The 57,671-nt window shown below is 59.7% G+C and carries 46 protein-coding genes, 2 tRNA genes and 2 pseudogenes (1 of these 50 running past the window's edge); 28 read left to right on the top strand and 22 right to left on the bottom strand.

Annotated elements, in window-relative coordinates:
* Nucleotides 1–962, bottom strand: the 5' portion of a protein-coding gene (locus GQB03_RS06675) for a Do family serine endopeptidase (protein ID WP_159686401.1). It extends 214 nt beyond the left edge of the window; the window shows 962 of its 1,176 coding nt (coding positions 1–962); its start codon is at nt 960–962; its stop codon lies off the left edge, out of view.
* A 65-nt stretch (nt 963–1,027) separates the two neighbouring features.
* Here GQB03_RS06675 and GQB03_RS06670 point away from each other — a divergent pair, with 65 nt between their 5' ends.
* A complete protein-coding gene (locus GQB03_RS06670; RefSeq protein ID WP_159686399.1) occupies nt 1,028–1,774 on the top strand; it encodes a Nif3-like dinuclear metal center hexameric protein in 747 nt (248 codons plus the stop codon).
* A gap of 36 nt (nt 1,775–1,810) precedes the next feature.
* On the opposite strand, the gene GQB03_RS06665 is transcribed toward GQB03_RS06670, so the two are convergent.
* Nucleotides 1,811–2,956, bottom strand: a complete 1,146-nt coding sequence (locus GQB03_RS06665; RefSeq protein ID WP_159686396.1) for a type IV pilus assembly protein FimV — start codon at nt 2,954–2,956, stop codon at nt 1,811–1,813.
* 474 nt (nt 2,957–3,430) lie between these two features.
* Nucleotides 3,431–3,769: pseudogene (locus GQB03_RS23620) on the bottom strand (type IV pilus assembly protein FimV); the annotation flags it as partial.
* 216 nt (nt 3,770–3,985) lie between these two features.
* On the opposite strand from GQB03_RS23620, the gene GQB03_RS06660 reads away from it, so the two are divergent.
* From GQB03_RS06660 to GQB03_RS06615, 10 genes are all read left to right on the top strand, one after another.
* The gene (locus tag GQB03_RS06660) at nt 3,986–4,546 is read left to right on the top strand and encodes a DUF2889 domain-containing protein (protein WP_159687000.1); all 561 of its coding nucleotides are present in this window, start codon (nt 3,986–3,988) and stop codon (nt 4,544–4,546) included.
* A gap of 226 nt (nt 4,547–4,772) precedes the next feature.
* The gene (gene sucC / locus GQB03_RS06655; protein WP_159686393.1) at nt 4,773–5,933 is read left to right on the top strand and encodes an ADP-forming succinate--CoA ligase subunit beta; all 1,161 of its coding nucleotides are present in this window, start codon (nt 4,773–4,775) and stop codon (nt 5,931–5,933) included.
* Nucleotides 5,934–5,944: 11 nt separating this feature from the next.
* The gene (gene sucD / locus GQB03_RS06650) at nt 5,945–6,838 is read left to right on the top strand and encodes a succinate--CoA ligase subunit alpha (protein WP_159686391.1); all 894 of its coding nucleotides are present in this window, start codon (nt 5,945–5,947) and stop codon (nt 6,836–6,838) included.
* A gap of 14 nt (nt 6,839–6,852) precedes the next feature.
* Complete coding sequence (locus GQB03_RS06645) at nt 6,853–7,845, top strand: Stp1/IreP family PP2C-type Ser/Thr phosphatase (protein WP_235026974.1); 993 nt, start codon at nt 6,853–6,855, stop codon at nt 7,843–7,845.
* 22 nt (nt 7,846–7,867) lie between these two features.
* Nucleotides 7,868–8,632, top strand: a complete 765-nt coding sequence (locus tag GQB03_RS06640) for an FHA domain-containing protein (RefSeq protein ID WP_159686385.1) — start codon at nt 7,868–7,870, stop codon at nt 8,630–8,632.
* Nucleotides 8,633–8,756: 124 nt separating this feature from the next.
* Nucleotides 8,757–9,524: a 3',5'-cyclic-nucleotide phosphodiesterase gene (locus tag GQB03_RS06635; protein ID WP_159686384.1), complete on the top strand. Its 768-nt coding sequence runs from the start codon at nt 8,757–8,759 to the stop codon at nt 9,522–9,524.
* A gap of 141 nt (nt 9,525–9,665) precedes the next feature.
* Nucleotides 9,666–12,026, top strand: coding sequence for a GspE/PulE family protein (locus GQB03_RS06630; protein WP_159686997.1), 2,361 nt, complete (start codon nt 9,666–9,668; stop codon nt 12,024–12,026).
* A 277-nt stretch (nt 12,027–12,303) separates the two neighbouring features.
* On the top strand, nt 12,304–12,717 hold the full coding sequence (locus tag GQB03_RS06625) for a pilin (RefSeq protein WP_159686381.1): 414 nt from the start codon (nt 12,304–12,306) through the stop codon (nt 12,715–12,717).
* A gap of 287 nt (nt 12,718–13,004) precedes the next feature.
* A complete protein-coding gene (gene purB, locus GQB03_RS06620; protein WP_159686378.1) occupies nt 13,005–14,372 on the top strand; it encodes an adenylosuccinate lyase in 1,368 nt (455 codons plus the stop codon).
* 123 nt (nt 14,373–14,495) lie between these two features.
* Nucleotides 14,496–14,813: a DUF2322 family protein gene (locus GQB03_RS06615; protein WP_159686995.1), complete on the top strand. Its 318-nt coding sequence runs from the start codon at nt 14,496–14,498 to the stop codon at nt 14,811–14,813.
* An 87-nt stretch (nt 14,814–14,900) separates the two neighbouring features.
* On the opposite strand, the gene secF is transcribed toward GQB03_RS06615, so the two are convergent.
* The 5 genes from secF to queA all read right to left on the bottom strand — a co-directional run bounded on the left by secF (nt 14,901) and on the right by queA (nt 20,395).
* The gene (gene secF / locus GQB03_RS06610) at nt 14,901–15,833 is read right to left on the bottom strand and encodes a protein translocase subunit SecF (RefSeq protein ID WP_159686376.1); all 933 of its coding nucleotides are present in this window, start codon (nt 15,831–15,833) and stop codon (nt 14,901–14,903) included.
* Nucleotides 15,834–15,924: 91 nt separating this feature from the next.
* Nucleotides 15,925–17,784 (bottom strand): protein translocase subunit SecD, encoded by a 1,860-nt coding sequence (gene secD / locus GQB03_RS06605; RefSeq protein WP_159686373.1) that lies wholly within the window; start codon nt 17,782–17,784, stop codon nt 15,925–15,927.
* 63 nt (nt 17,785–17,847) lie between these two features.
* Nucleotides 17,848–18,174: a preprotein translocase subunit YajC gene (gene yajC, locus GQB03_RS06600; RefSeq protein WP_159686370.1), complete on the bottom strand. Its 327-nt coding sequence runs from the start codon at nt 18,172–18,174 to the stop codon at nt 17,848–17,850.
* A 74-nt stretch (nt 18,175–18,248) separates the two neighbouring features.
* Nucleotides 18,249–19,367 carry a tRNA guanosine(34) transglycosylase Tgt gene (tgt, locus tag GQB03_RS06595; RefSeq protein ID WP_159686367.1) on the bottom strand — a complete coding sequence of 373 codons (1,119 nt, stop codon included), beginning with the start codon at nt 19,365–19,367 and terminating at the stop codon, nt 18,249–18,251.
* Nucleotides 19,364–20,395, bottom strand: coding sequence for a tRNA preQ1(34) S-adenosylmethionine ribosyltransferase-isomerase QueA (gene queA, locus GQB03_RS06590; protein WP_159686364.1), 1,032 nt, complete (start codon nt 20,393–20,395; stop codon nt 19,364–19,366). The genes tgt and queA overlap by 4 nt, the downstream gene beginning before the upstream one ends.
* A gap of 47 nt (nt 20,396–20,442) precedes the next feature.
* On the opposite strand from queA, the gene GQB03_RS06585 reads away from it, so the two are divergent.
* The 9 genes from GQB03_RS06585 (at nt 20,443) to GQB03_RS06545 (ending at nt 32,884) form a co-directional block, all read left to right on the top strand.
* A tRNA-Leu gene (locus GQB03_RS06585) sits at nt 20,443–20,529 on the top strand.
* A 127-nt stretch (nt 20,530–20,656) separates the two neighbouring features.
* Nucleotides 20,657–21,607, top strand: a complete 951-nt coding sequence (locus tag GQB03_RS06580; protein WP_159686361.1) for an alpha/beta hydrolase — start codon at nt 20,657–20,659, stop codon at nt 21,605–21,607.
* Between the two features lie 267 nt (nt 21,608–21,874).
* The gene (locus GQB03_RS06575) at nt 21,875–23,257 is read left to right on the top strand and encodes a TIGR03013 family XrtA/PEP-CTERM system glycosyltransferase (RefSeq protein WP_159686358.1); all 1,383 of its coding nucleotides are present in this window, start codon (nt 21,875–21,877) and stop codon (nt 23,255–23,257) included.
* 262 nt (nt 23,258–23,519) lie between these two features.
* On the top strand, nt 23,520–25,604 hold the full coding sequence (prsK, locus tag GQB03_RS06570; RefSeq protein ID WP_159686355.1) for an XrtA/PEP-CTERM system histidine kinase PrsK: 2,085 nt from the start codon (nt 23,520–23,522) through the stop codon (nt 25,602–25,604).
* 11 nt (nt 25,605–25,615) lie between these two features.
* On the top strand, nt 25,616–26,974 hold the full coding sequence (gene prsR / locus GQB03_RS06565; protein WP_159686352.1) for a PEP-CTERM-box response regulator transcription factor: 1,359 nt from the start codon (nt 25,616–25,618) through the stop codon (nt 26,972–26,974).
* Between the two features lie 62 nt (nt 26,975–27,036).
* The gene (gene prsT / locus GQB03_RS06560) at nt 27,037–29,772 is read left to right on the top strand and encodes an XrtA/PEP-CTERM system TPR-repeat protein PrsT (protein WP_159686349.1); all 2,736 of its coding nucleotides are present in this window, start codon (nt 27,037–27,039) and stop codon (nt 29,770–29,772) included.
* A gap of 49 nt (nt 29,773–29,821) precedes the next feature.
* The gene (locus GQB03_RS06555; protein WP_159686346.1) at nt 29,822–31,102 is read left to right on the top strand and encodes a nucleotide sugar dehydrogenase; all 1,281 of its coding nucleotides are present in this window, start codon (nt 29,822–29,824) and stop codon (nt 31,100–31,102) included.
* 127 nt (nt 31,103–31,229) lie between these two features.
* Complete coding sequence (locus GQB03_RS06550) at nt 31,230–32,099, top strand: lytic transglycosylase domain-containing protein (protein ID WP_159686343.1); 870 nt, start codon at nt 31,230–31,232, stop codon at nt 32,097–32,099.
* Nucleotides 32,096–32,884, top strand: a complete 789-nt coding sequence (locus GQB03_RS06545; protein ID WP_235026973.1) for a S1 family peptidase — start codon at nt 32,096–32,098, stop codon at nt 32,882–32,884. Before GQB03_RS06550 ends, GQB03_RS06545 begins: the two co-directional genes overlap by 4 nt.
* 25 nt (nt 32,885–32,909) lie before the next feature.
* Here the strand turns inward: GQB03_RS06545 and GQB03_RS06540 are convergent.
* Nucleotides 32,910–32,984: transfer RNA gene (locus GQB03_RS06540), tRNA-Arg, on the bottom strand.
* 106 nt (nt 32,985–33,090) lie between these two features.
* Here GQB03_RS06540 and GQB03_RS06535 point away from each other — a divergent pair.
* Nucleotides 33,091–34,989 (top strand): ATP-binding cassette domain-containing protein, encoded by a 1,899-nt coding sequence (locus tag GQB03_RS06535; RefSeq protein WP_159686340.1) that lies wholly within the window; start codon nt 33,091–33,093, stop codon nt 34,987–34,989.
* Between the two features lie 6 nt (nt 34,990–34,995).
* Here GQB03_RS06535 and GQB03_RS06530 read toward each other — a convergent pair whose 3' ends face one another.
* The 3 genes from GQB03_RS06530 to GQB03_RS06520 form a co-directional block, all read right to left on the bottom strand.
* Complete coding sequence (locus GQB03_RS06530; RefSeq protein WP_159686337.1) at nt 34,996–35,898, bottom strand: hypothetical protein; 903 nt, start codon at nt 35,896–35,898, stop codon at nt 34,996–34,998.
* A 3-nt stretch (nt 35,899–35,901) separates the two neighbouring features.
* Nucleotides 35,902–36,477 carry a LemA family protein gene (locus tag GQB03_RS06525; RefSeq protein ID WP_159686334.1) on the bottom strand — a complete coding sequence of 192 codons (576 nt, stop codon included), beginning with the start codon at nt 36,475–36,477 and terminating at the stop codon, nt 35,902–35,904.
* 72 nt (nt 36,478–36,549) lie between these two features.
* Entirely contained in the window at nt 36,550–37,413 is an 864-nt protein-coding gene (locus GQB03_RS06520) for an HDOD domain-containing protein (protein ID WP_327516553.1), read from the bottom strand.
* Nucleotides 37,414–37,596: 183 nt separating this feature from the next.
* Here GQB03_RS06520 and GQB03_RS06515 point away from each other — a divergent pair, with 183 nt between their 5' ends.
* The 3 genes from GQB03_RS06515 to GQB03_RS06505 are packed head-to-tail and all read left to right on the top strand — an operon-like array spanning nt 37,597 to nt 41,730.
* A complete protein-coding gene (locus GQB03_RS06515; RefSeq protein ID WP_235026972.1) occupies nt 37,597–38,595 on the top strand; it encodes an oxidoreductase in 999 nt (332 codons plus the stop codon).
* Between the two features lie 9 nt (nt 38,596–38,604).
* A complete protein-coding gene (locus GQB03_RS06510; protein WP_159686328.1) occupies nt 38,605–39,798 on the top strand; it encodes a GGDEF domain-containing response regulator in 1,194 nt (397 codons plus the stop codon).
* 42 nt (nt 39,799–39,840) lie between these two features.
* Nucleotides 39,841–41,730: a propionate--CoA ligase gene (locus GQB03_RS06505; RefSeq protein WP_159686325.1), complete on the top strand. Its 1,890-nt coding sequence runs from the start codon at nt 39,841–39,843 to the stop codon at nt 41,728–41,730.
* 83 nt (nt 41,731–41,813) lie between these two features.
* Here GQB03_RS06505 and GQB03_RS06500 read toward each other — a convergent pair whose 3' ends face one another.
* Genes GQB03_RS06500 through GQB03_RS06490 form a run of 3 tightly spaced genes read right to left on the bottom strand, consistent with a single transcriptional unit; the run spans nt 41,814 to nt 45,042 of the window.
* Nucleotides 41,814–42,563, bottom strand: coding sequence for a PEP-CTERM/exosortase system-associated acyltransferase (locus GQB03_RS06500; protein ID WP_159686323.1), 750 nt, complete (start codon nt 42,561–42,563; stop codon nt 41,814–41,816).
* A gap of 20 nt (nt 42,564–42,583) precedes the next feature.
* Nucleotides 42,584–43,798: an ABC transporter permease gene (locus GQB03_RS06495; protein WP_159686320.1), complete on the bottom strand. Its 1,215-nt coding sequence runs from the start codon at nt 43,796–43,798 to the stop codon at nt 42,584–42,586.
* A gap of 5 nt (nt 43,799–43,803) precedes the next feature.
* On the bottom strand, nt 43,804–45,042 hold the full coding sequence (locus tag GQB03_RS06490) for an ABC transporter permease (protein WP_159686318.1): 1,239 nt from the start codon (nt 45,040–45,042) through the stop codon (nt 43,804–43,806).
* Nucleotides 45,043–45,113: 71 nt separating this feature from the next.
* Between GQB03_RS06490 and GQB03_RS06485 the strand changes: the two genes are divergently transcribed.
* Complete coding sequence (locus GQB03_RS06485; protein ID WP_159686315.1) at nt 45,114–45,977, top strand: ThiF family adenylyltransferase; 864 nt, start codon at nt 45,114–45,116, stop codon at nt 45,975–45,977.
* 44 nt (nt 45,978–46,021) lie between these two features.
* On the opposite strand, the gene GQB03_RS06480 is transcribed toward GQB03_RS06485, so the two are convergent.
* The 5 genes from GQB03_RS06480 to GQB03_RS06460 all read right to left on the bottom strand — a co-directional run bounded on the left by GQB03_RS06480 (nt 46,022) and on the right by GQB03_RS06460 (nt 51,489).
* Nucleotides 46,022–47,047: a nitroreductase family protein gene (locus GQB03_RS06480; RefSeq protein WP_159686313.1), complete on the bottom strand. Its 1,026-nt coding sequence runs from the start codon at nt 47,045–47,047 to the stop codon at nt 46,022–46,024.
* Between the two features lie 124 nt (nt 47,048–47,171).
* The gene (locus GQB03_RS06475; protein WP_159686311.1) at nt 47,172–47,984 is read right to left on the bottom strand and encodes a PEP-CTERM sorting domain-containing protein; all 813 of its coding nucleotides are present in this window, start codon (nt 47,982–47,984) and stop codon (nt 47,172–47,174) included.
* Between the two features lie 506 nt (nt 47,985–48,490).
* Nucleotides 48,491–50,335, bottom strand: coding sequence for a 1-deoxy-D-xylulose-5-phosphate synthase (dxs, locus tag GQB03_RS06470; RefSeq protein ID WP_159686309.1), 1,845 nt, complete (start codon nt 50,333–50,335; stop codon nt 48,491–48,493).
* Nucleotides 50,336–50,357: 22 nt separating this feature from the next.
* Nucleotides 50,358–51,257: a polyprenyl synthetase family protein gene (locus GQB03_RS06465; RefSeq protein ID WP_200832133.1), complete on the bottom strand. Its 900-nt coding sequence runs from the start codon at nt 51,255–51,257 to the stop codon at nt 50,358–50,360.
* Nucleotides 51,250–51,489, bottom strand: a complete 240-nt coding sequence (locus tag GQB03_RS06460; protein WP_159686306.1) for an exodeoxyribonuclease VII small subunit — start codon at nt 51,487–51,489, stop codon at nt 51,250–51,252. The genes GQB03_RS06465 and GQB03_RS06460 overlap by 8 nt, the downstream gene beginning before the upstream one ends.
* A 128-nt stretch (nt 51,490–51,617) precedes the next feature.
* Between GQB03_RS06460 and GQB03_RS06455 the strand changes: the two genes are divergently transcribed.
* The gene (locus GQB03_RS06455) at nt 51,618–52,718 is read left to right on the top strand and encodes an aromatic ring-hydroxylating oxygenase subunit alpha (RefSeq protein WP_159686303.1); all 1,101 of its coding nucleotides are present in this window, start codon (nt 51,618–51,620) and stop codon (nt 52,716–52,718) included.
* 95 nt (nt 52,719–52,813) lie between these two features.
* Here the strand turns inward: GQB03_RS06455 and GQB03_RS06450 are convergent, their stop codons facing one another.
* Nucleotides 52,814–53,530, bottom strand: coding sequence for a response regulator transcription factor (locus tag GQB03_RS06450; RefSeq protein WP_159686300.1), 717 nt, complete (start codon nt 53,528–53,530; stop codon nt 52,814–52,816).
* Between the two features lie 33 nt (nt 53,531–53,563).
* Nucleotides 53,564–55,636: a PAS-domain containing protein gene (locus GQB03_RS06445; protein WP_235026971.1), complete on the bottom strand. Its 2,073-nt coding sequence runs from the start codon at nt 55,634–55,636 to the stop codon at nt 53,564–53,566.
* A gap of 224 nt (nt 55,637–55,860) precedes the next feature.
* On the opposite strand from GQB03_RS06445, the gene GQB03_RS06440 reads away from it, so the two are divergent.
* Nucleotides 55,861–57,501, top strand: coding sequence for an acyl-CoA synthetase (locus tag GQB03_RS06440; RefSeq protein WP_159686298.1), 1,641 nt, complete (start codon nt 55,861–55,863; stop codon nt 57,499–57,501).
* 13 nt (nt 57,502–57,514) lie between these two features.
* A pseudogene (locus GQB03_RS06435) lies at nt 57,515–57,671 on the top strand (electron transfer flavoprotein subunit beta/FixA family protein); the annotation flags it as partial.

The following is a 57,671-nucleotide window of genomic DNA, read 5'->3' as shown; positions in this document are numbered from 1 at the left end:
CGCACGACCCCTGCAATCAGCGCGCCTTTGGATTCCGGTAGGCCGAAGGAGTCGGCCAGATCAGGAGTGATCTCCTGGATCTCGACGCCGATCCAGCCGCGTACAACCGAGCCGGTGCTGATGATCTGCTCCATGACGTCTCGTGCCAGCGAAACCGGTATGGCAAATCCGATGCCCAGCGATCCGCCAGAACGAGAATAGATTGCGGCGTTGACACCGACGAGGTTGCCGTCCGCGTCGACCAATGCCCCACCGGAGTTGCCGGGGTTTATTGCTGCATCGGTCTGAATGAAATTTTCGAAGGTGTTGATGCCCAGGTGCGACCGTCCCAGCGCCGAGACGATCCCCATAGTTACCGTTTGGCCTACCCCGAACGGGTTGCCGATAGCCAGGACTACGTCGCCGACAGCAAGGGAATCTCCGGGCGCGAGCGTAATCGATGGCAGTTCGTCTCCAGCCTTGATACGCAAGACGGCGAGATCCGATTCCGGATCGCGACCGACGATAACCGCCTCGAATTTGCGGCCGTCGTTCAGGGCAACCTCGATCTCGTCGGCAGTCTCGATCACGTGATTGTTGGTAAGGATGTATCCATCGGGGCTGACGATCACCCCGGAACCCAGCCCGGCAGCCTGTCGTTCGAGCTGGTTGCCAAGCCGGTCACCAAAGAAATGCCGAAAGACCGGATCATCCATGAATGGGTTGCGTGAAGCGCGTGTTTGCTTGCTCGTATATATGTGCACGACCGCCGGTAGCGCTCGCCTTGCAGCGGGAGCATACGAGCCCGCATGCGTTTCGCTCGCCACTGGCGAGGGACTGACCGCCTCGCGCAACGCGACGACCGTCGGTGCGACGCCAGATGTGCCACTACCCAGCCAATCCGGGCGCAGTGTGCTGATAACGAAGATGGCGGCCACGCTGATGGTGACAGCCTGAGAAAAAATCAGCCAGAGGCGGCGCATAATGTGATTCTTTGCCGCGGTGCACTTGAAGATGCCCGCGTAACGATAGGTGGGGGAATCTGAAAATGCAGCGTGATGATCTTCGGCGTTATCTTGATGATCTGCTGGAGGTCGCGCGCACGCGGGATTATTGCCCAAACGGCTTGCAAGTGGAAGGACGTGCCGAAATCACGAGGATTGTTTGCGGTGTAAGCGCAAGCCAGGCGCTCATCGACGAGGCCATCGCGCGCAAGGCCGATGCGCTGATCGTACACCACGGTTACTTCTGGAAAGGCGAGGACCCCAGAGTGACCGGAATCCGCCGCCGACGTCTTGCCGCCCTGCTCGGCGCGGAAATCAACTTGTTCGCATTTCATCTGCCGCTGGATCTGCATCCGGTGTACGGAAACAATGCACAGCTTGCACGGACGATGGGGTGGACCGCTACCGGGCGATTCGGCGAACAGGATCTGGGGTGTATCGGCACCCTTCCAGAACGCAGCTCGGCTGCCCAGATTGCGCGATCCATCGCCGCAAGGTTGGGGCGTGATCCATTGCTGATCGGCGATGCCGGGAGGGAAGTGCAGACTATTGCCTGGTGTACCGGTGCGGCGCAGTCTTTTTTTGAAGCGGCAATTGCTGCCGGGGCTGACCTCTACGTATCGGGCGAGATATCCGAGCAGACTGTCCATCTGGCGCGTGAATCGGGTGTGCCCTATCTTGCCGCTGGACACCATGCCACGGAGCGTTACGGTGTGCATGCACTCGGCGAGCACCTCTCCACGCGTTTCGGGCTGGCATGCGAGTTTCTCGATCTCGAGAACCCGATTTGAATCGAGGAAAATCTCGCGCGCGCCGACCTGTCGTAATCAGCCTGCCGTCGTGTCGTCGTGTTCCGGCGTCGTCTCGCGGTATGGCCCCAGGTGTTGGTTGAGGATGCCAAGCAGGCAAAGGATGTCATCGATTACCGCAAGCGGGAAACCCTGGCGGGTGCCGTCGCGGTTGTCTCGCAACAGTTTGTGGAGATAGGCCTGACAGTCAACCGTGCCCCAGAGTCGTTCGAGTTCCGAAACGATGTGCGGCATGCGTTCGATGGTTTCGGCCGACGCCTTCTCCATGTCGAAATCGTCCCATTCTACGATCTTGACGTTGAACGTCCGGTTGAGCTGACGGGTCAAGCCATCGAACTCGCTCCGCATGTCCGCTGTCTTGTACACCTCGAGCAGCTTGAGCCATGGAACGACAGCTTGCTTCGGGTTGCCACGTATGAAGTCTGCCAGTGTCTGGGCGGCCCCCTGGACGCGTCCGAAAGACATCATTATTTCGGCAAGCTCAACTGCCGAATCGTGCTCGCCAGCCAGGTCTTCCTCTTCCAGTGGTAGTGGCGCAACGCTATCCGTTGGCATCAGCGAATTTGGCGGCTCCCAGTCGAGTTGCGCGAAGTCCACTGAAGACTGAGGGCCTGAAAGTCCCTCGTGGCGGCTTTCGAGTCCCGGTGTTGCAGCTGAAGATGTCGTACCGTCAGATGAGCCTTCACTTGCCGAATCCCCGGTGTCCGGGGAATTGAAAAACTCGGCTTCGGCTTTTTCTTTGGCGAGGCGCCTGCGTTTGAGGTGAAGAGCCAAGAGCCCGGCAAGGAGTGCAAATCCGCCAATGCTGAAGATGAATTGCCACCAGTCCGTGGAGTCCGCCGCGGGCTCCGCCGGCTTTTGTGGAGCGATCGGGCTCGGCCTGCGAACATCGGCAGATGGCGCCTTTTCATCCAAGGCCGGAACAGACGGTCCGGTCTGCGGTGCATTGATGCCAAGCCGATCAGCCTCGCTCGTGAGATGGCGCTGATACTGTTCGAGCTCGCGGATCTTGCTGGCGATTTCGAGCTGGGCGATCAATTTCTCATCAAGGACCAAGAGCAGGCGTTGCTCCTGACGCATGCGTTCCCGTTCGTCATCACTCGTCCGACCGACGAGGCTGGGATCCGATAGTGCAAAGGAAAGCTTCAGCTCCGGCGGCGGCATGTCGCCGCCGACCGTGAGGCGGTCGCCCTGCGCACTTGGCTGCGGAGGGGCGGGTGCCGTCGGCGGGGCAGCTTCTTCGCGCAGTGCTTGTTCCGGCCTTGCTGACGACCTTGGCTCTGCCGGGCGACTGATGGTTGCCCTGGAGGAGGTGGGCGGTCTTGCGGGTCTTTCGGCCTCGCGGCGCAGCGCTGCAAGATCGAGCGCGTCCTCACGAGGGATCGGGCGACTGAGCGAGCTTCGGTCGGGGAACTGATCAGGGTGGGCTTGTCGGGCCGCAGCGACGAACCGGCGCCGCTGGGCGCGATCGTCCGGATAAAGCTGTCGCGCCAGTTGGTACAGGCTCGGGCCGACGGTGATGTCGGTTTGTCCCGAAGGCAGGGCTGGCCGTTCTCGTGGCAGCGCTGCGCTGTCCTTGCCGGCGGCGGAAGCGGCAACCGGTTGCGTTACGATACCGGACGAAGGCAGAAGGAGTGGATACTCCCGCCTGAGAATGCCCTCGCAGTTGAGTTCGACGCCGAGCATGACGATCGGCTCGTAGATGGGCTGGCTCGTGCTGATCACGATTCTGCGGTTTCCGACCGGGCCAGCAAGTGCGATTCTTGCTTGCCGGATCCAAGGTAGATCGGTGCCTTGGCCCGGGGAAAGACGTACGCATGAAATTTCGGTGCTGCCGCTGCCTATCAGGGCGATCTCGATCTTGAGCGGTTCACCGATCGCTGACTGTGCGGTGACGTTGCCAAGGCCGACGGCATGCGCCCATCCGCTCGCCAGAAGCGTCAGGCCGGTCGCTGCTACAGCGGGAAATATGCGCATCGTCGATTTTGATATGTTGTTGGCGCAGTTTGCGAGTCGTTGTCGTGCTGCCTGCGGGTCGCCGCCCGAGCTACAAAATACCCGACATTGTAATGAACTTGGGGCAGATTGCACCGTGATGATGTTCCGAATTTACGGAATGGCACCTTCCAGCAGCGGCGATCCGGCGGTGTATTATCTTTCCTGTTCCATACGCACACGTACGTGAGTTTTCCGATGCCATTGCCAGAACCTGTCTGTCGTCGCGAGCGAGCCCATCGCAGATCGATCACCGTAGAGGGATTTGTGCGCGAAGACGGTCTGCTTGAGCTTGATGCCCGCCTGACCGACGTGAAGGATGCCGATTATCCGATTGCTTCTGGGGTGCGCCCAGCCGGCGAGCCGGTGCACGACATGCTTGTCCGGATTGCGATCGATGCAGAGTTCAATATCGTTGAAGTTCAAGTCGTGTCCGAAAGGGTCCCTTATCCGGGTGGCTGCGACACGATCGGCCCGGCGTACCGACAGCTCATCGGTCTGAATCTGATAAGAGGTTTCCGGAAGACGGTTGGCGAGATGTTTGCCGACATCAGTGGTTGTTCCCACGTGACCGAGCTCTTGTACAGTCTTCCGACAGCAGCGATCCAGACCTTCGCAACATTTCGCCGGGATAACGAGGATGGTGGTCGGAAACCGTTTCAGCTGGATCAATGTCATGCCCTTGAAACTTCGAGCGAAACGGTGAGGCAGTTCTACCCGCGCTGGTATCGGTCCGAGGCGCGGAAAAAAGGTGAATAGGCCATATGGAAGCGCAAAAATCACGGGGACGTTTAAGTTATAATCCGCGTCTTCGGAACTGATTGCTCCGAAGACGCGCGCACTGCCTCCGGGTAGTCGCGGGAGCGGTCGCGAGTCCGGCTGAGGGAGAGCGGAGTCGTGACCGTGGAGGGGTGCCTCCATCGTCCCATCAACTAAATGTTCGCATCGTCGTGTCGGCGATAGCGACTTCGATCGAAGGGCTACCATGAAGATTCATGAGTATCAGGCAAAAGAAATACTGAGGAAGTACGGCGTCGTGACACCTCGCGGCATCCCCTGCTTCTCGGTGGACGAGGCAGTCAGTGCTGCCGAGCAGCTCGGCGGATCGATCTGGGTTGTGAAGGCTCAGATTCACGCCGGTGGGCGCGGCAAGGGTGGCGGCGTCAAGCTTGCCCGCTCAAAGGATGAAGTGCGGCAGACCGCCGGCGAGATCCTCGGGATGCAGCTGGTGACGCATCAGACCGGCCCGGAAGGGCAGAAGGTGCGCCGACTCCTTGTCGAGGAAGGGGCCGATATCAAGAAGGAGTACTACGTTGCGGCGCTGACCGACCGTGCTACCCAGAAGGTCGCCATGATGGCGTCCTCGGAAGGCGGCATGGACATCGAGGAAGTTGCGCACAATACCCCTGAGAAGATCATCAAGGTCTTCGTCGATCCGCTCGTCGGCCTGACTGACGCGCAGGCGACCGAACTCGCCAACGGCATCGGGGTGCCGGCTGCTTCGCTGCCACAAGCCGTCGATACGTTCAAGAAACTCTACACCTGCTACATGGATACCGATGCCTCGCTGGCGGAAATCAACCCGCTGATCCTCGAAGGCAACGGCAACATCAAGGCCCTGGACGCCAAGTTCAACTTTGACTCGAATGCGCTGTATCGCCATCCGGATATCGTCGAGATGCGCGACCTCGACGAAGAGGATGCCGACGAAATCGAGGCCTCCAAGTTCGACCTGGCCTACATTTCTCTCGATGGCAATATCGGGTGTCTGGTGAATGGTGCCGGTCTGGCGATGGCCACGATGGATACCATCAAGTTGTTTGGTGCAGAGCCGGCGAACTTCCTCGACGTGGGCGGCGGCGCCACTACCGAGAAGGTGACCGAAGCCTTCAAGATCATGCTCAAGAATCCGAAGGTCAAGGGCATCCTGGTGAACATCTTCGGCGGCATCATGCGCTGCGATACCATTGCCACCGGCGTGGTCGCCGCAGCCAGGGAAGTTCATCTCTCCGTACCGCTGGTCGTCCGCATGAAGGGAACCAACGAAGACATCGGCAAGAAGATTCTCGTCGAGTCCGGTCTTCCCATCATCTCTGCCGACACCATGGCTGACGCGGCAACGAAGATCGTCGCCGCGGTCAAGTAAGGAGCGTTTGAATGTCCATCCTGATCAACAAAGACACCAAGGTAATTACCCAGGGCATTACCGGGAAGACCGGCCAGTTCCATACCGAGAAATGCATCGAGTACGCGAATGGCAAGAACTGTTTCGTGGCGGGGGTCAATCCCAAGAAAGCCGGCGAGAAGATCTTCGACGTGCCCATCTTTGCTTCCGTCAAGGAAGCTGCTGCGGATACCGGGGCCACCGTATCGGTGATTTATGTCCCGCCTCCGGGCGCTGCGGCCGCCATCTGGGAAGCCTGCGAAGCCGATCTCGATCTCGCGATCTGCATTACTGAAGGTATCCCGGTCCGCGACATGCTGGAAGTGCGCAACAAGATGAAGGCCAAGGTTGCGGCCGGTGGCAAGGAAACGCTGCTGCTGGGCCCCAACTGCCCGGGTCTCATTACGCCCGATGAAATCAAGATCGGCATCATGCCGGGCCATATCCACAAAAAAGGTCGTATCGGTGTCGTGTCCCGCTCGGGCACGCTGACCTACGAAGCCGTAGCGCAATTGACCGAGATTGGTCTCGGTCAGTCTTCCGCTGTGGGTATCGGTGGCGATCCGATCATTGGCATCAAGCATATCGATGTGATGCGCATGTTCAATGATGACCCGGACACCGATGCGGTGATCATGATCGGCGAAATCGGTGGTCCTGACGAAGCCGAAGCCGCGATGTGGTGCAAGGAGAACATGAAGAAGCCGATCGTGGGCTTCATTGCAGGGGTGACGGCGCCGGCCGGCAAGCGCATGGGGCACGCAGGTGCGCTGATCTCCGGTGGTGCCGATACGGCCGATGCCAAGCTCGCGATCATGGAAGAGTGTGGTTTCACTGTCACGCGCAACCCGTCGGAGATGGCCAAGCTGCTCAAGGCCATGCTCTAAGCAGGGCTCAAGCCGTGAAAAGGCGCCGGATCTCCGGCGCCTTTTTTCTTTCAAGTGATGATCGTTTCGAGTTGCGCTGTTCCACTCGAGGGAGTATTGACGGACAATGCGGGCGAAGGTGCAGCCCCCCGCGGCCGCTTACCAATCAGGCTGATGTGCGAATGGATTTGTCCAACCTAGACGACGATGTGTTGAACGGATTTCCTGACGAGGATCATCCTGTCTCCATCGTCACCAGAACCGACGTCGGCAAGCTTCGCTCGAGAAATGAGGACGCAGTAGCGGCGAGCGAAACGAATGGTTGGCTGGTGCTTGCCGATGGCATGGGGGGGTACCGTGGTGGCGACGTTGCCGCGCGGATCGTGGTCAATGAAGTATCGGCGGCCTTCGAGCAGGCTGCGAGCGCCACGATTCGAATCGGGAGAACCATCGAGGACGTTCTTTGCGAGGCGATCCGCACTGCGAACAGGGCTGTTTTGAGAGAGGCGTGCTGGCGCCCGTCCCTTGCCGGCATGGGGTCGACCGTTGTCGCCGGCGCCATTGACGACGGCGAGCTGATCGTGGCTCATGTCGGCGATTCACGTGCATATTGCTTTGCCGATGGCGTGCTGGAGCAACTGACGCGGGACCATTCCCTGTTGCAGGAGCGCATCGACGAGGGCATGATTAGCGCCGCCGAAGCGCAGACAGCCCCGGGGCGTAATCTGCTGACGAGGGCCTTGGGGGTCGCCCCCGAAGTTGAAGTGGCGTGCATGCGTCACCGTCTGGTCAGGGGTGGGCTCTATCTGCTTTGCTCGGACGGCCTGACTGATATGGTTGACGATTCCGAGATCGCGCTGACTTTTGAAAGTGTCGGGGTCAACCTCGATCTCGCCGCGGATTGTCTCGTACAGCTTGCGAATGATCGCGGCGGGAGGGATAACATCACCGTTGCGCTGCTTGCCGTACGTGAGCTGCCGGTACACGCGGATGGATGGTTCGGGCGACTTGTGGTCCGATTGAGATGAGCTATCAACAGGTGCAAGACTGATGCCTAAGCTGATTTTGAGCATGGATGGGCTGGTGCTCAAGGAAATTCTGCTGAACAAGGAGAGGATATCGATCGGCCGCAAGGCGCATAACGATATCCAGATTGACAATCTTGCGATCAGCGGGAGCCATGCCGTCATCACGACGATTCTCGATGATGCTTTTCTCGAGGACCAGAACAGTACCAATGGCACTTACGTGAATGGGCAGCCAGTCAAGAAGCATGCACTTCAGAACAATGATGTCGTGGAGCTCGGCAAGTACCGGATCAAGTATGTGAAGGACAGTTCCGCTCCTGCGGTGAATCCTTCCGAATTTGTGGACACTGCCTCGCTCAAACCTCTCGAGATCCCGAGCGACAGAACGCTTGCCGGTGCGCCTGATTCGACCGAGGTGATCGAACGGCAGACCGACCCGACTGCCACGCAGGTGGTGCCGCACGGGTCCGAGGTCGATGTGCCCGTGCCGTCAACAACTACGCAGGAGAGCTCGCCCCGGCTCGGCGTCATCCAGGTTTTGAGCGGAAGCAACGCAGGTCGGGAGTTGGTGCTCACCAAATCTTTGACCACGCTCGGGAAGCCCGGGCAGCAAGTTGCGGTGATTACCAAGCGACCGCATGGCTATTTCATCACCCATGTTGAGGGCGTCAGTTTTCCGTTGGTCAATGGCAAGGCAATCGACGCACAAGCACGTCGATTGAGCGAGCAGGATGTCATCGAGATTGCGGGGGTGAAGATGTCATTCTTCTTCCGCGATCCGACCTGACGAGGTCTGGAGCGGCGGCCGTGACATTGTGCGCAGCGTTTGCCGAAGTTGCGCGGTACCTTTCGCCTTTAATCATGATTGCCGGACTGCCTCTGGCGGTCCAGTTCTGGCGTAATCCGGTCGAATGAAATTAACGGTGTTAGGATGCAGCGGAGGAATCGGTGGGGCGGGGCGCCGGACCACGGCATTTCTCGTTGACGACGACATCCTCATCGATGGTGGAAGCGGGGTCGGCGATCTTTCGTACGAAGACCTGCTTTGCATTGACCATATCTTCATTACCCATGCGCACCTCGACCACGTGGCATTCATCCCGTTCCTGGTCGATACGGTGGGTGATGAACGCCAGCGGCCGATCACCTTGTATGGCACACGCGAGACGCTCCACATCCTGCGTTCGCACCTCTTCAACTGGTTGGTGTGGCCGGATTTTTCAACCATTCCGGACCGGAATCATCCCTTCCTTCGTTACCAGGAGATTGCAGTCGGCGATGCGATCGATCTCGGTGGACGCAAGATCACGCCGATGCCGGCGCATCATACGGTACCTGCGGTGGGTTACGCGGTGGACAGTGGAAGTGCACAACTGGCATTCACTGGCGATACCACCTACTCAGCCGAAGTGCTGCAGGCACTCGATGAATTGCCGAACCTGCGTCACCTGATCATCGAGGCAGCGTTCCCGGATGCCTTGCAGGGTCTGGCCCTCGCATCGCGGCATTTGTGTCCCTCGCTGCTGGCCATGATGCTGCGCGAACTGAACTGTCGGCCGGAAGTTTACGTCACCCATCTCAAACCCGGTAAAGGTAAGCGGATCATGGCGGAGGTCGGCGCATATGAGTTGCCGATGCCGGTACACCGCCTTCGACAAGGGATGGTGCTCGAGTTCTGATGGGGTGGAGGCGAGGTGCGGGTGAGATCCGACCCGAAAAAACGGCGTTTCCGCCCGTAACGGTGATCCGCGCTAGAATCGCAAGATTAAGGTCGACCCGGGCGGGTCGTCATCGTGGGGGTGCGGGAGGCGAGCAGACAGATGAATCGGGCCTACGGAAAGGCTTCTGGTGGAACTGATGTAAGCAGCAGGTTGGCATTCTTCAAGGGGCTGCAACGGATCACCACGCGCATTCACGCGACGCGGAACATCGATGAGATCATCTTTGATTTGTCCGCCGATCTTTGCGAGCTGTTTCACGCCGAGCGGATCACTATCTATACGGTGGATGATTCCCGCACTGCCATCCATTCGAAGGTAAAGAGCGGGCTGCACACGATCAGTACCATTCGCCTTCCGATCGGCCCGAACAGCGTTGCAGGGTACGTCGCCTACTCGCTGAAGCTGATCAACATTGCGGATGTATACGACAAGGACGAACTCAAGAGCATTGATCCTGAACTTCGGTTCAGGAAAGAAGTGGACGAGCACTCTCGTTTTCACAGCAAGCAGATGCTCGTTGCTCCGATCGTCGATCCGGACAAAGGGCAGTTGCAAGGCGTAATCCAGCTGATAAACACGTTTGATGATACCCCCTTCTCGGAGGTTTCCGAGGAAGGTCTGATGGGTCTGACACAGACCTTGGGTGTTGCATTCGCCCAGCGGGTTCAGCCGCAGACCGGATTGCGTTCTCGCTACGAGTCACTGGTCGTGGACAAGCGAATTTCTGCCGACCAGCTTGCTGAGGCCGCGCGAACGGCGCGGCAGTCGGGCATCAGGACCGAGGATGTGCTGGTTGCGGATTACGGCCTCCAGCTTGCCGAACTCGGAGAGGCGCTGGGGAAGTTCTACAAGACGCCGTACGAACCCTTCCACCCCGATCGTGTCAAGCCGCTTGATCTGCTCAAACATATCAAACGCGAATATGTCGAGCAGAGTCACTGGCTGCCGCTCGAGGAAAGCAGCGACGGCATTCTGATCATGACGGTGGATCCCGAGCAGGTGCAGACCTCCAGGATCGCCCACAATGTGTTCCCCAAGGGCAAGTTCGTCTATCGCGTCACCACCTATCGCGAGTTCGCACAGACAATCGACCAGTTTTTTGCGATGAGCCTCGACCTCGGCTCGGTCGACGACATTCTCTCCGACATGGGCGACGACGAGTACGATGCCACGAGCACGGCTGATGACGTGTCGGCCGCGGCAGATAACGAGCTGGTCAAGCTGGTCAACAAGATCATCATCGACGCTTACAAGCAGGGTGCTTCCGATATCCATATCGAACCGCGCCCGGGAAAGGAAAAAACACGAATCCGTTTCCGCCGGGATGGCTCTCTCGTGCCTTACATCGAGGTGCCGGCCAGCTATCGAAGCCCGCTCGTGACACGCCTCAAGATAATGTGCGATCTCGACATTTCGGAGCGTCGCAAGCCTCAGGACGGCAAGATCAAGTTCCGGAAATATGCACCGCTGGACATCGAGCTCCGGGTCGCCACGGTGCCCACGGCGGGCGGTGTGGAAGACGTTGTGATGCGGATTCTCGCAAACAGCGAACCGATCAAGATCGATGAGCTCGGATTGCTCGGCCCCAACCTCGAGCGACTCAAGCAGGCAATCCACAAGCCTTACGGTATCTTCTTCGTCTGTGGACCAACCGGCTCCGGCAAGACGACGACGTTGCACTCGATCTTGGGTCATATCAATACGCCCGACACAAAGATCTGGACCGCCGAAGACCCGGTCGAGATCACTCAGAAGGGGTTGCGTCAGGTACAGGTCAACCGCAAGGCTGGCCTTGATTTTCCGACCGTCATGCGGGCCTTCCTGCGCGCAGACCCCGATGTGATCATGGTCGGCGAGATGCGTGACAAGGAAACCGTGGCAATCGGGCTGGAAGCCTCTCTCACGGGTCATCTGGTGTTCTCTACGCTTCACACCAACAGCGCTCCGGAATCCATCGTGCGTTTGTTGGATATGGGCATGGACCCCTTCAATTTCGCCGACGCTTTATTGGGCGTGCTGGCTCAACGTTTGGCCAAGCGTCTCTGCAAGAAATGCAAGGCGCCTTACCACCCGGAAGAGAACGAGGTGAACGGGCTGCTCGGCGAATACTGCGAAGATCTACGCCTTACGCCGGCATTTCGTGAAGATGCCGCCGCGGCGCGCTCCGCAATCCTCTCCGGGTGGCGCGAGCGGTATGGCGACAAGCAGGGGCGCTTTACCCTCTACAAGCCGGTTGGTTGCGAGGAATGCACTAATGGCTACAAGGGGCGACTCGGTTTGCATGAGCTGATGCTCGGGTCCGATGATGTCAAGCGTCTCATTCAGGAGCGTGCCCGCGTGGCTGATCTATTGACTGTGGCTCTCGCCGAAGACATGCGTACCTTGCGTCAGGATGGCATCGAGAAAGTTTTCGCTGGCATCACGGACATGGCCCAGGTACGCAAGGTGTGCGTCCGCTGAACCGCGCGATGCGGCTCCGTGGCAGCTTCTCTCGCTTCCGCATGACGCGTGCGCCCGTGAGGCCTACATCTCCGTCTGCCGTTCAGCGTCACTCCGGGTGACGAAAATCGTCACATTTCATGAGGTTTTCGAACTTCAATATTTCGATGTTATTTTTAACTTTATGAAAATAAAGGAAAAATTTGATTGAGAGGAAAGCTGGCACACTGACTGCATATAAGAAGCCAAGACCGGGAAAAACCCGATCGGAATTCCCTCTCATTCAAGGAGATCCAAAATGAAAAAGGCTCAACAAGGTTTTACCCTGATCGAACTGATGATCGTGGTTGCAATCATCGGCATCCTGGCAGCAATCGCCCTGCCGGCTTATCAGGACTACACCATCAAATCGCAGGCCACTTCCGCGCTTGCAGAGATCACCCCCGCGAAGACGCTGTTTGAAGTTGCGGTGAATACCGGCAAGACGCCGAGCGTTACTGCGACGGACGATGGTTTCGTTGGCGTCACTGCTGCAGGCGGCACCTACTGTGCAAACGCTGTTACGGCAACCACGATCGTATGCACCATCAAGGGTTCGAATGCGCTGATCAACGGCAAGACGATTACCTGGACTCGCGACGCGGCTACCGGCGTGTGGGCATGTACTACCGACATCGCTGCGAGCAAGCACAAGCCGGGCTCCTGCACCTAAGCAAGGGGCAAGCGCGCCGATCAGTCGGCGTGCCCGGGATAAAAAGGCTGCTTCGGCAGCCTTTCCTTGTTGACGGTGAGGCCCTCCATCCCTTCAGGGAGCGATCTCCGTGACGGCTTGAAGGGCGCGAACGACTGGCGAACGCACGAGCTCCGATGCCCAAGGCGCATGCGACGCCTGCGGATATCGTGAATGGCTGCGAACGAGCCGGAATCTCCTGCCCGAGAATGACCTGCCTGCTCGTGAAGGGTAAAATCCGTGCTTTGCTACTTTCGGCGCGTGGTTAAATGTCCCTCTCTACACTGGTTTCAATATCTCCCCTCGATGGTCGTTACGATTCAAAGGTCGCAGACCTGCGAGAGCACTTTTCGGAGTATGGTCTGATCCGCAACCGCATCAAGGTTGAGATCGAATGGCTGAAAGCGCTCGCTGCCGAACCGGCCCTCGCCGAGGTGGCCGCGTTCTCGAAAGCCACGGTGACGCAACTCGATGCGGTCGTCGAGGGTTTTCTGCCTGCGGATGGCGAGGCGGTCAAGGCCATTGAGGCCACCACGAACCATGACGTCAAAGCGGTCGAATACTGGCTCAAGAAGCGCTTTGCCGACAACACCGAGGTGCAGAAGGTATCGGAGTTCATCCATTTCGCATGCACGTCGGAGGACATTAACAACACCTCGCATGCGTTGATGCTGAATGATGCCCGGACCAAGGTAATCCTGCCCAAGCTCGACCAGGTGATCAGCCGATTCCGCACGCTGGCGCACGAATTGGCCGATGATGCGATGTTGTCGCGTACCCACGGCCAGCCGGCAAGTCCGACGACGCTCGGCAAGGAAATGGCCAATATCGCCTATCGCTTGCTGCGTGTGCGCAGGACGATCGTTGCGGTCGAGATGACGGCCAAATTCAACGGTGCGGTGGGCAATTACAACGCGCACCTGTCCGCTTACCCGGAGTTTGACTGGGAGGGTTTCAACCAACGTTTCATTGAGTCGCTGGGACTTGGTTTCAACCCCTATACGATCCAGATCGAGCCGCATGATTCGATGGCCGAACTGTTCGATGCGATGGCACGCTGCAATACCATCCTGATCGATGCCTGTCGCGACATCTGGAGCTATATCTCGCTCGGTTTCTTCAAGCAGCGCCTCAAGGAAGGCGAGGTTGGCTCGTCGACGATGCCACACAAGGTCAACCCGATTGATTTCGAGAACGCCGAGGGCAATCTGGGCATTGCCAATGCGCTGCTGCGGCATTTCTCCGAGAAGCTGCCGATTTCGCGCATGCAGCGCGACCTGACGGATTCGACGGTACTGCGCAATATGGGCGTGGCCTTCGGCCATACTTTGCTGGCGCTGGATTCCTGCCTCAAGGGTTTGAACAAGCTGGAGGTGGATCGTGTCCGCGTGGCTGCAGATCTCGACGCTACCTGGGAGGTGCTGGCCGAACCGATCCAGACGGTGATGCGCCGCTACGGGGTGGAAAACCCTTATGAACAACTCAAGGCACTGACCCGTGGAAAGGGGATCAACCGGGCGGCGCTGCAAGAGTTCATCGCTACGCTTTCCATCCCTGAAGTTGAGAAATCCCGTCTGTTGGAGATGACCCCGGCAACATATATCGGCAAGGCCGGAGAGCTTGCGCGGCGCATCTGACTGCTCCGGGCGTCGCCGGCGCTCTTGAGCGTCGGCCCTTGCCGGAAAGGGTCGTCTGCAATGCCGGCGGCCCTTTCCTTTTAGGAGCGCATGGTCGCTCCAGCCATTCAAAACGGAATCAACATGGGATTTGCAGATAATCTGAAACAGCTGCCCGGCGTGTCACATCTGGCAGCGATCGAGCTCATCGATGCAAGTGGTGTAGAGGTCGGGTCGATCGAGAACAAGCCGGGTCAGGCCGGTTCTCTCGTGGTATACAACCATCTCGCGCAGCTGTACGGAGCGATGACGCCGGAAGCGGCAAGAAAGGGGCTGGAACTGTACGCCGAGCATACGGCGGATGCCTTGGCCAATCCGGGAAAGCATCCGAACATCGATCGCCTGATCGGATTGTCGGAGCGCGGCGAGTCGTTGCGGGTACGGCATCGCTTCGCGGTCTGATACGGGCTGCTCCGGCGAGGGCCGGTGCAGCACTGCGGTCAGCGGCCTGGTTTCGCGAGCATGCCGCACCGCCAAGCCGATCTGTGCTTAGACGACGGCCTCTTCCTTCTGCTTCTTGGGTTTCGCGAACTGCTCGCGAGATACACCGAGCCACATCACCAGCGGGCTGGCGACCAGTACCGACGAGTAGATCCCGAAGCAGATGCCGATCGTCAGTGCAAGGGCGAAGTAGTGAAGTGTTTCGCCGCCAAACAGAAGCATCGACAAGACCATGATCTGCGTACTGCCATGGGTGATCACGGTGCGCGAGATGGTGCTCGTAATTGCGTGGTTAAGGACCTCAGGGGTGTCCAGGCCGCGTTTCTTTTTGAAGGTTTCGCGCACCCGGTCGAACACCACCACCGATTCGTTCACCGAATAGCCCAACACTGCCAGAACGGCTGCCAGCACGGCCAGTGAGAACTCCCACTGGAAGAAGGCGAAGAAGCCGAGGATGATGATCACGTCGTGCAGGTTGGCGATGATTGCCGATACTGCGAAGCGCCATTCGAAGCGCATCGCCAGGTAGAGCATGATGCCTGCGATCACCAGCAGCAGCGCCATGGCACCGTCGGTGGCAAGTTCCTTGCCGACCTGCGGACCGACGAACTCGACGCGGCGTAGTTGTGGTGTCGAGGCCGAAACGCCAGCCAGCGAGCTCATGACCTTCTCGCTGACCCGGGCGGTGTCGAGTGCCTCGCGATTGGGCAGGCGGATGAGGATATCGCGCGCGCTGCCGAAATTCTGCACCTGGGCATCAGGATAGCCTTCGTTGGCGAGTGCCTGGCGGATCGGTTCGAGTTGGGGGGCCTCCGCGTAGTTGATTTCCATCAGCGTGCCGCCGGTGAATTCGACCGACAGATTCAGACCGCGGGTGAGCAGGAAGAGCACGGCCAGCGCGAAAGTGATCAACGATATGACGTTGAACGCTAGTGCGTGGCGCATGAACGGGATGTCTTTCTTGATGCGGAAGAATTCCATGGTCTTTGGCGATTCGTGATGAATTGTTGATGATTGGGCTCAGGATCGAGGCCGGCGCGTGATGAGTCCGTTCGCCGTCATCAGGTTTGTTTCACTGACCCGGCTTCCAGACCTGTCCGATCGAGAGCTTCTCGAGCTTGCGCTTGCGCCCGTAAAGAAGGTTGATCAACATTCGCGAAACCAGAACCGCGCTGAACATCGATGTCATGATGCCGAGGCAGTGCACCACAGCGAAGCCGCGGACCGGGCCCGAGCCGAATACCAGAAGCGCAATACCGGCAATCAATGTCGTGATGTTGGAATCGAGAATCGTGTCGAAGGCCCGATCGTAACCGGCGGTGATGGCAGCCTGCGGTGTGGCGCCGTTGCGCAGCTCTTCACGTACCCGTTCATTGATCAGCACGTTGGCGTCGATCGCCATGCCCAGGGTGAGCGCGATGGCTGCAATGCCGGGCAGTGTGAGCGTGGCCTGCAGCATCGACAGCAGTGCAACCAGCAGCAACAGGTTGGAGGCTAGCGCGAGGACCGAGACGAGGCCAAACATCATGTAGTAGGCAATCATGAACACCGCGATCGCGGCGAACCCCCACATCGTGGAGTCGAAACCCTTGCGGATGTTTTCCGCTCCGAGACTGGGGCCGACGGTACGTTCTTCGATGATTTCCATCGGCGCTGCCAGTGAGCCAGCGCGCAGCAGCAGGGCCACGTCCGTGGCTTCCTGAGTGCTCATGCGGCCCGAAATCTGGACCCGGCCACCTCCGATCTCGGAGCGGATCACCGGTGCGGTAATGACCTCGCCCTTGCCCTTTTCGATCAGCAGAATGGCCATGCGCTTGCCGACGTTCTCGCGTGTGACATCACGGAAAATGCGGGATCCGGCGGCGTCCAGCGTGAGATGTACCGCCGGTTCGTGGGTCTGCCCGTCGAAGCCGGGTTGTGCATCGGTCAGGCGGTCACCCGTGAGTACCACCTGCTTCTTGACGAGCAGCGGTGAGCCGCCCCGTTCGGTATAGAGTTCCGTGCCAAACGGTACCGCGCCGTTCAAGGCCCCCTCGAGCGCCCCAGGGGTGTCGTCAACCATGCGAACCTCAAGGGTTGCGGTACGGCCCAGGATGTCTTTTGCCTTGGCCACGTCCTGCACGCCCGGCAGCTGAACGACGATGCGGTCTGCGCCCTGCTGCTGAATCACCGGTTCAGCCACACCAAGCTCGTTGATCCGGTTGTGGAGCGTGGTGATGTTCTGCTTGATCGCGAATTCCTGGATCTTCTTTTCCGCCTGCGGCGTCAGGGTTGCGATGAGCTTGAAGTCGCCGCCCGCGTCCCGTTCATTGAACTGCAGGTCGGCGGTAAAGTCGCCGATCGCCTGGCGAGCGGCCTGGCGGGTGGCATCGTCGCGGAAATTGATGACCACTGCATTGCCTTCGCGGGCAATTCCTGTGTGGCGAATCGTTTTGTCGCGCAACTGGGTGCGCAGGTCGCCGGCCGTGGCGTCGAGTCTTTTTGTCAAGGCGCCGGCCATGTCGACCTGGAGCAGAAAATGCACACCGCCACGCAGATCCAGGCCGAGATACATCGGCAGGGCATTGAGGCTGGTAAGCCAGCTCGGCGAGGCCGATAGCAGGTTCAGCGCCACGACGTAAGATGGATCGGTCGGATCCGGATTGAGTGCGTGTTCGATCGCGTCCTTCGCCTTGAGCTGGACATCGGTGCTCGCGAAGCGGGCGCGGACGCTGGTCGGGTCAACAAAGATCCCCGTATTGGCGATTCCCGCGGCCGACAGGGCCTCCTCGATTCGAGGTGTCACCTTTCCCGGATCGAGTTTCAGGGTCGCCTTGCCACTGGAAACCTGGACAGCGGGGACTTCGCCGTAGAAGTTCGGCAAGGTGTAGAGCAGGCCGATCAGCAGCACGAAGCCGATGAGAAGGTTTTTCCAGAGGGGATAGCGGTTCATGGTCGGGGCTTCGTGGAAGACGTCAGCGAGATGGCGGGGGCCGTCGGCCCCCATTCAGTTGAATCAGGCGCTCTTGAGCGTGCCCTTCGGCAGTACGTTGCCAACTGATTCCTTCTTGATCAGGATGACCACGTTGTCGGCGACTTCGACATGGATGAACGAGTCGCCGACCTGGGTCACGCGGCCGGCAACGCCGCCCTGGGTCAGTACCTCGTCACCTTTGGCAAGTGCGGCAACCAGTGCCTTGTGTTCCTTGGCACGCTTCATCTGCGGACGGATCATCAGGAACCAGATCACGACGAACATCAGGATCATCGGCAGCAGGCCCATGAGGCCGCCAGTGGGGTCCGCGGCGCCTGCGGCCTGGGCGTAGGCATTGGAAATCAGCACTTTTTCGACTCCGGATTAGCGTATGAAAGCGCGCAATTATATCAGTTGTGTCTTTGACCCATGTTCGGGGCCGGTCACGTCGAGGTAGCTCCGCGGCCTCGCTGCTCGCGAAAACGTGTTTGGAAGCCGGTAAAATCGTCCGCATCGATCGCCTGGCGGATCTCTGCGGTGAGGTTCTGGTAGTAACGCAGATTGTGGATGGTGTTCAGCATCGAGCCGAGAATTTCACCGGTGCGGTGAAGGTGGTGGAGGTAGGCGCGACTGAAATTGCGGCAGGTATAGCAGTCGCAGCTATCGTCGAGGGGGCGCGTATCTTCGCGGTGAGCCGCGTTCTTGATCTTGAGGTCGCCAAAACGGGTGAACAGCCAGCCGTTGCGCGCGTTGCGGGTGGGCATGACGCAGTCGAACATGTCGATGCCTTCGGCCACGCTCGCCACGATGTCCTCGGGTGTGCCGACGCCCATGAGGTATCGGGGTCTGTCTGCTGGAAGTCTGGGGGCGGTGTGGGCGAGTATCCGACGCATGTCTTCCTTGGGCTCACCGACCGAGAGGCCGCCGATGGCAAAACCATGAAATCCGATCTCGGTCAGTCCGGCAAGGGATTCTTCGCGGAGCGCTTCATACATGCCGCCCTGGACGATCCCGAACAGTGCGTTGGGGTTCTCCAGGCGGTCGAATTCATCACGCGAGCGCTGCGCCCAGCGAAGCGAGAGGCGCATCGAGCGGGCTGCCTCGTCAAGTGTCGCAGGAAAGGGCGTGCATTCGTCGAAGATCATCGCAATATCGGAATTCAGACTGCGCTGTATCTGCATCGAGATTTCGGGGGTCAGAAACAGCTTGGCACCATCGATCGGGGATGAGAACTTGACACCCTCTTCGCTGATCTTGCGCAGCGCGCCAAGCGAAAACACCTGGAACCCGCCCGAGTCGGTAAGAATCGGTTTTTGCCAGCGCATGAAACCGTGCAGGCCGCCATGCAGGTCGATGACTTTCATGCCCGGCCGCAGCCATAGGTGGAAGGTGTTGCCAAGACAGATTTGAGCGCCGATTCCGTCGAGCGACTCCGGCGTCATGGCCTTGACGGTGCCGTATGTGCCGACCGGCATGAAAACCGGGGTCTGGACGACGCCATGGTTGAGCGTGAGTTTGCCGCGACGTGCAGCGCCCGAGGTCTTGATGAGTTCGAATTTCATGATTGACGGTTCAGGAACATGGCGTCGCCGTAGCTGAAAAAGCGGTAGCGCTCGCGGATGGCATGGGCGTAGGCGTCGCGGATGCGATCGGCGCCTGCGAAAGCCGAGACCAGCATCAGCAAGGTCGACTTTGGAAGGTGAAAATTGGTGATCAGTGCGTCGGCTACCTGAAAGCGGAATCCGGGCAGGATGAAGAGTTCCGTCTCGCCGCCGCCTGCGGACAGAGGTCCGTTTTGCGCTGCGGCCTCAAGTGCGCGCAGGCTGGTGGTGCCGACCGCGATCACGCGGCCGCCGGATGAGCGGGTCGCGGCAATCTGTTCGACCGTTTCGGCCGGGATCAGGTAGCGTTCGCGGTGCATGCGATGTTCGGAAAGATCATCAACGCGTACTGGCTGAAAGGTGCCCGCACCTACGTGGAGCGTGAGATAGGCGAGTCCCGCGCCGGCGCTGTCCAGTCTGGCGAGCAGGCCCTCGTCAAAATGGAGGCCCGCGGTGGGTGCTGCGACCGAACCGTGGTGGCGTGCGTAAACTGTTTGATAACGGGTTTCGTCGGCCTGGCCTGCGGGCCGCTCGATGTAGGGAGGCAATGGTAGCTTGCCGTATGCCTCCAGCAGCGGAACGAGCGCGTGTGCCCGCGGGAAGGCGAGATGGAAGAATTCGCCGAGCCGGCCGAGCACCTCGACTTCGAAGGCTCCGTCGGCGACGCTGATCCGGCTGCCGGGTTTCGGTGACTTGCTGGCGCGGATCTGGGCGAGCGCTTCGTGATCGCCGATTGGCCGCTCGATGAGAATTTCGACATTGCCGCCGGTCTGCTTGACGCCGAAAAGTCGGGCGTGCACCACGCGGGTGTCGTTGAATACAAGCAGGTCGCCCGGGCGAACCAAGTCGGGGAGGTCGGTGAAGTGGCGGTCGAACAGCGTCTCGTGTCCGACCTCGAGCAGTCGGCTGGCGGTACGCTCGCCCAGCGGTGCCTGGGCGATCAGTTCGTCCGGCAAGGAATAATCGAAATCTTCAAGCCTGAATGGCATCTGCTTGCTGCCCGGAATGGATTGGGTGATAATTCGCGCCTCCTCCAGCCGGGGTGGCGGAATCGGTAGACGCAGCGGATTCAAAATCCGCCGGTGGTGACACTGTGAGGGTTCGAGTCCCTCTCCCGGCACCAGGCATTGTCGACCCGCCGTCGGGCGAAAGGTCGGCAATGTTATCCTGCCGCGGCGCGGCTTGCCAAATTCGTTGGGATTGTTTCGGAGAGGGGGGCGCGTGAGCCCTGCTCGCTGTTTGAGGTAAGGATGTCTCTCGACCCCAAGGCCAGGGAGTTGCTGGCAATGGTTTACCGTGTCAACGCGCCACGGTTCCATGATTTGTCGGTGTCCCAGGCAAGGCACGCAACACAGAAGCTGATGTTTGCATTCCGGCCCGAAGCGCCGGCAGTGGCCTCCACCGTGGAGGTTCCGATTCCGCGACCGAACGGAACGGTGTTACTGGCACGCTTGTATCGCCCCCTTGGTTCGCACGCCAGCGAGAGCACGGCTCTGCTGATCTATTTTCACGGCGGCGGATGGTGTACCGGGGACCTGTCAAGCTACGATGTTCTCTGTCGTGAACTGGCTAACCTCTCGGGCGCGGCCGTGTTGTCCGTGGATTACCGGCTTGCCCCGGAGCATCCGTTTCCCGCGGCGGTACACGACGCGTGGCTTGCCTTTGAATGGTCCTCCGAAAACGCTGGTCTGCTCGGGGTCGACCCCGAAAGATTGGCGCTCGGCGGCGACAGTGCGGGTGGCAACCTCGCGATCGTGACCGCGATCGAGGCAAGGGAACGGGCGATGCCGATGCCCGTCGCGCTTGCACTGATCTATCCCTCGACTCAGATTCACAGCAATCGCCCGTCACGCGACAGGTTTGCGGATGGCTATTTTCTCGACCGCGAGACCCTGCGCTGGTTCTACGAGCGCTATTTCGCCGAGGCCGCCGAAGCCGAAACATGGCGCGCATCGCCCATGTTCGCGTCGAGCCTGACGGGATTGCCCCCCTTCGTCATGGTGACCGCGGGTTGTGATCCGTTGACCGACGATTGCCTTGCCTTTGCTGCTCGCTGCGAAGCAGAGGGAGGGCAGGTCTTGCACCGGCACTTCGACGGCATGGTCCACGGCTTCGTTCCTTTGGGGAAGTTCTTTGAGCAGGGGAACGAGGCGGTTCGATGTATTTCCTCTTACCTCAAGGGGGCGCTGGCGGTCTCGTGATCCGCAAGTTCGGGTATTGCGCGGCCGGGTTGGCGCATGAGTCGCGGTGAAGGCGGCTGTGACCCGGTTCGGCGAAAGTCCCCGGCGCTTGCTAGATTGAATGTCCGGGGATGTTCATCGTTCGTGAACGTGACCTCCTTAACATCGCAGTTCGACGTCATTGGCTATCCTGCGCTCGAGGGTAGAGCGTCGGTTGGGGTTCCGGACATTTTTTCGGGTTCCGGACTCTGCTGATACAACCAGTAAATTCAGGCGGGCGGATCAAAGATGCTCAAAATTTTCAGTCATCATGTTCCATCGCAGGCGTTGGCGCAGTTCTTCATTGACGCCTGTTTGTTGGCGCTTGCAGTGGTTCTTTCCGTGATGTTGCAGTCCCGCGCCGGTAGCTTCGAATGGCGGGAGGTGGTCCCTTCCGCAGTGGTCTTTGCGCTGGTCATGATGGTTCTCAACAGCGCTTTCGGGCTTTATCGGCCATTCGCGGGCGGTTCGCTGCGTAGTGTCGTCGAGCGACTTGCACTGCCAGTCGTCGTGAGTGTCCCGGTCGCGTATCTGATCTTCCGGTTGCTGCCGTGGGGGCATTTTCTGCCCGAGGCTGCGGAATTGACCGTGCTGTCGGCGCTGGGGGGCGTGATGGTGCTTCGCGGTCTTTCGAATCGCGGTCAGCAAGGCGTCTTGATGGCTCGACGCATTCTGGTATTGGGCGTCGGAGCCGATGCGGCGCACGTCGAGCGCGTGCTCACCGGCGCCGACTCCCGCGGACTTGAGGTCGTCGGATTCGTAGCGATGGAGCAGGGCGAAGCCCCGCAGGTGCGCGGCCGCGTCCTCGGTGCGCCAAGCCGCCTCCTTCAGCTCGTGCGTGAGGAGCGCGCCGACGAGGTTATCGTTGCCGTGCGCGAGCGGCGGGGCGGCGTGTTGCCGCTGCGCGATCTGCTCGATTGCAAGATGCTTGGTGTCAAGGTTCTGGACCTTTCGTCTTTCTTCGAGCGGGTCCAGGGGCAAGTGAGAATCGATTCGCTCCGCGCCAGCTGGCTGATCTACGGTGACGGGTTTCGCCAGGGCTGGGCGAGAAGTACGGTCAAGCGGACCTTCGACATCCTTGCCGCCTTGGTTCTGCTTACTCTCGCCTTGCCGGTCATGCTGATCTCCGCCCTCGTAATCCTGCTGCAGGACGGCGCGCCGATCTTCTACCGCCAGGAGCGGGTCGGGCAGCACGGTCGGGTATTCAAGGTGATCAAGTTCAGAAGCATGCGCAACGATGCCGAAAAGGATGGGAAGCCCCGCTGGGCCTCGGCCAACGATGACAGGGTGACACGGTTCGGCAAGCTGATGCGAAAGACCCGCATCGATGAGCTACCCCAGCTGTTCAATGTGCTGAAAGGCGAGATGAGCCTCGTTGGACCGCGTCCCGAGCGTCCTTATTTTGTCGATCAGCTGACTGCGGAAGTGCCGTTCTACGCCGTCCGCCATTGTGTCAAACCCGGGCTTACAGGGTGGGCGCAGGTGCGCTATCAGTACGGTGCATCGGTTGATGATGCGGTTCAAAAGCTGCAGTACGACCTCTACTACGTGAAGAATCACACCCTCTTTCTGGATAGCCTCATTCTTTGCGAGACTGTCAGGGTCGTGTTGACCGGGCAAGGTGCGCATTGATCGGTTTGGCACCGTGCCGGTCCGACGTCGCTCGCACCGCATCTGCGGTGCGTTTGCGATTGTGGGGCGGGGGCGGATGCTATGTTCGTGACGATTTCCCTCCCCGCGATGGTGCGCCGCAGCCGGGACGGGTGCGAAGAGCATTCGGCCGTGGACATTTGAGCAGGATCGTCCTACCGGTTTGCGAAAAAGCGAATAGCCCGGCGAACGGGCCGACTCGGGGCGCCGTCGGGAACTTACACATCGGTGCGCTCCGGACCGAATGACCGAGCTCGGCTTCGATCTTGTTCAGCTTGCGCGTATCGGCTACATCCTTGTCGCCGCACTTTACGCGCTGTTTGCAATCTATCTGCTGATCGCCTGGAAAGGTGGCAAGCCTGGCGCAACACTTCTGCTGGCCATGCTCGCGGGGGCTTCGTGGGGTGGATTAAGCGCTGCGGCGCTGGCTTTCGACGGTTCCTTCCTGATGCTGTCGGCGGCCGTCGCCGACGTGGTCCGGGGTGCGGCTTGGTATTTGTTCGTTCTGATCCTGATTGGAGGGGGCAGGCTCGTGCGGCCGCTCTCTGGTCTTGCGGTTGCGGCAAGCCTGATTGTCGTGTTGCAGTTGTCGGCAATTGTATTTGCTGCGGCCGGATGGACTGTCGCCGGTGATCCGATTCGTCTCCAGACGATGGCAAGCCTTCTTGCCTCTGTATTCGGCTTGGTGTTGATAGAGCAGTTCTATCGAAGTCTTCCGGTCGATGCCCGTTGGGCGTTCAAGCCGCTCGCGTTGGGGCTGGTCGCGGTGTTCGGGTTTGACCTTTACCTTTTTGCGGAAGGTTCTTTGTTCCTGCGACTTGATCCCGCAACCTGGAGCGTGCGCGGTCTGGCGCATGTGCTTGTCCTGCCACTCATCGGCATGTCCGTAGCGCGCAATCCTTCATGGAAGATGCGTATCAGCGTGTCACGCGACGTGGTTTTCCATTCGTCGGCGCTGTTGATTTCGGGTCTCTATCTATTGCTCGTGGCGGGTGCTGGATACTACGTCCGCTATTTCGGGGGAGACTGGGGGCGCGCGTTTCAGGTGGCACTGCTTTTCGCCGGCTTGCTTTCGTTGGCTGCAGTGCTGTTTTCGGCCAGTCTGCGGGCCCGCTTGCGGGTTTGGCTGAACAAGCACCTGTTTCCGTACAGGTACGACTATCGCAATCAATGGCTGGGATTCACTGCGGCGCTTGCTGCGGCAGGTTCGAATCTGAGCCCTGGCGAAAGTGTGATCAAAGCCCTTGGTGATCTGGTCGAGAGCCCGGGCGGATGGCTGTGGTTGCGTGAAGGAAGTGGACGGTTCCATCTGCAGGCGCGATTGAACGCGCCTGAAACAGACGCGTCCGAGCCGGCCGAGGGTAGTCTGGCGGGATTCCTCGAGCGGAGCGGCTGGATCCTCAACATGGAGGAATTTCGAGCGAGGAGGACGCTCTATGCAGACCTGACCTTGCCCGAGTGGCTGTCACGTCTTCCGGATGCCTGGCTTGTCGTGCCACTCAGCTCGGTCGGCTCCCTCATCGGCTTTGTCATCCTCCATCCCCCACGCGTTGCCGTGGATGTGAACTGGGAGGTGCTGGATCTTCTGAAAACGGCACAGCAGCAGGCCGCCAGCTATCTCGGGCAGGTACGGGCCAGCGAGGCGCTTCTGGAGGCGCGTAAGTTCGATGCTTTCAACAAGATGTCGGCCTTCGTCGTGCATGACCTGAAGAATCTGGTCGCGCAGATGTCGCTGCTGCTGAAGAATGCTGAGCGTCACCGTGACAATCCCGAATTCCAGAAAGATATGCTGGATACCGTTGCGCACGTCGAGGGCCGCATGCGGGGCCTGATGTCGCAGCTTCTCGAGAAGACCTCCTTCGATCAGAAGCGGCCTGTCGACATCGCCGAGACGATGCGGCGAATCGTGCAGGGCAAGCGGGCTTTGCGTCCCCTCGTACAGCTGACCGTGAAGCAGTCGACGTCGGTGATGGCATATGCAGAACGCCTCGAAAGAATTCTCGGGCACATCGTGCAAAATGCATTGGATGCGACTGACGAAGACGGTATCGTTGCCGTGGACGTAAGCGTTTCTGAAAGGGGAGAAGCCTTGATCGAGGTTTCTGACACGGGGGTCGGGATGAGCGAAGTATTCATCCGCGAGCAGCTGTTCAAACCTTTTCAGTCGACGAAGAAGAGCGGCATGGGTATCGGTGCCTTTGAGACCCGGCAATACATTCATGAACTGGGCGGCAAGATCAAGGTTACGAGCGAGCCTGGTCAAGGGACGGTGGTGTCCGTGTTGCTGCCGGGCTGCGACACCGCTGGATCCACGGCGGAAATCGGGTAGAAGTGACGACTATGGCGGACAAGCGACGGGCACTGCTCATCGTGGAAGACGATCCGGCGCTGCAAAAGCAGATGCGTTGGGCCTTCGATGAATATGAAACTGTACTGGCTTCCGATCGCGAATCGGCGATCGCCCAGTTGCGCCGTGTCGAACCTGCGGTTGTGACGATGGACCTGGGGCTGCCGCCGGCGCCGGACGATGTGACCGAGGGTTTCGCGCTGCTGGGCGAAATGCTGCAGCTTCAACCGGGAACGAAAGTCATCGTATTGACCGGACAACATGACCGCGACAACGCGGTGCGGGCGGTTGGAATGGGGGCTTACGATTTTTTCGCCAAGCCCTTTGAGCCTGAGTTGCTCGCGTTGACGATTGACAGGGCCTTCCGCCTCCATGACCTGCAGCAGGAAAACGCATTGTTGCAGTTGCAGCAGGGGTCACCGCTGGATGGCTTCCTGACCCGTGATCCTGCGATGCTGAAACTCTGCAGGACGATCGAGAAGGTTTCCAACGCGAACGTCACCTCAATGCTTCTCGGTGAGAGTGGTACCGGCAAGGAAGTGCTCGCACGCGGTCTCCACAATCTCTCGTCGCGAAGTGGCGAGCGTTTTGTGGCGATCAACTGTGCGGCGATACCCGAGAACCTCCTCGAGAGCGAGCTCTTCGGTTACGAGAAGGGCGCGTTTACAGGCGCCGTGAAGCAGACCCTGGGAAAGATCGAAGTCGCTCATCGTGGCACGCTGTTTCTCGACGAGATCGGGGATCTGCCGATGCCGCTGCAGTCAAAACTCCTGCGCTTCCTGCAGGAGAGGGTCATCGAGCGAATCGGTGGTCGCGATGAGATCCCGGTCGACGTGAGAATCGTGTGTGCGACGCACCAAGACCTCAAGGCGCTGATCCGCGAGGGCCGATTCCGTGAGGATCTTTACTACAGGTTGGCGGAAATCGTGGTCGACATTCCCCCTCTGCGTGATCGAGAGGGTGACGCGAGCCTTATTGCACACGCGTTGGTCAAGCGGTTTGCGAGTGACAACGGGCGCGCGAGCATGCAGCTTGGCGATGATGCCGTCGCGGCGATCGAAGCGCATCCGTGGCCGGGCAATGTGCGTGAGCTCGAAAACTGTATAAAGCGTGCGGTAATCATGTCGGATGGCTCGCGCATCGGAGCCGATGACCTCGGTTTTGATTCGGTCGATGAAGATCTGACCACCCTCAACTTGAGACAGGTGCGCGACGAGGCTGAGCGCAAGGCTGTGGTTCGGGTGCTGGCACGGGTAAACGGGAATGTTGCGAAAGCGGCGGAGGTGCTGGGAATCAGCCGGCCGACGCTATACGACTTGATGAACCGCTTTGGATTAAAGAAAGAGAGCTGACTGTGGCAAATAATCGAGAGAATCACCTGCGACGAATCGTCAAGACTCTTGCGGGGGCCGGTATGGTTGCCCTGCTCCTCAGCGGGTGCGGCTCCAGCCCGGAGGAAATGGTTCAATCGGCCCGCGGATTCCTTGAGAAGAAGGATCTCAAGGCGGCGAGCATTCAGCTCAAGAATGCTCTGCAGGAGAATCCCGGGATCGGAGAAGCGCGTTTTTTGCTTGGCCGTATCTACCTTGACCAGGGGGATGTGCAAACCGCTCTCAAGGAACTCAGGCGTGCCAATGATCTGGGCTATGCGCCGGATCAGGTAATACCGGTACTGTCCCGGGCAATGGTGTCGGGGGGCGAGGGTAAGGCACTGATAGAGCAATTCGGCGACAAGACGCTGGCCGATCCGGCTGCTCAGGCCCAGTTGCAGGCCAGTCTCGGAGAGGCCTATGTGGCGGCTGGCTCGCTCGACAAGGCCGAGCAGAGCTTCCGCGAGGCGGCAAAGAACGAGTCCGCCCGTGATCGAGCGGAGCTGGGTCTGGCACGCCTCGCTGCGGGCAAGCGGGATCTCGATGATGCGTTCGCGAAGGTCGAGGCGATTCTTGCGCATTCTCCCAAATACGTTGACGCGCTGTTGTTCAAGGCCGCGCTCTTGAATGCGAAGCAGGACTCGGTCAAGGCAGCCGAGGCCTATTCGACCGCGATCGCCATCGAACCGGGGCGAGCGGCGCCTCATTTCGAGCTTGTGTCACTGCTGCTCCGCGAGCGGAAATTCGATGAAGCTGCGGAAAAGCTTAAGGAAATGAAGGCCGCGGTCGGTGAGGGAAATCTTCAGGTGGTCTACCTGCAGTCATATCTGGATTTTGCCCAGGGCAAGATCGAGCCTGCACGGGCATCCATCGACGACGTGCTGAAGTTTGCCCCCAATTATCTTCCCGCCCGTCTGCTGGCCGGCGCCATCTACCTTAGGAAAGGTGATGCGCTGCAGGCGCAAACGCATTTGGGCAAAGTTCTGGAGGCGGCACCACGACAGTTGCTCGCGCGGCGTTTGATGGTCGGCGCCCACCTTGCGGCGCGCGAGACCGACCGTGCCGTCGAGGCCTTGCAGCCGCTGTTGAAGGACTATGGAGACAGGGCGGATATTCTGTCTCTTGCCGGTCAGGTCTACCTGGCGAAGGGTGATTTCACGCGTTCTTCGGAGTATTTTGCAAAGGCGGTCGCACTGGATCCGAAAGATGCTTCGGCACGTACGCGGCTGGGGATAAGCAGGCTTGCCTCGGGAGACAGCAACTCGGCTTTTGACGATCTGGAAACTGCAGCGGAAATGGATCAGGATCGTATCCAGGCGGATGTTGCCCTGGTCATGTCGCACCTGCGCCGCGGGGAAATCGACAAGGCAGGCGAGGCGCTTGATCGCCTAGAGAAAAAGCAGCCTGACAATCCGCTGGTAAGCAACCTTCTCGGGGCCGTGATGCTGGGCAGGGGTGACATGCCCAAGGCCCGGGAGGCGTTTGAGAAGGCCGTTGCCCTGAAAGCCGATTATCTTCCGGCAGTGACCAATCTTGCTCGACTCGATCTCGCTGACAAAAAACCCGAAATGGCACGCAAACGGTTCGAGAGTCTGATCGAGTCGAATCCGAAAGTGGTTGACGCGTATGTCGCGCTTGCTGATCTCAATGTTGCAACCGGGCAGTCTGCCGAGGAAGTTCGCAAGGTGCTTGATCGCGGTCTGGCGGCCAACCCCGATTCCATTGCCCTTAAGATTGCCTTGGTGCGCGATGATTTGCGCGTCGGCAACTCGAAAGCCGCCCTTGCGCGAGCCGAAGAAATTCAGGCCGCGGCACCCAACGACCCTGCAATGCTCGAAACCCTTGGCCGTACGCAGCTTGCCGCGTCGCGACCGGAACAGGCGGTCGCGACGTTTGGGAAGCTCTCCGAATTGCGCCCGGATACGCCTGGGGTGCTGCTTGCACTCGCGCAGGCGCAGCTCGAAACAAAAAATCCGAGTGGAGCCGAGCAGTCACTCAGAAAGGTACTTGCACTCAAACCCGATCTGCTCGAGGCGCAGCGCCAGCTGATGGTACTGCGTGCCCAGGCCAAGGATGACGCAGGCGCGTTGGCTATTGCCGCCGAGATCCAGAAGCAACGTCCCAAGGCTGCAATAGGGTTCCTTCTCGAGGGCGATTATCTGGCGAGCCGGCAAAAATTCGATGCGGCAGCGAACAGTTACCGCCGTGCCTTTCAGGTTGAGCAGACCGCGCAGGTGGTCGTGAAGCTCAGTTCCTCACTGAGCGCAGCAGGAAAGACCGTGGACGCGGAGAAGGAGGCCGATGCCTGGCTGCGTAAACAGCCCAAGGACATGACAGTTCGCGGCTATTTGGCCGAAGTGCAGCTCCGCAAGGGTGACTTTGCCAGAGCGGCCCGGATCTATAAGGACATGCTCGCGATCGCTCCAGAGAATGCACTGGTGCGAAACAATTATGCATGGGCCGCCTGGAAAGCGGGCGATCCCAAGGCCATGTCCTACGCCGAAGAAGCCCTCAAGGCAGCGCCCGACAGCCCGGCCATTCTTGACACGCTGGCCATGATCCAACTCGCGGCAGGAAAAGGTGACGAGGCGGTGGCCAATCTGAAGCGCGCTGTCGAAAAGGCACCCAAGGCCGTGCCGATCGTCCTCAACCTAGCGCGGGCGTATGCGAAAACCGGTAAAGCCCAGGAAGCGCGGTCCCTTTTGGATCGGCTTGGGCGTGATTTTCCGGATGCGCCTGAGGTCAAGAAGGAAATTGACACGATTCGCGGCACCCTCTGATGTGCCGCCGCGCGAAAACACGACAATCTGATACCCGGATATACATATCATGACCACAATTGCAGTCATCGGCCTCGGCTATGTAGGCCTCCCACTTGCCGTCGAGTTCGGGAAGAAATTCGAGACAATCGGTTTCGACCTGTCGGTCGAGAAGGTCGCAGCGTACCGCGACTGCATCGATCCGACCGGAGAGGTGTCCAGCCAGGATCTGAAGGCGGCCAAGCTGCTGACGTGCCATACCGATCCATCGGCGCTGCGTGAGGCTGATTTTGTCATCGTTGCGGTGCCCACGCCGGTCGATGAGGCACATCAGCCAGACTTTACCCCGCTCGTGAAATCCTCGGAAACGGTCGGCAAGCACCTCAAGCGCGGTGCGATCGTCGTTTACGAATCCACGGTTTACCCTGGTGCGACCGAGGAAGTCTGTATCCCGATTCTGGAGAAGCATTCCGGCATGAAATGGAAACGGGACTTCTTTGTCGGATACAGCCCGGAGCGTATCAACCCGGGTGACAAGGAGCGTACCGTCACGAAGATCGTCAAGGTGGTTTCCGGTGATACCGCAGAGACACTCGAGAAAGTGACGGAAGTTTATGGTTCGGTGATCACCGCGGGTGTTTATCCTGCAAGTTCGATCAAGGTCGCTGAAGCTGCGAAGGTCATCGAGAATACCCAGCGCGATCTCAATATCGCCTTGATGAACGAACTCGCGGTGATTTTCCACAAGATCGGCATCGATACCATCGAGGTGCTGAAGGCTGCCGGCACCAAGTGGAATTTCCTGCCGTTCCGGCCCGGCTTGGTGGGGGGGCACTGCATCGGCGTGGATCCTTACTATCTGACCCACAAGGCAGACATGCTGGGACATCACCCTGAAGTCATCCTCGCGGGCCGTCGGATCAACGACAGCATGGGCAAGTATGTCGCCGAGCAGACGGTGAAGCAGATGATCCAGGCCGGAAGCAGCATCAAGGGTGCCAAGGTCATCATGCTGGGCCTGACCTTCAAGGAAAACTGTCCGGATCTGCGGAACAGCAAGGTGATCGACGTGATCCGCGAACTTCAGGCCTATGGTTGCGAGGTGAGCGTGCATGATCCCGTTGCGGAGTCGGCAGAGGCCGAGCACGAGTACGGCGTTTCGCTCACCGCGTGGGATGACCTGCCGCAGGCGGAGGCGGTAGTGGCGGCGGTCGCGCATCACGAGTATCTTGAAATGGGCGAGGCGGCAATTGCGGCGAAGCTGGTGAAAGGTGGTGTCTTTGCCGACGTCAAGAGTTGCTACGACCAAGGTGTGTTGGAGGCATCCGGCGTCCGCATATGGCGCCTCTGAGGAGAACCGAGGTGGATTTAAGCATCCCAGACACCGTCGAGGCTGGAGGCTCGTGCTGATGCGGCCCGGATTTTCGCGTCCGCTTTCCGCCGTCTGCGCCAGCCTGTTTCTGCTGCTTGGAAGCGGGATGTCGAGGGCCGGCGGGACGGAACTCCCGGCCGACGGATCGTCGGCCGGGGCCGAGCATGCGAAATTCCTGGTCGCGCAGGCCTTGGCGTTGGAGCACGGCGAGGGGGTGGCACAGAATGCCGCAAAGGCGGCCCAGATGTATTGTGAAGCGGCCCGACTGGGCGACGCCGAGGCAATGTATTCGCTTGGCTGGATGTATGCGAACGGGCGCGGTGTAGAACGCAGTGATTCACTGGCCGGTACCTTGTTTGCCATGGCTGCGTTCCGCGGACACGACCATGCTGCGAAGATGATGCGGTTCACGGGGGAGTACAAGGGCGTCGTGCCCGAGTGCATGAATCCCCCTGAGTCGGAGCGGACCGCCGATGTTGACCGCAAGTGGAATTACACGGCCTACCTGGCTTCGCTACCCCCGGCAAAGCGCGATATCGGTAAATTGGTCGTTTCGCTCGCGCCGCAGTACAACATCGATCCGGCGTTGGCGCTGGCGATTGCGAGCACCGAGTCGAATTTCGATCCCGCTGCCGCATCGCCGAAAAGCGCACTTGGAGTGATGCAGTTGATTCCGGAAACCGCCGAACGCTTCAACGTGCGCAATGCCTTTGACCCCGCCCAGAACATCAAGGGCGGGCTCGCCTATCTGCGCTGGTTGCTGGCGTATTTCCAGGGTAACGTTGCCCTCGTGGCGGCCGGCTACAATGCGGGCGAGGGCGCGGTGGATCGCTATCGTGGTGTGCCACCGTATCGTGAGACCCGTAATTACGTGGATAGGATTCTGACGCTCTTCAAGGCAGATCGTCATCCTTTTGAGAGGCGGGTGGTCGAACCCTCGCCAATGCTGAGTTCGGTCCGGGTCGCTGTCCAGTGATCGTGCTTCCCGTCCGGACGGTCGAGCGCGGTTTCGCCAAGGTGCTGTTCTTTCTCTCGGCGATGTTCTGCGTTCATATCAGCAGTGCGGCAGAGCTGGTCGATACCATCAAGCTGGTGAGGCCGTCGATCGTGGCGGTAGGCACCTTCAAGCCGACGGCAAATCCCCAGTTCACATTTCGTGGTACCGGCTTCGCCGTTGGCGATGGTTCGCTGGTGGTCACGAATGCTCACGTGCTGCCGAACTCGGTCGATCTTGATGCGTATGAAAGCGTGGCGATTGCCATTCCGGGGGACGACGCTCCCGGTGCATCAGGGCGAAAGGCGCAGGTTGTCGCAACCTCGCCCGAACATGATCTGGCGCTCCTCAAATTTGCGGGGCCGCCGTTGAAACCGCTTGGACTGGCTGAAGACGCCCTTGTGGAAGAGGGCGAGCGGGTGGCCTTCACCGGTTTTCCGATCGGGTCTGTCCTTGGGTTGATTCCGGTGACGCATCGCGGCATCGTTTCGGCGGTGACTCCGATCGTCATGCCCGGGCGCAACGCCCGGGAACTCAACCCGCGCAACATCCGTTCACTCAAGGATCCATTCCGGGTGTATCAACTCGATGCAACGGCTTACCCCGGCAATAGTGGTAGCCCCCTCTACGATCCCGATAGCGGGGCCGTGATCGGCGTCATCAACATGGTGCTGGTAAAGGCCACGAAAGAATCGGCGCTGAGTCAGCCCAGCGGGATTTCGTATGCAATCCCGTCGCGTTACATCCATGACCTGCTCCGGCGCTGAGCACCGAGGTATGGAGTAGGGCGCCTGGTCCCCCCGACAGGAATCGAACCTGTATCTAGCGCTTAGGAGGCGCTCGTTCTATCCATTGAACTACGGAGAGCAGGCGGCGCGTATTGTAGCGGGTTGGCCCGCCAACAACCAAATCGGAATCTGTCGCTGGATGCTCACGGGTAGAATGGCGGGTTTCAAGGCTTCTTTCGCTCCCAATGCCACTTGCTTCGCTAGACAAGGCCTCCCTGGCCTTTGGCCATGTTGCCCTGCTCGATCGTGCCGACTTCCAGCTTGACCCCGGTGAGCGGCTTGCGCTGATCGGGCGCAACGGCAGCGGCAAGTCCAGTCTGCTCAAGGTACTGGCGGGGCAGGTCGTCCTCGATGACGGGCTGCTTTGGCGGCAGCCGGGGTGCCGGTTGGCTTATGTCCCTCAGGAACCGGACTTCACACTCGAGCGCGATGTGTTCGAAACGGTTGCGGATGGCCTTGGTGAGGCGGCACGCCTGCTTACTGCCTATCATGACGCGCTGATCGCGGTGGCCGCGTCAGCCTCGACTGAATCCCTGGCGCGACTGGAGCGCCTCCAGCACGAACTCGAGGCAGCGGACGGCTGGCGGCTGAACCAACGGGTCGAGCAGATGCTCAGCCGCCTGGGACTGGATGCCACAGCCAAGGCAAGCGCCTTGTCAGGCGGAGGGCTCAAGCGCTTGGCGCTGGCGCGTGCGCTGGTGAGTGAACCGGACGTACTTCTGCTCGACGAGCCGACCAACCATCTCGATCTTGATGGTATCGAGTGGCTTGAGTCGCTCATTCGTGATTTTCCGGGTGCGGTGGTCGTGATCACCCACGACCGGGTGTTTCTGGATCATGTCGCGACCCGCATCGTGGAGCTCGATCGCGGCCTGCTCAGCAGTTTTCCCGGCAGCTATGCGGACTATCAGCGCAAGAAGGCCGAGTCGCTTGAAGCCGAAGCGCGTGCCAGTGAGCGTTTCGACAAGATGCTTGCGCAGGAGGAGGTCTGGATTCGCAAGGGCATAGAAGCTCGCCGAACGCGCAATGAGGGCCGGGTGCGGAGGCTCGAGGCACTGAGGGTCGAACGCGCGGCGCGACGCGACCGGCTTGGGAACGTGAGCCTCGAGGTCGATCGCGGAGAAAAGAGTGGCAAGATGGTGGCCGAGCTTGAAGGGGTCGGCAAGCGCTTCGGGGATCGATGGGTGGTCAGGAATTTCAGCACCCGAGTGCTGAGGGGGGACAGGATCGGCATCATCGGCCCCAATGGCGCAGGCAAGACGACGCTGCTGAAACTCATTCTTGGCGATCTGGAGCCTGATGAGGGCAGTGTCCGACGAGGTACCCGCCAGAACGTGGCCTACTTTGACCAACTACGGACGCAGCTCGACCCCGAGCTGCCATTGACCGAGGTCATCAGCCCCGGTTCGGATTTCGTTGAAATTGCCGGCGAACGCAAGCATGTGATCGGCTATCTCGGGGAGTTCCTGTTTTCGCCGGCCAGGGCTCGATCGCCGGTCAAGACGCTGTCCGGCGGAGAGCGCAATCGTCTGCTGCTGGCGCGCCTGTTTGCCAGACCGGCCAATATCCTGGTCCTCGACGAACCGACCAATGACCTCGACATCGAGACGCTGGACCTTCTGGAAGAACTGCTCTCCTCCTACGATGGCACCCTGTTCCTGGTGAGCCACGATCGCGCATTTCTCGACAATGTCGTGACCCAGGTAATCGCAGCGGACGGAGACGGTAGTTGGGGTGAATACGTCGGTGGTTATTCCGACTGGCAGCGCGTTCGTACCGAGCGGGCTGCCGCCCAGGCTGTGGCGGCAGCCGAGCGAAAGGCGAGCGAGACGCGTCGCCCCGCGCCCGCACGGGGGGGTAAGCTTTCGTTCAACGAGAAGCGCGAACTCGAAACCCTGCCGGACAGGATTTCGGCTCTCGAGGCGGAGCAGCAGACAATTCAGACCCGTCTGGCGGACCCGGTCATCTATCAGCAGATGCCACAGGAGGTGCCGGTGCTCAACGAGCGTCTGCACGCAATCGACCAGGAACTCGAGGCAGCACTTGAGCGCTGGGAGGTTCTGGAAACCAAGGCAGGCGGCTGAGTTTGCTTACAGTGCGTTCGTGTTCGCAAGCCATGCTACGGTCGCAACGGATCCCAGAAATACGACGAGATGAAACCATGACCAGTACCGGTAGCGCATCGCAAGCCGGTTCGGATCGAGATCGGATATCAGGTATAAACGGCCGTCCGCCGGTCTGCGCATGATGTGCGTTTCGGCCGAGCTTATTGCCATGCGCTGCGCCCGCGTCACCTCGCGACGCGCCTGAGCGCGTGCAAGTTCCCATTCGCGCAGATCGATCTGCCCGTCGCCATCGAGATCGAAGCGTTCGAGCAGGTGGTTGCGGTCGCGTTTCCATTCCGCAAGCAGGTCGCGGACCTGACCGGCGCTGTCTGCCGTCGGTGCAATGCTGCCAAGGGTCGCGAATTCGCCGATCGCGTAGATCGGGTCATGCCTGATCAAAGCCCACTGAATGACCCTGTCGTCGCTCCCGCGGGGGTAGATATCCTTTCGGGTTATCAGCATCTCCGCGCCTTCCGGATCGAGCGCGCACTGTCCGGAGCCATCGTCCACGAGTATTGACGTGTCGCTTTCTTCGGTATGCGTCGTCACCCATTTGTCGCCACGACGACATTCGTACTGAACGCGGTACCACAAGACCGGCAGTCCATTCACCGGGGAGGGCAAGGCGACCCCCGATAGTGGAAGCCCCTGGCCGCGCAGTTCGCAATAACCCTGAGCTGCCGAGGCGATCCGTGAGGTTGGTGTATCGAGGATGATTCTTCCATGGCGGATCGATCGCATCCAACCGAAGAGGCCGCTGGTCAGCAAGGCTGCCAGCGCCACGCGGGTAGCCCACCGCGAATCGATGACGAGCGCCGTGAGTACGGCCGACAATTGCAGGCCGGGCAGGAACAGCCGCGTTGCATCACGCCGCAGCGACACCAGCATCGTTCAGGCGCCAAACAAGGCCTTGATGTCCACGTCGCGTTTCTCGTTCATTGCGAACTCGAGCAATGGTTGAGAGCCGAACCGGAAGAGCCTGGCAACGATGAGATCGGGGAACTGTTCGATCCTTATGTTCTGCAGATTGGCCGACTCGTTGTACCACTCCCGGCGATCCGCGATCGCGTTCTCGAGCGCGGCGATGCGCGTCTGAAGTTGCATGAAGTGCTCGTTGGTACGGAGCTCGGGGTAAGCCTCGGCCAGGGCGAACAGGTGGCTGAGGCCCGCGCGCAGCGAATCTTCCGCCTCGCCGAGTGCGGGAAGGTCGTGGCGCTCGCGCGCGGAGGCAACCTGGGCACGGGCATCGATGACACGCGTAAGCGTCGACTGTTCGAAGCGGGCGTATTGCCGGCAGACCTCGATGAGCTTGGGCAGTTCGTCATGACGCTGCTTCAACAGCACGTCGATATTGGACCAGGCCTTTGCGACATTGTGCTTCAGCTGGACCAGTCCGTTGTAGATCAATACCGCGTAGATTGCAGCAATCAGGATGGTGCCCAGCGTGATGGCCGACGGAATGCTCATTGAATCGTTTCTCCGGTGATTCGATCTTGATCCATGCGACCAATGATCGTGGCGTTCGGCCGGCTGTGCAAGTCAGGGCAGGGGGAGGTAGGGCGCGGCTTCCTCGGGCGTGAGCCCCAGTCTCTTGAGGAGCGGTTCCCGCCCCATGTGGACCAGCGTGCCGATTGCCTCGAAATCATCCGGCAATGCGGGATCGGTCCAGCCGTGAGCGCTATGCCGCGCCAACGCAGCAGCCAGGGCGACGGTCTGAACGCGGGGGTTTTCGGCATCGGCCTCGTTCATGAGCGACACCAGCAGCGCCGGCAGGCGCCAGGCCTTGACAAGTGCGGACTGGATCTCCTGGGCGGTAAAGCCGAACACCTCACGTTGGGCGACGACGCTGCGCAATGTCGGGTCCGCCTTCTGCATCGCATACACTTTTTCAGTGAGGACCGGTGCGAAGCACCAGCACAGGATCTCCGTCGCTTCGCGCAGAAGCGCAGCAAGGGTGATCTCGTCCACGTCGAGATCATGTCGGAGGATTGCCCAGTCGCGGGCAAAGTGCGCAGCTCGCCTCGCTCTTCCGATTACCTGCAGCAGACCGATGAGGGCTTTGGGGCGCTTGGCGAGCAGGTCTTCGACAATCGGAAGATTGTAGAACTCGCGAAAGAAAGGCGTGATACCCATCATCATCACTGCGCGATCAACGGTCGTGATGTCGTGGTTCTGTGTTGCGCCGCGCTTCCGTTCAAGGAAGCTGATTACCCGCATTGCCATAAGCGGGTCACCGAGAATGACTGCCGCAATTCGCCGACCACTTACAGACTCCTCGTCCTCGCGCAGGGTGTCGAGCTCGCGTACCGTACGTTTGAGTACCGGTAGCGATTGGCTCTCGAAATGCGCCACGTAGGCCTCGGTCGTGTCGAGGGCGTGTTCTAGCTGCGTCATCTGGGACATGTGGAGGTTTTGCTCACCATCGGGTATACGGTCCGGCGCAAGTGGACTTGAGCGGATTCTGCCCGATCATGCCACGCATGGTGGTTGGCCCCTTCGGCATCATAGGCTTTTGGTTATAATCGATCGGCCAAGTCCGCAGCATCTGCACCCGGTAGCGTCGTCCAGACAAAGGAGTTGATGTCAGTGAGTTCGTCATTCAAGGCTTTTGTGATCGATCAGGCCGAAGACCGGAGCGTACGCGGTGATCTCACGACGCTCGAGTATGGGCAGCTCGATCAGGGTGAGGTGCTGATCCGGGTGCATTACTCCAGCATCAATTACAAGGACGCGCTGGCAGCGACCGGCGCCGGCAAGGTCATTCGCAGGTTTCCGTGCGTGGGTGGAATCGATCTTTCCGGCGAGGTCGTCGAAAGCGGTGACACCCGCTTTGCAGCGGGCGACCAAGTCATCGCGACCAGTTTCGATATCGGAGTCTCCCACCACGGCGGCTATGCAGAATACGCGCGTGTTCCGGCGCAGTGGGTGGTGCCGCTTCCGGCGGGGCTGGATCTCTTCGAATCGATGGCGCTTGGTACGGCCGGTTTTACGGCAGCGCTCGGCGTGGTTCGCATGGAGGCCAACGGGCTTTCTCCGCAGAACGGACCGGTGCTTGTGACCGGAGCGACCGGTGGTGTTGGCGGACTTGCCATCGACATGCTGTCGGGACTGGGCTACGAAGTCGTGGCGCTCACCGGCAAGGCTTCCGAAGAGCCGTATCTGCGTGATCTCGGAGCGTCGGCGATCAAGCTGCGTTCGAGCATCGATTTCGATAAGGTGCGACCGCTCGAGACCGCCACGTGGGCGGGTGCGGTCGACAACGTCGGCGGACAGATTCTTCATTGGGTTCTCGCCACGATGAAGCAGGCGGGAACCGTGGCGAGCATTGGCAATGCTGCGAGCTTCAATATCTCGACAACCGTTTTTCCATTCATCCTGCGTGGCGTGAGCCTGCTCGGCATCGATTCGGGGTATATCGGATTCCCGATTCGCCAGCAGGTATGGGACCGCCTCGCGACCGATCTCAAACCCCGTCGTCTGGCCCAGGTTACGCGATCGATTTCCATCGACGAGCTTCCGGCCGCATTCGACGCCTTCATCAAGGGCCAGGTCAGGGGCCGGACCGTGGTGAGGGTTCTGGCTTGAGCATTCCCCATGACTGAAGAAGACGCTCAGGCTCAACCAAGGGTTCTCATAGTCGACGACTCCCGCATGGTGCGGGCGTCGATTGCCAAGCAGATCCGCGGCAGCTTCGATGTCAGGGAAGAGGCAGATGGTGAAGCGGGTTGGCAGGCGTTGCTGGTTGACCCGACGATAGAACTGGTCATCAGCGATATCGGGATGCCCAAGCTCGATGGATTCGGACTGCTCGAGCGGATCAGGGCTTCGCGTGTTGCGCGGGTTCATGAACTTCCGGTGTTGATCATTTCGGGCGACGAGGAAAGCGACGCCCGCGAGAAGGCAAGGGCCCTGGGTGCCAACGATTTCATCACCAAGGGTATTGGCTCGGTTGAACTGCTTGCCCGGCTCCAGTCCCTCCTTACACTCGCCAGCGCCCGACGGGAGCTCGAGCAGAGTCGCGAAGCGCTGGCTGCCCAGAGCCCGGTCGATCCGGTTTCGGGGCTGGTCACACCGGCCTATCTGCACTGGCATGGAACCCAGGAAATGTCACTGGCGCGCAGGCGCCAGGCTGCGATCTCCGCGATGGTTATCCAGATCGACGACTACGAGGCACTCGTCGAGCGATATGGCGGTCATATTGCCGGTCTTGTGACCCGCAAGCTTTCCAAGATACTGAGCACGAAGGTGCGCAAGGAGGACACGGTTGCCCAGCTCGCTGCGGCGCAGTTTGCAGTCCTGTCGCCGAGCACCGATATCGATGGCTGCGGTGCCTTCGCCCTGCGTCTTCGCCGCACCATCGACAAGATGGTCATGACCTACCGCGACGAACGCATCCGGATCACCATCTCTGCCGGACTTGCAAACTCCGCGACCGATTCGGTCGAATCGTTGAGCCGCCTGATCGGCGTGGCTGTGCAACGCGCAGTGGCAGGCACGAGCGCGGGCGGCGACAGGGTGATTGCGCATGAGGGGGAAGTCGACGCGACGACGATCGGACGCTTTTCGCGTTTGCCCGTCAGCATCGATCATGCACTGATGCAACTGCGCAGCGGTGCAGATGCCGAAGTCTGGGGGCGCGGCCGCGATGTGATAAACACGCTGTTGCCCTTGTTTGAATTGATAGAATCACGACTCGGGTGTGGCATGCCTGTCGAATCCCTACGACAGTTTGCGCAAACACGCCCCGACGATGAACCGGCAGAAAGACCGGAAAGCAGCAATAACTAAAAAATCTTTCGACATAGCAGGGAAATACTGGGAGAGGAAACAATGACTTATAGCGATTTTCATCGCCGCTCGATCGACAAGCGCGACGAATTCTGGGCCGAACAGGCCGAACTGGTGCATTGGAACAAACCACCGCAGCAGATCTGCGATTTCTCGAATCCGCCGTTCGTGAAGTGGTTCAAGGGTGGAGAAACCAATCTTTGCTACAACGCTGTCGACCGGCATGCAGCGAAGCGGCCGAACGACAAGGCCCTGATCTACATTTCCACCGAAACCGACGAGGAGAAGGTCTACTCGTTTGCCGAGTTGCAGACCGAGGTGGAACGCATGGCAGCGATCTACCAGGAGCTCGGCGTCAAGAAGGGCGATCGTGTACTGATCTACATGCCGATGATCGCCGAAGCCGCGTTTGCAATGCTGGCGTGTGCGCGTATCGGTGCAATCCACTCGGTCGTGTTCGGTGGCTTCGCTGCAGGCTCTCTTGCCACCCGGATTGATGATGCCAAACCCGTGCTCATGATTTCGGCCGACGCAGGCATGCGCAACGGCAAGCCGGTGCCGTACAAGCATCTGGTTGACGAGGCCTGCTCGCTGGCCGAATTTCCGCCGAAGAATGTCTTGATCGTCAATCGCGGGCTCGACAAGGGGTTTACCAGTGTCGAGGGGCGGGACGTGGATTACGCCGCGCTTCGTGCTCGACATATGGATGCGCGGGTCCCAGTGACTTGGGTCGAGTCGTCCGAGCCGAGCTATATCCTCTATACCTCGGGTACGACCGGCAAGCCTAAGGGGGTTCAGCGCGACACTGGCGGATACGCGGTAGCGCTGACCGCGTCGATGAAGCACATTTTCACCGGCGAAGAGGGCGAGACCATGTTCTCAACCTCTGATATCGGTTGGGTGGTAGGGCACTCATACATCATCTATGGCCCGCTGCTAGCGGGCATGGCGACGATCATGTACGAGGGAACGCCGCTGCGACCTGATGCGGGTATCTGGTGGCAGATCGTCGAGAAGTACAAGGTCAGCGTGATGTTCTCGGCGCCGACCGCCGTCCGCGTGCTCAAGAAGCAGGATCCGGCTTTCCTCAAGAAATACGATCTCTCCTCGCTCAAGCATCTGTTCCTTGCCGGCGAACCGCTCGATGAAACGTCGCACGAGTGGATCATGGGTGAGCTCGGGATTCCGGTGATCGACAATTACTGGCAGACAGAAACAGGGTGGCCGATGCTGGCGATCTGCCGTGGCGTCGAGGACAGCAAGATCAAGCTCGGTTCGCCGGCCTTCCCCGTGTATGGCTACGATCTTCGTCTGTTCCGGGAGGACGGTTCGGAAGCCGGTGCCAACGAGAAGGGCATCGTTGGGATCGTTCCGCCGCTACCGCCCGGTTGTCTTTCCACAGTCTGGGGGCAGGACGACCGGTTCGTGTCTACCTACTTCAGCACTTTCAGCGATCCGGTCATCTACTCATCCTCGGACTGGGGCATTCATGACGAGGCAGGCTACTACACGATCCTCGGCCGAATGGATGACGTGATCAACGTCGCGGGCCACCGCCTTGGTACCCGAGAGATCGAAGAAGCCGTTCAAGCCCACCCGGCAATTGCTGAAGTCGCGGTGGTGGGGGTGGCGGATCAACTCAAGGGCCAGATGCCGATGGCGTTTGCCGTGGTGAAGGATGCGTCGGTGGTTGATACGCCGGAAAAGCGTGCGGCGCTCGAGAAGGAAGTGATGAAGAAGGTCGACAGTCTGCTTGGTGCAATTGCACGACCTGGCAGGGTGCACTTCATCGGCGGTCTTCCCAAGACGCGCTCCGGCAAGATGCTGCGGCGCTCGATCCAGGCGCTTGCAGAAGGGCGGGATGCCGGCGACCTGACGACCATCGACGATCCTTCGACGCTGGAACAGATCAAGGCCGCACTCAGTCAATGAGCAGGACTTCGGATCAATAAGACCAAGGGCCGCGCGTGCGGCCCTTTTTCATGTGAAAGCCCGGTTGCCGCTGTTACGGCCCGTCACGACACTTCGTTGTCGCTCGCCGAAATCTCATCCTGCACCACGTTCCAGACCGGTTTCACGAGGAAGCGCAGGCCCTTGATAATCCCATTTACGTCCATCATTGATGGCACTCTGATACCGCGATGTTCGACGGGGCCGCCAATCTGTTGAATCTTTACCCCAAGTTTCGCAAAGTGGGATTGCAAGCGTGGTTCCGTCAGCACGAACAGCGTTTCGATACCGCGTCGCTTTGCCATGGCGACTGCGCCGAGATAAAGGCCGATCGGAATATAGGGAAAGCGAGGCTGCTCTGCGGAGCCGAAGTCTTCGTCCTGCAGCACGACGGCAGCCTGTTTCTCTCCCTTGCGTCGGCGAAAATGTGATCTGACAGCGAGTCGCGAAACCTCGGCAATCTTTTCCCGCGGAATCTTTGCAGGATCGATGATCGACCGGTCCAGCGTTGCCGCACACGTCCGCTCAAACGGGAGTGGCGCGGCGGGATCGTGCGAATTTGCAAGCACGAGCCGAGCGCAGCCGACCGGATGCGATGGCTCGGTCGAGGTACGGAGCAGGCAGTGAATACTGTGAGCATCGTAATCATCGGTTTCCCGGCGATCCGGCCGAACCGGCTCAAAGCCGAGTTCTTCGCAGTAAACTTCATGGCGGACGCGGAAGACCTCGTCGCGCACGCTATCGGAAGATGCGGCCTCGATGGAAAAGTATTTCTTGAAGCCCTGGCCCAGATTGAATGCTTCGAGAATTGACATGGATTTTCCTGGGGTTCGCCTCAGACGCCTTGGCGAAGCGCATCGACGATCGGTGTTCTGACAGTGCGGCGTGCGGGAAGCGTCGCTGCGAGGACGGTCGCGGCGAGCCCGATCAGCCAAGCTTTTATGACAATTTCCGGGACTATGCGTATGAATGCAGTGTAGCCGACGTTCGCGTTTGGCGGTGGCGGCATCGGTATGCCTATTGCAGACGCTAGCAGAGCGACAGCGATACCCAGAAGTACACCGATACTCGCACCCGTGATCCCCAGGACTAACCCTTCCGCCATCAGTAAGCGGAAGACGTCCTTGGGGCGGTTCCCAAGTGCCCGCAATGTGCCCAGCTCGCTCTGTCGCTCGAAGGTGCTCATATTGATGCTGTTGATGACCGATAGCAGAACCATGAACATGATGATCCATTCCAGGACACCGAATTGGCGATCGTAGAGCTGGATGGTCTTGTCGTAAAAATCCGAAAGCTGGCGCCAGTGTCTGGCATCCAGTGGTCCGTTTGCGATCTGCTGCATCACTTGAGCGTAGGCGCTATCCGTCGCACCAGTGTCGTGCAGCGTCAGAACCATCAGGTTGGCGCCGTCCGTGAGCAGCAGTTCCCGCGCGGCTGCGAGTGGGATACGGATTGCTCGGGCATCAAAATCTTTCGAGAAGCTTTGAAATATGCCGACCACTTCGAACTCTATCGAGTTCAGTGCCCCATCGGCAGTATTCAGAACCAAGGTTACATGATCACCTGGTTTGATCCCGAGAGCATGCGCAACGCCCTGGCCTGCCAGCAGGCCAAAACGGTCCGAATCAGTGAGTTGGCGCCCATCGGTGATCGTAAGGTATGTGCCAAGTTGCGCTTCCTTTTCGGCCTCGATTCCTTCGCCGATGATCGCCAGATCCCGTCGGCCGTTGTTCAGCAGGCCGCTGAAATTAAGACGCTCTGAGACCGAGTCAACCGAATCGATCGTTTCAAGACGTCCTGCAACCGCTGCTGAGTCAGGAATCAGGTACTTCTCGGGCTTTCTGCTCCCCTTGTCCAGAAAGTCTTTCTTGAATACCTGGATATGGCCGGTTTGGGAGTGAATGATTGCTTCTCCCAACTGAATGAAAATGTCCTTGATGAAGCCCCCTGACAGGATGAGGCCGGCAACACCAAAGGCAATTGCGGTAAGCGTCATCGAAGTACGCAGTTTCTGGCGTAACACGTTGCGCAACGCGAGAGTGAAGAGCATGCGGTTCATCGTTGGTGGCGAAGCGCGTCTACAACATTCATTCTGGAGGCCTTCCACGCAGGAAAGATGCTCGCGAGCAGCGTGGTCGTGAAGGCAAGCACGAAGCCGTCGATCACGAGTGCTGGCGATATCGCGATCTCTCCGATGTAACCGCGGGCCATGCCCGGAGGAGGAGGCATCGGAATTCCCACGGCAGAAACGATGGTGCCGATTACCAACGCCAAGGCAACCCCGATTAATCCGCCGGCGATACCGAGCAAGACGCCTTCGGACAGAAAAAGACCAAGGATGCCACTGCGTCGAACGCCAATGGCCATGGACGTGCCGATCTCGGTTGTTCTCTCCATGACCGACATTGATAGCGTATTCGAGATGCTTAGTACCACGATCAGCGCGATCAGCAGGCGTACGACGCCGATCTGCTTCGAGAATAGTTCGACCGTCTTGTTATAAAAATCCGCGAGCGAATACCAGGGGTGAAGTTGATATTCACTGGCGGAAAGCACCGCGCTCAAGGATGCCATGGCGGAATCGGTACTCTTGGTGTCGGATAGCAGCACGACCCAGCTCGTGGCACCCTGTACTCGCATCAAATCCCGCGCGACCGAGATCGGGGCTCGCAGCACCGTGTCATCGTAAGCCTTGGCCACGGTAGCGAATATCCCGCTGATCTTCACTTCGACTGCATTGATGCCCCCGTCAGCGGTTGTTACGAGGAGTACGACGGTATCGCCGGCACGGGCGCCCAGATTTGCCGCAAGACCTTCGCCAACGAGTACCTCACGGGCGGTCGGCGACGACATGTCGTGACCGTCGATGATCGTTATTGACCGACTGATGCCTTTCTCGGCAAGTGGGTCTACGCCTTCGCCGAGAAAGGCAATCGTTTCGTCGCCCTTGCTAAGGAGACCGCTGAACGCGAGCCTTGGCGCGACCGTCACGACATGTTTGGCTTGTACAACCGCTTTTTCCAGGCGGTCCGGCAAAAGATACCGATATGGGTCGCCGAGACCCGATTCGAAGTATCCCGGCCGTGTTATCTGGATATGCCCCAACTGCGAATGGATGGTGGACTCGCGGAGATCCTGGAATATCCAGTTGATGAATCCACCGGCCAGTACAAATGCAGCTACGCCCCCACCGACGGTAGCCAAAGCAAGCGCGCTGCGTTTACGTTGGCGGGTAAGGTTGCGTGCCGCGAGCATGAACTGACGCAGGATCGTGGCAATACGATCAGGAAGCATGGACTGGCATAAAGTGTTCGATTGCTTATGATAGCGGCTTCGAACGAACAAACTGAAGGGGCGTCTGGAGAATGGCCGAATTCGATTACGAAGCAGCTTTCTCGCGGAATATTGGCTGGTTGACGGAGATCGAGCAGGCGTCGCTTCGAAAGAAAAGGGTAGCAATTGCGGGTATGGGTGGTGTCGGTGGCGTTCACCTGCTTACGCTCACACGCTTGGGCGTAGGGGCGTTCAATATTGCCGACTTTGATACCTTTGACATCGTAAATTTCAATCGACAAGCGGGCGCGATGATGTCTACCGTCGGGCGTCCAAAAGCCGCCGTCCTCAAGGAGATGGCGCTCGATGTCAATCCGCAGTTGGATGTGCGTGTGTTTGGCTCGGGCGTGTCAACCGAGAACCTTGATGAATTTCTTGATGGCGTCGATCTCTATGTGGATGGTCTCGATTTCTTCGCCTTCGAGGCGCGGCGAGCGACATTTGCTGCCTGCAACCGATTGGGTGTTCCTGCCGTGACGGCTGCACCCCTTGGTATGGGCACTGCCTTCCTCTGTTTTGCTCCAGGAGGGATGTCCTTCGAAGACTATTTCGGATTGGAGGGTCAAGACGAGGCGGAAATGGCCCTGCGGTTCATGATCGGGCTCTCGCCTGCAATGCTCCAGCGTTCTTACCTGGTTGATCAATCCAGAGTGGATCTCGCCGAGCATAGGGGGCCTTCGACGATCATGGCCTGTCAGTTATGTGCCGGGGTGGTCGCGACAGAATCTGCCAAGCTGCTTCTGGATAGAGGAGGCGTGCCGTTCGCGCCTCATGGCTACCACTTTGATGCGTATCGCAATCGCTTCGTGAAGACATGGCGCCCCGGAGGGGCGCGCAATCCACTTCAGCGCATGATGCTCGCAATCGCCCGGCGCCAGCTTGCAGCGATGCGTTGATGGCGTTCTTTCGTCGGTTGGGGCTGCCTGGGCAGAGGGATGGCCTATTCGGAGATAAGGAGCCTTTCCACGGGCAGTCGCCGCGAGCGGGGGGGGCTTTTTACAAGAGGACGCCCGACACGCAGCACGATGTGCAGGCGCTCGTTTGCGTCGAGCGAAAGGATGCCGGGCAAGTCGTCCAGTGCCTGGCCGACGGGGCGTGCCCAGTCGGTCGGAATACGATGGGCGATGTGGCGCGTTTGCTGGTCTGCCACGACGTAGAATGGATGAACGCCCCATCCCTGCTTGTTTAGCTCGATCCATACACGCTGCATCAGTCTGCCGGCATCCAGCGAATCACGGTAGCCCCCGGGGCCTACCACACAGACCAGCATCGATGCATTGCGCAGTTTGCGCACCTCCATGTCCGCCATGAGTCGATAGATCTGGAGGCGGTTCAGAAGGGCCATGCGTTTCCAGTCGCTGACTAGATGCATGAATGATGCGCCGCCGGGAGGTAGATCGATCGTATTGACGTCCAAGCCGTCACCTGCTTCGATTTCGCCTCTCGAAAATCTGAGACTGCCCATGAGCCAATCGTGGAGCTCTCTGTTGCAGAATCGGGCCATGCAGCAAGTTCGCGTGACTTCACTCAGATCGTCGAACGCTTTGCCGGCAGGTAGTACTTGAATTCTTGCCGTTCCCTCTGTGCTGGCTATCAATGACTCGAGAGCGCTGGTCTGCGGCGCCTCTGTGCCATATTTGAAGCGATTTGTATGCCGCGAGAGTACAGCTTGATTCGCACGCTCATTGAGTTCGCGTCTGTCGATGTGCCACGAGAAATAGGGCCCGCAGGCAGATTCCGATGCCCAGCGGAGCGCATCAGAGTCCGTTTTTGAGTTCTGTGAAAGATTCTCTGCTACGGCGCCTATGCCAAGGAGCGTCGCATGGCCCTGAGATCCGAATGGATCAAGCCCATGCCGAGCCCGATAGGAGACTGAGAGGGTGTCGCCGCACAAATCGAAACGCCAGTGTTGTGAGTTGTCGGCAGAGGGGGCCGCTAGGGCCGCCGCTAATGTAGAGGCGGTCATCTCTTAAGCTCCAATCGTTCATGACGGCTCGACAATAACTCATGTCATATTCCGGAAAGGAAAATTGTGCAACAAAAAAGCGGCGGCAGGTTACCCTGCCGCCGCCAGAATCCCTTGGGATCGATTAGGCTGCTTTGCGATTGCGCCGTGCTGCCGCGATACCGAAGAGGCCAATTCCCAGAAGAGCAAGCGAAGCCGGTTCGGGAACGGTAACAGTCTTGCCGCGAAGGTCCGCGCTACCGGAAATACACCACGTGCCGGCAGCTGCGGTTCCGTCTGCACAGCCGGTGGTCACGTCGTGACTGTTCAAGACCTGGTTGTCACCCGAAGTGTTGACCGAGATGTCAGCGAAGCCACCCAACGAGTCCGCGATCGAATTCGCATCGAGGAACGATGCTACGGCAGCAAGTCCGAAGACGCCGGTGGTGTCGACATCAGCAAGACCGGACCCTTTGAACGACAGAGCCGAGCCGATCAGATCACCGCTGGCGGTCAGTTCTGCACCAGTAGCCGTAAAGTCGTGACCGGTGAAGCGGACCCATTCGCTATAGCCTTGAATGGTTGCGAGGTTTGCCACCGACGATTGGCTCGTCAGATTGAAGTTTGCCCCGAGATAGACATTGATCGTGCCATTAATGAATTCAACGTCTGTAGCGGAAAAGTTCTGCGACGTGTATTCAAAGGTGAAGTAGAGCCGATCAGTGCCTGCGTAAAGCAGATTGCCATTGACGGTATTGATCTGGCCGTAGCCGAGCAAGGTCTGGCCGCTGCCGTTGATGAAGGTTTCCGCAACCGTTGTAGTTTCGATGTGCGTATTGGTCGGGGAAGCGCCGTCAGGACCGAAGTCTACGCCACCGATAACGATTGCCGATGCCGGTGCTGCTGCCGTGAGCGCTGCAATCGCGATCGAGGAAGCGATGATTTTGCGGATTGCCATGGAATTCTCCTTGGAGCTGATGTTTGGTGATATAGAGACGCGCTTTCACTTAAGCATTTCCTGTGCCAGAACGATTTGTCTAATAAAAACAGGTGCTTGCGATTGGATTGTTTTTGCCTGTCTCAAGGGTGTAAAAAAAGTCGACACCATCTCGGGCTGTGCGGTCTGAGCTTGCCTCAACGGATCTGAATGATGCGGACGCGTGCGAGGGCGTTGTGCGATTGGCGGCCGAGATTGATTCCCAACGCTTTGCCACGTGAGCTGAACAAGCACGTGGGGGTAAATCGACGACGTGATGTCAAATCGATGCGCTGGGCGGTACACGGCTACCCTGTCGTTACTCACTCGATGAAGCACGAGTCGATCGAGACATTGCGTCTCGTGGTTGTGGTTTGTGCCGGGGTCGCAATACGCCTCTACCGAGGTGATCCTCGACAGTCGGACGTTCGAGTCCCTTAGGTGAGCCGGCAAGGTCAGCGGGCCTCGCGCCTGTTAACGCAGAAAATTTAGTCTCCGACGAACCCCGCTGTGCGGACCGACTCGACGATTCTTGCGGTGCTCAGCCCGCTTTGGGCCATCAGTTGTCCCTGCTCTCCATGGTCAATGAAGACATCCGGCAGACCTAGCGTAACGACCGTTGTTGCAGGGGCATTGAGTGCAAGCTGGCGGTTGACCTCGGCCCCTGCGCCACCGATTACGGAATTCTCTTCCACGGTGACAAACAGATCATGCTCGTGCTCAAGAGTTCTGAGCAAGTCGGTGTCCAGCGGTTTGACAAACCGCATATTTACCACAGTGGCATCCAACTCTTCGCCCGCAGCTAAGGCCGCCGGTAACATGCTGCCAAAGGCCAGAATCGCCACGCGCTTCCCCCTGCGCCGAATCTCGCCCTTGCCGATCGGCAGTGCCGTCATCTCGCATTCGGGCGTCACGCCCATGCCCGATCCGCGCGGGTATCGGACAGCGGTGGGGCCGTCGTGCATGTAGGCGGTGTATAGCATCTGGCGGCATTCGTTTTCGTCCGCTGGCGCCATGATCACCATGTTGGGAATGCATTGCAGGTAAGAGAGGTCGAAGGCGCCGTGGTGGGTCGCGCCGTCGGCACCGACCAGGCCGGCACGGTCGATGGCCAGCACGACCGGCAGGTTTTGCAGGGCAATGTCGTGGATGAGCTGGTCGTAGGCGCGTTGCAGGAAGGTCGAATAGATGGCCACGACCGGTTTCTTGCCTTCGCAGGCGAGCCCAGCGGCGAAGGTGAGGGCGTGTTGTTCGGCGATGCCGACATCGTGATATCGATCGGGGTACTCATCAGCGAAGCGCACCAGGCCCGAGCCTTCGCGCATTGCCGGCGTGATCGCGATCAGGCGGGGGTCCCGCGCCGCCATGTCGCATAGCCAGTCGCCAAAGACCTGGGTATAGGTGCGCTTGCCGCTCGTCTTGCCGGTCTGAATGCCGGCCGTGTGATCGAACTTCGATACGCCGTGGTACAGGACCGGGTCGGCCTCGGCGAGTTTGTAGCCTTGGCCCTTGCGGGTGATTACATGCAGGAATTGCGGGCCCTTGAGCTTTTTCAGGTTCTGCAGCGTCGGCACGAGGGCGTCGAGGTCGTGGCCGTCGATGGGTCCGATGTAATTGAAGCCGAATTCCTCGAACAGGGTGCCGGGCGTGATCATTCCCTTGACGTGTTCCTCGACCTTGCGGGCGAAGTCGCCCAGTACGCGCTCGCCGGCACGGCGCGCGGCGTTGTATGTCCGGCCGGACATGAGTCGCGCAAGAATCCGGGTGAGCGAGCCGACCGGAGGTGAGATCGACATCTCGTTGTCGTTGAGGATTACCAGCAGGCGCACATCCGGCGTATCGCCGGCATTGTTGAGTGCTTCGAAAGCCATGCCGGCCGACATGGCGCCGTCGCCGATGATCGCGATATTCGCTCGGTCGTTGCCGTCATTGCGTGCGGCGACGGCCATGCCCAGTGCGGCAGAAATCGAGGTGGATGAGTGGGCGGTGCCGAAGGTGTCGTACGGGCTTTCAGAACGCTTCGGAAAACCGGACAGGCCGCCGTACTGGCGTAACGTGGGCATCGCGTCGCGGCGGCCGGTGAGGATCTTGTGGCCGTATGTCTGGTGTCCAACGTCCCAGACGATGCGGTCGTCGGGCGTATTGAAGGCGTAGTGGAGTGCGATCGTGAGTTCAACGGTACCGAGGTTCGAAGAGAGATGACCGCCGGTTTTCGAGACCGATTCGATCAAAAACGCACGCAGTTCGTTGGCGAGTTGGTGCAGATCCCTGCGTTCAAGCCTGCGCAGATCGGCAGGGTCGTTGATGGTTTCCAGAAGTGGGTAAGCGGACATTTAGGGGGAGGGATCCGGTCAATCAGAAGCTGCGGTGAACGATGAAACGGGCGAGGGCGGCGAGACGATCCGAGTTGTCCAGATTGTCCAGGGTGCCGAGCGCCTCCTGCAGCAACTCTTCTGCGAGGCGACGGGCGTCGGCAAGGCCGAGCAGGCTTACGTAGGTCGGCTTGTTGTTCGCGGCATCCTTGCCCGCAGTCTTGCCGAGTGTTGCCGTGTCGGCATCGGCATCGAGGATGTCGTCCACGACCTGAAACAGCAGGCCGACCAGTTTGCCGTAATGATCCAGTGCGCCCATGCGGGCTTCATCGAGAGGGCTGCCGCACTGTGCACCAAGCAGTACCGAGGCGCGGATCAGCGCTCCCGTCTTGTGGATGTGCATGTGTTCGAGTTCGCTGCGATCGAGCTGGCGACCGACGGACTCCAGGTCGATCGCCTGGCCGCCCGCCATCCCCCGTGATCCAGAGGCTTGCGCCAGCAGCGCAAGCATGCCGACCTGACGAGCCGGATCGGCTAGCAGTGCCGGTCTGGCGAGAACCTGGAACGCGAGTGTCTGCAGCGCGTCTCCGGCAAGTAGTGCGGTAGCTTCATCGAACTGTACGTGGACGGTCGGCTTGCCGCGACGCAGCACGTCGTCGTCCATGCACGGCATGTCGTCGTGCACGAGTGAGTATGCATGGATCAGCTCGACCGCACAGGCGGCGGTGTCGAGCGCATCGGCGTTTGCGCCAACGATCTCCCCCGCCGCGTGCACCAACAGGGGGCGTACTCGCTTGCCCCCGCCCAGAACGCCGTAGCGCATGGCCTGATGAAGTCGGGACGGTGACGTTGCTGCATCCGGGAGGAAGTTGCCGAGCGCAATTTCGGTACGGTCCTGAATCTCCGCCATCCAGGTCTGGAAGGCGGTACCTTGGCTACTCATTGGCAGCGGCTCCGGCAGGAAGATCATCGAGTGTGTTGCCTTGCAGCACCCGGATGCGTTGTTCCGCGCTGTCAAGCGCCTCTTTGCAATATCGCATCAATTCGACGCCACGCTGATAGTGTTCAAGCGATTGTTCGAGGCTGAGGCCATCGGTTTCCATTGCGTGAACGATGGTGTCCAGCTCGGCGACGGCGTGTTCAAAGGATGTGGGCGATTTTGGCGTTCTGGCCATGGGTCGGACGGGCGGTCGCGGCAAGTGATTGAAAGTAACCGATTGCAAAACTGGCGGTCGAACACCCTTTCGATATAATGGCGAGTTCCGTTTTCCGGATTTCTCTCTTATTTTCAAGGAGGTTCGGGATGTCCGACATCGCTTCCAGACTTCAAGTGGCTCAAGCAGACTCCCAGTTGCCAGTGTCCTGGTATTTCGACGAAAAAGTCTTCGAACTGGAGAAACGTCTTATCTTCGATGCCGCTGCGCGCTACGTCGGACACGCGCTGATGGTACCAGAACTGAATGACTACCGGTCCCTCGAATGGCACGACCACAGCCGCCTGCTGGTCAATAACGCCGATGGATTTCACGCCCTCTCGAACGTCTGCCGTCACCGCCAGGCGATCATGCTCGAGGGTTCGGGTAGTGCCGCGAACATCGTCTGTCCGATCCACCGCTGGACCTACGACAACCAGGGCACTCTGCTCGGCGCACCGCATTTTGCCCAGAAGCCGTGCCTCAGCCTCAAGCGTGACCCGCTCGAGAACTGGCAGGGCCTGTTGTTCGAAGGGCCTCGTTCGGCCCGCGCGGATCTTGCTGGCATGCAGCTTGCCGGTGCGCTCGACTTCGAAGGCTACAAGCTCGATCGTGTCGAGATTCATGAGTGCAATTACAACTGGAAGACCTTTATCGAGGTTTACCTGGAGGATTACCACGTCGCGCCGTTCCATCCCGGGCTCGGCAATTTTGTCACCTGCGACGATCTGACCTGGCAATTCGGCGACTGGTATTCGGTCCAGCGCGTCGGTGTAACTTCACTCACCCGGCCGGGTTCGAGCGCGTACGAACGCTGGCACAAGATGGTTCTCGACTATCACGATGGACAGCTTCCGGCACACGGGGCGATCTGGCTTACCTACTACCCCAACGTGATGGTGGAGTGGTATCCCCACGTGTTGGTTGTGAGCACATTGATTCCGCGGGATGTAAACAACACCACCAATGTGGTGGAGTTCTACTACCCGGAGGAAATCGTCGAGTTCGAGCGGGAGTTCGTCGAGGCCGAGCAGGCCGCATACATGGAAACGGCCGTGGAAGACGATGAAATCGGGGAGCGGATGGACCGTGGTCGCTGGGCGCTATTCCGTCAGGGGCGCAGCGAGATCGGTCCCTACCAGTCGCCGATGGAGGACGGAATGCAGCATTTTCACGAGTTCTATCGCCGGATCATGGCACCGCATCTTTGACCAAGAAGTACGGATATCAGGCGGAAACTGGCCGCGGCAGTTTGTCGGAATATTTTACAGTCCTGACCAACTGCCGATTGGCCGTTCAGGGCCTCTCAATGCCATGTAACCGTGGTTGCGAGCAGATAACCCGCACCATAGACGGTCTTGATTATCTTCGCATGCTGCGGATTCTCCTCAAGCCGGCGGCGCAGACGTGAGACTCTCAGATCGATACTGCGATCCAGTGCGGTCACCTCGCGGCCCTGCAGCAGCTGGTCGCGAGAGAGTATCTGGTTCGGGTGCTCCAGCAATGTCATCAGGAGCTGAGCCTCGGCGAGCCCCAGCGTGTCTTCCTTTCCATCGGGTGCGATCAGACGCAGGGTGCCAAGCTCGAACTGCCAGCCGGCGAAGCTGGCTATCTTCGGAGATCCGTCCGCAGGAGGACTGTGTTCGGGTTGGTAGCGCCGCAGGATGCTGCGCACCCGCGCAATGAGTTCCCGGGGTTCGAAAGGCTTGACCACGTAGTCATCCGCGCCGAGTTCGAGGCCCATCACCCGGTCGGACGTATCCGCTCGGCCGGTCACGATCAGCAGGCCAAAACGATGGCGTGCCCTGATCTGGTACAGCAGTTCCATCCCGTCCATGTCTGGCAGACCCAGATCGAGAATGCAAAGGGCGGGCGCCTCGACCCTGAGCTGGCGCAGGAATTCCGCTCCGGTGCGGAACACTGCGGAGCGATAGTTAAAGCGCTGCAGGGTGCCTTCGATCAGGCGTGACACGGCTACGTCGTCCTCTACGATATGGATAAGCTTCCTCTCCATGCCGGACATTGACACTCTCCTGCCTGTTCTTCCGTTGCTGGTTTACGAGACGCCGCGAGCCGCGAGGGTGGTCAGCGCTTCGACGAGTTTTTCTTGGGTGAATGGTTTGTCGAGCAATGGCGTACCAGAGTCTGCTGAACCTGTTCGCAAGCCGTCTGCGTATCCGCTCATGAGAACCACCGGCAGCTCGGGCCGGAAACGCCGTGCAAAGCGTGCGAGCGCTCGCCCATCCATGGTCCCTGGCATGACCACGTCGGAAAGGACCAGGGAAATCGCGGGAATGTTTTCGACCATGTCTGCACCCTCCTGCCCGCTTTCTGCTTCGAGTACGGTGCAGCCTAGCGAAGCCAGTTGTTTTCGCACGACCTTGCGGACCTGCGCATCGTCGTCGACGAGCAGGACAAGGCGCCCGTGCAGATCAAGATCGATCGGGGTTGCAATGTCGGGCTGGGTGGCGTGCAACGACATCTTGCCCGCGCAGGGCAGGACCAGTGCGACGGTGGTTCCCACGGCCTGACGGCTTCGGATCCTGACGCCCCCGCCCGACTGTTTGATGAAACCGTACACCATCGCCATCCCGAGGCCGCTACCCATGCCGAACTTTTTCGTCGTGAAGAAAGGCTCGAAGACCCGCGCCAGGGTCGCCCCGTCCATGCCGATGCCATTGTCGCTGACGGCGATCTGAGCATAGGGGCCGGGTTGCAGCTCAAGGTCTGCCGCCGGACCGCCTTCGAGGACCTCGAGTGACGACTCGATCCGCAGCTCGCCTCCGTTCGGCATTGCGTCGCGCGCGTTGAGGGCGAGATTCAGGAGTGCGCTTTCGAGCTGGTGTGGATCCGCCATGACAGTGAGATCGGGCGCTTTCGACGAGGTCACGATCGAGATATTGCCCGGCATGGAACGGCGAATGAGCCGCGCCATGCCATGGACAAGCTCGTCCACTTCGATCGCGCGCGGTTCGATCGGCTGCTGGCGCGAGAATGCGAGGAGTCGCTTGATCAGTTCAGTACTGTGCTCCGCCGCATCAAGTGCCGGCTCGACGTATTCGGCCAGTATCGGGTTGTCGGGAACCGCTTCCCGAAGTGCAGCCAGGTTGCCCATCACGATGGTCAGCATGTTGTTGAAATCGTGAGCGAGGCCACCTGTCAGCTGTCCGATGGCTTCCATTTTCTGGGCTTGAGCCAGGGCACTTTGGGTGCGTCGCTGCTCCGTGATGTCGACCGCATGGACAAAACCGCCGATCACATTGCCGTCCGGTCCGATATCGGGAACCAGCGTGCTCCGGGCGTAGCGAGTGGTCCCGGTCTGATCGGTGAGCGAGTATTCGTAGGTGATCTCTTCGCCGTCGAGGGCGCGGGCGACCGCCGCCGTGACGGTTTCGAACACCTGCTCGCCGATGACTTCGCGGATTGTCCTGTCGACCATCGTTTCGCTGCTCCAGCCGAACCATTCGGCATAACGGCGATTGGCGTAGCGGAAGGTCCACGTGTTGTCGAAGTACGCAATGTGAGCCGGAATCGTGTCGGTGATCTGACGCAGGCGGGCCTCACTGAAGCGCAGCGCCGCCGTGATCTTTCGATTCTCTTCGATTGCGGCGGTCAGTTCGGCGTTCGCGGCAACCAGTTCCGCCGTGCGTCGCTGGATGTGCGATTCAAGCTCTGCCTGATGGCGACGGATCTGCTCGCGTTGCGATTCCGCCTCGGTGATGTCCGAGTAGAGCGCGATGAAACCGTCATGGGGCAAGGGAACGCCGCGGATCGATAGCAGCGTCCCGTTCGGGCGCTGGCGGCTGGTCTCGTGCGGGGTGAACGCCCGCGCAGCGGCAACCCGCTCGGCGACCTGCTCGTCGGGATCGCCGGGACCGTATTCGCCCCGGTCGGCGTTGTGGCGGATAAAGGCTTCGAACGGGACTCCGGGTTCTGCCAGGTGCTCGGGAAAGTCGAGCAGCCGCAGAAAAGTCTTGTTGCAGGCAATCAGGCGCAAGTCGCGGTCGAAAACCGTTACCCCCTGATCGAGCAGGTCGAGCCCTGCTGTCATCATTTCGCGATAGCGCCGGTCGCTCACGCCCTTGCGCGAACGTGTTCCGGCAGCCCGGCTGGCTTGCCCCGTAGTCATCGTCGCTCACTCGTCACTCTAACCCCGTGGCCCACGGGTACCGCCCGATTCTAGTCGGCGAGCCGCAATGGATGCACGCATGACAAGATTCAGTACATTTGCTTGAAACTCGTGACACGTTTCTTTGCGATCATTTACACTGTTTCAGTCGATGGTTCGTCGCGGCGAAGATCGCGCACCGCGGCCAAGTGGGTAATTAGAGTCGGGACAAGGAGGAGTTGAAGGTGTCGAACAATCCGTACGAAATAGGTTTGGGCAAGAACGAAGCGAATTTCGTGGCGCTCTCGCCGCTCAGTTACATCGAACGCAGTGCCTATGTATACCCTGACCGTACCAGTGTGATCCACGGTTCGCGGACCTTTACCTGGAAGCAGACCTACGAGCGCAGCCGCCGTCTGGCGAGCGCGCTGGCGCAGAAAGGCATCGGTCGCGGTGATACGGTTGCCGTCATGCTGCCGAACGTGCCGGCCATGGTCGATGTGCATTTCGGGGTGCCGATGGTCGGCGCCGTACTGAATACCCTGAACACCCGCCTCGATGCCGAAGCGATCGCCTTCATGCTGGCCCATGGTGAAGCCAAGGTGCTGATCACCGACCCCGAGTTCGCCGCCATCATCGGCCCGGCACTGGAAATGCTCGAAGGACCGAAGCCGCTGGTGATCGACGCGCTCGATCCCGAGTACCCGGGTACCGACCGTCTCGGCGAGATCGAGTACGAGGACTTCATTGCCGGCGGCTCGCCCGACTACGAGTGGCATCTCCCCGCGGACGAGTGGGATGCGATCGCCCTCAACTACACATCCGGCACCACCGGAAACCCCAAGGGGGTTGTCTACCATCACCGCGGCGCCTACCTCAACGCGGCATCGAACATCATCAGCTGGGGCATGCCGCAGCATGCGGTGTATCTGTGGACGCTGCCGATGTTCCACTGCAACGGCTGGTGCTTCCCCTGGACCATGGCTGCCAATGCCGGCGTGAACGTGTGTCTGCGCAAGGTCGATCCGGCACTCATCTTCGAGATGATCCGTCGCTACAAGGTGACCCACATGTGTGGTGCGCCGATCGTCTACGGCATGATGATCAATGCCAACGAAGCGCTCCGCAAGGGCATCGAGCACAAGGTGAGCGGCCTCATCGCCGGCGCCGCGCCTCCGGCAGCGATCATCGAGGGTGCCGAGCGCATGGGCTTCGACATCACCCACGTTTATGGTCTCACCGAAACCTACGGCCCCGCCTCGGTGTGTGCGAAACATCCGGCCTGGGATGAACTGCCGATCGACAAGCGGGCAGAGCGCAACGGTCGTCAGGGTGTGCGCTATCACATGCAGGAAGCGATCACCGTGCTCGATACCCTGAGCATGGAGCCGGTGCCGGCCGATGGCGAAGTCATGGGCGAGATCATGTTCCGCGGCAACCTGGTGATGAAAGGCTATCTCAAGAACGAGAAGGCCACCGAGGAAGCCTTTGCCGGCGGCTGGTTCCATACCGGCGACTTGGCGGTGATGCATCCGGACGGCTACGTGAAGATCAAGGACCGTTCGAAGGACGTGATCATTTCCGGCGGTGAAAACATCTCGTCGCTCGAAGTCGAGGAGGTGCTCTATCGTCACCCCGCCGTGATGACGGCTGCCGTCGTCGCCAAGCCCGACGAAAAATGGGGTGAGGTGCCGGCCGCCTACATCGAGGTCAAGGAAGGTGCTGAAGTGAGCGTCGAAGACATCATCACTCATTGCCGCGCTCACCTGGCACGATACAAGGTGCCGAAGCACATCGAGTTCTGCGTCCTGCCGAAAACGTCGACCGGCAAGATCCAGAAGTTTGCGCTGCGTGAGCAGGCGAAATCCGCTTCGGCGATCGGCTAAGGAGGGGCTCGAAATGAAGATACTGGTCCCTGTGAAGCGCGTGGTGGATTACAACGTGAAGGTCCGTGTGAAGGCGGACCAGTCGGGTGTAGAGCTTGCGAACGTGAAGATGTCGATCAACCCGTTCGACGAGATTGCGATCGAAGAGGCGGTGCGGCTCAAGGAAGCGG

This window comes from Cognatazoarcus halotolerans (genome assembly GCF_009800965.1).
Lineage (GTDB): Bacteria > Pseudomonadota > Gammaproteobacteria > Burkholderiales > Rhodocyclaceae > Cognatazoarcus > Cognatazoarcus halotolerans.
This window is presented reverse-complemented; position numbering and strand designations above follow the sequence as displayed.

Coding starts and splice junctions, on each gene's coding strand:
- GQB03_RS06490 (WP_159686318.1), bottom strand. CDS start 45,042: ATGCTTCCTGATCGTATTGCCACGATCCTGCGTCAGTTCATGCTCGCG.
- GQB03_RS06640 (WP_159686385.1), top strand. CDS start 7,868: ATGCCTAAGCTGATTTTGAGCATGGATGGGCTGGTGCTCAAGGAAATT.
- GQB03_RS06555 (WP_159686346.1), top strand. CDS start 29,822: ATGACCACAATTGCAGTCATCGGCCTCGGCTATGTAGGCCTCCCACTT.
- GQB03_RS06495 (WP_159686320.1), bottom strand. CDS start 43,798: ATGCTCTTCACTCTCGCGTTGCGCAACGTGTTACGCCAGAAACTGCGT.
- purB (WP_159686378.1), top strand. CDS start 13,005: ATGTCCCTCTCTACACTGGTTTCAATATCTCCCCTCGATGGTCGTTAC.
- GQB03_RS06455 (WP_159686303.1), top strand. CDS start 51,618: ATGTCCGACATCGCTTCCAGACTTCAAGTGGCTCAAGCAGACTCCCAG.
- GQB03_RS06615 (WP_159686995.1), top strand. CDS start 14,496: ATGGGATTTGCAGATAATCTGAAACAGCTGCCCGGCGTGTCACATCTG.
- GQB03_RS06575 (WP_159686358.1), top strand. CDS start 21,875: ATGCTCAAAATTTTCAGTCATCATGTTCCATCGCAGGCGTTGGCGCAG.
- GQB03_RS06465 (WP_200832133.1), bottom strand. CDS start 51,257: ATGAGTAGCCAAGGTACCGCCTTCCAGACCTGGATGGCGGAGATTCAG.
- GQB03_RS06460 (WP_159686306.1), bottom strand. CDS start 51,489: ATGGCCAGAACGCCAAAATCGCCCACATCCTTTGAACACGCCGTCGCC.
- GQB03_RS06485 (WP_159686315.1), top strand. CDS start 45,114: ATGGCCGAATTCGATTACGAAGCAGCTTTCTCGCGGAATATTGGCTGG.
- GQB03_RS06510 (WP_159686328.1), top strand. CDS start 38,605: ATGACTGAAGAAGACGCTCAGGCTCAACCAAGGGTTCTCATAGTCGAC.
- GQB03_RS06580 (WP_159686361.1), top strand. CDS start 20,657: ATGTCTCTCGACCCCAAGGCCAGGGAGTTGCTGGCAATGGTTTACCGT.
- sucD (WP_159686391.1), top strand. CDS start 5,945: ATGTCCATCCTGATCAACAAAGACACCAAGGTAATTACCCAGGGCATT.
- GQB03_RS06625 (WP_159686381.1), top strand. CDS start 12,304: ATGAAAAAGGCTCAACAAGGTTTTACCCTGATCGAACTGATGATCGTG.
- GQB03_RS06635 (WP_159686384.1), top strand. CDS start 8,757: ATGAAATTAACGGTGTTAGGATGCAGCGGAGGAATCGGTGGGGCGGGG.
- prsR (WP_159686352.1), top strand. CDS start 25,616: ATGGCGGACAAGCGACGGGCACTGCTCATCGTGGAAGACGATCCGGCG.
- GQB03_RS06665 (WP_159686396.1), bottom strand. CDS start 2,956: ATGCCGCCGCCGGAGCTGAAGCTTTCCTTTGCACTATCGGATCCCAGC.
- prsK (WP_159686355.1), top strand. CDS start 23,520: ATGACCGAGCTCGGCTTCGATCTTGTTCAGCTTGCGCGTATCGGCTAC.
- secD (WP_159686373.1), bottom strand. CDS start 17,784: ATGAACCGCTATCCCCTCTGGAAAAACCTTCTCATCGGCTTCGTGCTG.
- GQB03_RS06450 (WP_159686300.1), bottom strand. CDS start 53,530: ATGTCCGGCATGGAGAGGAAGCTTATCCATATCGTAGAGGACGACGTA.
- GQB03_RS06670 (WP_159686399.1), top strand. CDS start 1,028: ATGCAGCGTGATGATCTTCGGCGTTATCTTGATGATCTGCTGGAGGTC.
- dxs (WP_159686309.1), bottom strand. CDS start 50,335: ATGTCCGCTTACCCACTTCTGGAAACCATCAACGACCCTGCCGATCTG.
- GQB03_RS06505 (WP_159686325.1), top strand. CDS start 39,841: ATGACTTATAGCGATTTTCATCGCCGCTCGATCGACAAGCGCGACGAA.
- GQB03_RS06520 (WP_327516553.1), bottom strand. CDS start 37,413: ATGTCCCAGATGACGCAGCTAGAACACGCCCTCGACACGACCGAGGCC.
- GQB03_RS06500 (WP_159686323.1), bottom strand. CDS start 42,563: ATGTCAATTCTCGAAGCATTCAATCTGGGCCAGGGCTTCAAGAAATAC.
- tgt (WP_159686367.1), bottom strand. CDS start 19,367: ATGAAATTCGAACTCATCAAGACCTCGGGCGCTGCACGTCGCGGCAAA.
- GQB03_RS06660 (WP_159687000.1), top strand. CDS start 3,986: ATGCCATTGCCAGAACCTGTCTGTCGTCGCGAGCGAGCCCATCGCAGA.
- GQB03_RS06550 (WP_159686343.1), top strand. CDS start 31,230: ATGTCGAGGGCCGGCGGGACGGAACTCCCGGCCGACGGATCGTCGGCC.
- queA (WP_159686364.1), bottom strand. CDS start 20,395: ATGCCATTCAGGCTTGAAGATTTCGATTATTCCTTGCCGGACGAACTG.
- GQB03_RS06530 (WP_159686337.1), bottom strand. CDS start 35,898: ATGCTGGTGTCGCTGCGGCGTGATGCAACGCGGCTGTTCCTGCCCGGC.
- GQB03_RS06480 (WP_159686313.1), bottom strand. CDS start 47,047: ATGACCGCCTCTACATTAGCGGCGGCCCTAGCGGCCCCCTCTGCCGAC.
- GQB03_RS06535 (WP_159686340.1), top strand. CDS start 33,091: ATGCCACTTGCTTCGCTAGACAAGGCCTCCCTGGCCTTTGGCCATGTT.
- prsT (WP_159686349.1), top strand. CDS start 27,037: ATGGTTGCCCTGCTCCTCAGCGGGTGCGGCTCCAGCCCGGAGGAAATG.
- GQB03_RS06525 (WP_159686334.1), bottom strand. CDS start 36,477: ATGAGCATTCCGTCGGCCATCACGCTGGGCACCATCCTGATTGCTGCA.
- GQB03_RS06630 (WP_159686997.1), top strand. CDS start 9,666: ATGAATCGGGCCTACGGAAAGGCTTCTGGTGGAACTGATGTAAGCAGC.
- secF (WP_159686376.1), bottom strand. CDS start 15,833: ATGGAATTCTTCCGCATCAAGAAAGACATCCCGTTCATGCGCCACGCA.
- GQB03_RS06475 (WP_159686311.1), bottom strand. CDS start 47,984: ATGGCAATCCGCAAAATCATCGCTTCCTCGATCGCGATTGCAGCGCTC.
- sucC (WP_159686393.1), top strand. CDS start 4,773: ATGAAGATTCATGAGTATCAGGCAAAAGAAATACTGAGGAAGTACGGC.
- GQB03_RS06445 (WP_235026971.1), bottom strand. CDS start 55,636: ATGACTACGGGGCAAGCCAGCCGGGCTGCCGGAACACGTTCGCGCAAG.